The 56,985-nt window shown below is 65.2% G+C and carries 50 protein-coding genes and 3 pseudogenes (2 of these 53 running past the window's edge); 30 read left to right on the forward strand and 23 right to left on the reverse strand.

All coding sequences use genetic code 11. The features are described 5' to 3' along the window. A protein-coding gene (locus AB0B91_RS40805; RefSeq protein WP_358331955.1) for a zeta toxin family protein crosses the window boundary here: on the forward strand, nt 1–2,972 show its 3' portion. 1,066 nt of this gene lie to the left of the window's left edge; 2,972 of the gene's 4,038 nt are visible here — the last part of the coding sequence; its start codon lies off the left edge, out of view; the stop codon is at nt 2,970–2,972. Beyond that, on the forward strand, nt 2,969–4,042 hold the full coding sequence (locus tag AB0B91_RS40810; protein WP_358331958.1) for a hypothetical protein: 1,074 nt from the start codon (nt 2,969–2,971) through the stop codon (nt 4,040–4,042). The genes AB0B91_RS40805 and AB0B91_RS40810 overlap by 4 nt, the downstream gene beginning before the upstream one ends. 1 nt (nt 4,043) lies before the next feature. Here AB0B91_RS40810 and AB0B91_RS40815 read toward each other — a convergent pair whose 3' ends face one another. Continuing rightward, nucleotides 4,044–4,871 (reverse strand): zeta toxin family protein, encoded by an 828-nt coding sequence (locus AB0B91_RS40815; protein WP_358331961.1) that lies wholly within the window; start codon nt 4,869–4,871, stop codon nt 4,044–4,046. 57 nt (nt 4,872–4,928) lie between these two features. Here AB0B91_RS40815 and AB0B91_RS40820 point away from each other — a divergent pair, with 57 nt between their 5' ends. Next, nucleotides 4,929–5,153, forward strand: coding sequence for a hypothetical protein (locus tag AB0B91_RS40820; RefSeq protein ID WP_358331964.1), 225 nt, complete (start codon nt 4,929–4,931; stop codon nt 5,151–5,153). Nucleotides 5,154–5,334: 181 nt separating this feature from the next. Then, on the forward strand, nt 5,335–6,150 hold the full coding sequence (locus AB0B91_RS40825; protein ID WP_358331967.1) for a CPBP family intramembrane glutamic endopeptidase: 816 nt from the start codon (nt 5,335–5,337) through the stop codon (nt 6,148–6,150). Between the two features lie 420 nt (nt 6,151–6,570). On the opposite strand, the gene AB0B91_RS40830 is transcribed toward AB0B91_RS40825, so the two are convergent. Together AB0B91_RS40830 and AB0B91_RS40835 are read right to left on the reverse strand one after the other, a co-directional pair. Beyond that, nucleotides 6,571–7,335: an NAD(P)-binding domain-containing protein gene (locus AB0B91_RS40830; RefSeq protein ID WP_358331970.1), complete on the reverse strand. Its 765-nt coding sequence runs from the start codon at nt 7,333–7,335 to the stop codon at nt 6,571–6,573. 320 nt (nt 7,336–7,655) lie between these two features. Next, entirely contained in the window at nt 7,656–8,381 is a 726-nt protein-coding gene (locus AB0B91_RS40835; protein WP_358331972.1) for a hypothetical protein, read from the reverse strand. 853 nt (nt 8,382–9,234) lie between these two features. Between AB0B91_RS40835 and AB0B91_RS40840 the strand changes: the two genes are divergently transcribed. From AB0B91_RS40840 to AB0B91_RS40850, 3 genes are read left to right on the forward strand one after another with little or no spacing between them, the layout of a single operon-like run. Then, nucleotides 9,235–9,468, forward strand: a complete 234-nt coding sequence (locus tag AB0B91_RS40840; protein WP_358331975.1) for a hypothetical protein — start codon at nt 9,235–9,237, stop codon at nt 9,466–9,468. Continuing rightward, nucleotides 9,465–11,531 (forward strand): hypothetical protein, encoded by a 2,067-nt coding sequence (locus AB0B91_RS40845; protein ID WP_358331978.1) that lies wholly within the window; start codon nt 9,465–9,467, stop codon nt 11,529–11,531. Before AB0B91_RS40840 ends, AB0B91_RS40845 begins: the two co-directional genes overlap by 4 nt. A 1-nt stretch (nt 11,532) precedes the next feature. Further along, complete coding sequence (locus AB0B91_RS40850; protein WP_358331980.1) at nt 11,533–12,105, forward strand: hypothetical protein; 573 nt, start codon at nt 11,533–11,535, stop codon at nt 12,103–12,105. A gap of 411 nt (nt 12,106–12,516) precedes the next feature. Here AB0B91_RS40850 and AB0B91_RS40855 read toward each other — a convergent pair whose 3' ends face one another. Next, on the reverse strand, nt 12,517–13,026 hold the full coding sequence (locus tag AB0B91_RS40855; protein WP_358331982.1) for an ATP-binding protein: 510 nt from the start codon (nt 13,024–13,026) through the stop codon (nt 12,517–12,519). Between the two features lie 180 nt (nt 13,027–13,206). Here AB0B91_RS40855 and AB0B91_RS40860 point away from each other — a divergent pair, with 180 nt between their 5' ends. The 11 genes and pseudogenes from AB0B91_RS40860 (at nt 13,207) to AB0B91_RS40910 (ending at nt 24,240) form a co-directional block, all read left to right on the forward strand. Beyond that, nucleotides 13,207–14,064, forward strand: a complete 858-nt coding sequence (locus tag AB0B91_RS40860) for a helix-turn-helix transcriptional regulator (RefSeq protein ID WP_358331985.1) — start codon at nt 13,207–13,209, stop codon at nt 14,062–14,064. Between the two features lie 18 nt (nt 14,065–14,082). Continuing rightward, complete coding sequence (locus AB0B91_RS40865) at nt 14,083–14,292, forward strand: DUF397 domain-containing protein (protein WP_358331988.1); 210 nt, start codon at nt 14,083–14,085, stop codon at nt 14,290–14,292. Between the two features lie 552 nt (nt 14,293–14,844). Then, nucleotides 14,845–15,081 carry a hypothetical protein gene (locus AB0B91_RS40870; protein ID WP_358331991.1) on the forward strand — a complete coding sequence of 79 codons (237 nt, stop codon included), beginning with the start codon at nt 14,845–14,847 and terminating at the stop codon, nt 15,079–15,081. 112 nt (nt 15,082–15,193) lie between these two features. Further along, a pseudogene (locus AB0B91_RS40875) lies at nt 15,194–15,404 on the forward strand (IS3 family transposase); the annotation flags it as partial. Between the two features lie 242 nt (nt 15,405–15,646). Beyond that, on the forward strand, nt 15,647–16,129 hold the full coding sequence (locus AB0B91_RS40880; RefSeq protein ID WP_358331994.1) for a hypothetical protein: 483 nt from the start codon (nt 15,647–15,649) through the stop codon (nt 16,127–16,129). 47 nt (nt 16,130–16,176) lie between these two features. Further along, nucleotides 16,177–18,495 carry an ATP-binding protein gene (locus AB0B91_RS40885; RefSeq protein ID WP_358331997.1) on the forward strand — a complete coding sequence of 773 codons (2,319 nt, stop codon included), beginning with the start codon at nt 16,177–16,179 and terminating at the stop codon, nt 18,493–18,495. Next, nucleotides 18,492–20,147, forward strand: a complete 1,656-nt coding sequence (locus AB0B91_RS40890) for a DEAD/DEAH box helicase family protein (protein ID WP_358332000.1) — start codon at nt 18,492–18,494, stop codon at nt 20,145–20,147. The genes AB0B91_RS40885 and AB0B91_RS40890 overlap by 4 nt, the downstream gene beginning before the upstream one ends. Nucleotides 20,148–20,161: 14 nt before the next feature. Beyond that, nucleotides 20,162–20,752 carry a hypothetical protein gene (locus AB0B91_RS40895; protein ID WP_358332002.1) on the forward strand — a complete coding sequence of 197 codons (591 nt, stop codon included), beginning with the start codon at nt 20,162–20,164 and terminating at the stop codon, nt 20,750–20,752. Next, the gene (locus AB0B91_RS40900) at nt 20,752–22,089 is read left to right on the forward strand and encodes a hypothetical protein (RefSeq protein WP_358332004.1); all 1,338 of its coding nucleotides are present in this window, start codon (nt 20,752–20,754) and stop codon (nt 22,087–22,089) included. The genes AB0B91_RS40895 and AB0B91_RS40900 overlap by 1 nt, the downstream gene beginning before the upstream one ends. A gap of 91 nt (nt 22,090–22,180) precedes the next feature. Next, entirely contained in the window at nt 22,181–23,467 is a 1,287-nt protein-coding gene (locus AB0B91_RS40905) for a DNA cytosine methyltransferase (RefSeq protein WP_358332006.1), read from the forward strand. A 254-nt stretch (nt 23,468–23,721) separates the two neighbouring features. Further along, nucleotides 23,722–24,240 carry a very short patch repair endonuclease gene (locus tag AB0B91_RS40910; RefSeq protein WP_358332009.1) on the forward strand — a complete coding sequence of 173 codons (519 nt, stop codon included), beginning with the start codon at nt 23,722–23,724 and terminating at the stop codon, nt 24,238–24,240. Nucleotides 24,241–24,906: 666 nt separating this feature from the next. Here AB0B91_RS40910 and AB0B91_RS40915 read toward each other — a convergent pair. From AB0B91_RS40915 to AB0B91_RS40930, 4 genes are all read right to left on the reverse strand, one after another. Further along, entirely contained in the window at nt 24,907–27,564 is a 2,658-nt protein-coding gene (locus tag AB0B91_RS40915) for a Z1 domain-containing protein (RefSeq protein ID WP_358332011.1), read from the reverse strand. Nucleotides 27,565–27,951: 387 nt separating this feature from the next. Continuing rightward, complete coding sequence (locus AB0B91_RS40920) at nt 27,952–29,457, reverse strand: ATP-binding protein (protein WP_358332014.1); 1,506 nt, start codon at nt 29,455–29,457, stop codon at nt 27,952–27,954. Between the two features lie 165 nt (nt 29,458–29,622). Further along, nucleotides 29,623–30,816 (reverse strand): hypothetical protein, encoded by a 1,194-nt coding sequence (locus AB0B91_RS40925; RefSeq protein WP_358332017.1) that lies wholly within the window; start codon nt 30,814–30,816, stop codon nt 29,623–29,625. Then, nucleotides 30,813–31,373, reverse strand: a complete 561-nt coding sequence (locus tag AB0B91_RS40930) for a DUF4365 domain-containing protein (protein WP_358332020.1) — start codon at nt 31,371–31,373, stop codon at nt 30,813–30,815. Before AB0B91_RS40930 ends, AB0B91_RS40925 begins: the two co-directional genes overlap by 4 nt. A 580-nt stretch (nt 31,374–31,953) precedes the next feature. On the opposite strand from AB0B91_RS40930, the pseudogene AB0B91_RS40935 reads away from it, so the two are divergent. After that, nucleotides 31,954–32,735, forward strand: a pseudogene (locus AB0B91_RS40935) (transposase family protein). 92 nt (nt 32,736–32,827) lie between these two features. Here AB0B91_RS40935 and AB0B91_RS40940 read toward each other — a convergent pair. Next, nucleotides 32,828–33,244 carry a hypothetical protein gene (locus AB0B91_RS40940; RefSeq protein WP_358332023.1) on the reverse strand — a complete coding sequence of 139 codons (417 nt, stop codon included), beginning with the start codon at nt 33,242–33,244 and terminating at the stop codon, nt 32,828–32,830. A 194-nt stretch (nt 33,245–33,438) separates the two neighbouring features. On the opposite strand from AB0B91_RS40940, the gene AB0B91_RS40945 reads away from it, so the two are divergent. Then, a complete protein-coding gene (locus tag AB0B91_RS40945; protein ID WP_358332026.1) occupies nt 33,439–34,542 on the forward strand; it encodes a DUF3578 domain-containing protein in 1,104 nt (367 codons plus the stop codon). Between the two features lie 508 nt (nt 34,543–35,050). On the opposite strand, the gene AB0B91_RS40950 is transcribed toward AB0B91_RS40945, so the two are convergent. Then, the gene (locus AB0B91_RS40950; protein ID WP_358332029.1) at nt 35,051–35,296 is read right to left on the reverse strand and encodes a winged helix-turn-helix domain-containing protein; all 246 of its coding nucleotides are present in this window, start codon (nt 35,294–35,296) and stop codon (nt 35,051–35,053) included. A gap of 354 nt (nt 35,297–35,650) precedes the next feature. On the opposite strand from AB0B91_RS40950, the gene AB0B91_RS40955 reads away from it, so the two are divergent. From AB0B91_RS40955 to AB0B91_RS40965, 3 genes are all read left to right on the forward strand, one after another. Then, nucleotides 35,651–35,944, forward strand: coding sequence for a hypothetical protein (locus AB0B91_RS40955; RefSeq protein WP_358332032.1), 294 nt, complete (start codon nt 35,651–35,653; stop codon nt 35,942–35,944). A gap of 248 nt (nt 35,945–36,192) precedes the next feature. After that, nucleotides 36,193–36,459, forward strand: coding sequence for a hypothetical protein (locus AB0B91_RS40960; RefSeq protein ID WP_358332035.1), 267 nt, complete (start codon nt 36,193–36,195; stop codon nt 36,457–36,459). 162 nt (nt 36,460–36,621) lie between these two features. Next, nucleotides 36,622–36,750, forward strand: coding sequence for a hypothetical protein (locus AB0B91_RS40965; RefSeq protein WP_358332038.1), 129 nt, complete (start codon nt 36,622–36,624; stop codon nt 36,748–36,750). 194 nt (nt 36,751–36,944) lie between these two features. Here the strand turns inward: AB0B91_RS40965 and AB0B91_RS40970 are convergent, their stop codons facing one another. Genes AB0B91_RS40970 through AB0B91_RS40980 form a run of 3 tightly spaced genes read right to left on the reverse strand, consistent with a single transcriptional unit; the run spans nt 36,945 to nt 39,840 of the window. After that, a complete protein-coding gene (locus tag AB0B91_RS40970; protein ID WP_358332041.1) occupies nt 36,945–37,703 on the reverse strand; it encodes an ABC transporter permease in 759 nt (252 codons plus the stop codon). Continuing rightward, complete coding sequence (locus AB0B91_RS40975; protein ID WP_358332045.1) at nt 37,700–38,635, reverse strand: ATP-binding cassette domain-containing protein; 936 nt, start codon at nt 38,633–38,635, stop codon at nt 37,700–37,702. Before AB0B91_RS40975 ends, AB0B91_RS40970 begins: the two co-directional genes overlap by 4 nt. After that, nucleotides 38,632–39,840 carry a cytochrome P450 gene (locus AB0B91_RS40980; RefSeq protein WP_358332048.1) on the reverse strand — a complete coding sequence of 403 codons (1,209 nt, stop codon included), beginning with the start codon at nt 39,838–39,840 and terminating at the stop codon, nt 38,632–38,634. Before AB0B91_RS40980 ends, AB0B91_RS40975 begins: the two co-directional genes overlap by 4 nt. A gap of 162 nt (nt 39,841–40,002) precedes the next feature. Here AB0B91_RS40980 and AB0B91_RS40985 point away from each other — a divergent pair, with 162 nt between their 5' ends. Further along, nucleotides 40,003–40,671 carry a helix-turn-helix domain-containing protein gene (locus AB0B91_RS40985; RefSeq protein WP_358332051.1) on the forward strand — a complete coding sequence of 223 codons (669 nt, stop codon included), beginning with the start codon at nt 40,003–40,005 and terminating at the stop codon, nt 40,669–40,671. A gap of 742 nt (nt 40,672–41,413) precedes the next feature. Here the strand turns inward: AB0B91_RS40985 and AB0B91_RS40990 are convergent. Beyond that, entirely contained in the window at nt 41,414–41,770 is a 357-nt protein-coding gene (locus AB0B91_RS40990) for a hypothetical protein (protein WP_358332053.1), read from the reverse strand. A 189-nt stretch (nt 41,771–41,959) separates the two neighbouring features. Further along, on the reverse strand, nt 41,960–42,679 hold the full coding sequence (locus AB0B91_RS40995) for an SDR family oxidoreductase (RefSeq protein ID WP_358332056.1): 720 nt from the start codon (nt 42,677–42,679) through the stop codon (nt 41,960–41,962). Nucleotides 42,680–42,826: 147 nt separating this feature from the next. On the opposite strand from AB0B91_RS40995, the gene AB0B91_RS41000 reads away from it, so the two are divergent. Further along, on the forward strand, nt 42,827–43,669 hold the full coding sequence (locus AB0B91_RS41000; RefSeq protein ID WP_358332059.1) for a LysR substrate-binding domain-containing protein: 843 nt from the start codon (nt 42,827–42,829) through the stop codon (nt 43,667–43,669). A gap of 150 nt (nt 43,670–43,819) precedes the next feature. Here AB0B91_RS41000 and AB0B91_RS41005 read toward each other — a convergent pair. From AB0B91_RS41005 to AB0B91_RS41035, 7 genes and pseudogenes are all read right to left on the reverse strand, one after another. After that, nucleotides 43,820–44,661, reverse strand: a pseudogene (locus AB0B91_RS41005) (IS5 family transposase). A 252-nt stretch (nt 44,662–44,913) separates the two neighbouring features. Continuing rightward, nucleotides 44,914–46,098, reverse strand: a complete 1,185-nt coding sequence (gene hutI, locus AB0B91_RS41010) for an imidazolonepropionase (RefSeq protein WP_358332062.1) — start codon at nt 46,096–46,098, stop codon at nt 44,914–44,916. 20 nt (nt 46,099–46,118) lie between these two features. After that, the gene (locus AB0B91_RS41015) at nt 46,119–47,486 is read right to left on the reverse strand and encodes a formimidoylglutamate deiminase (protein ID WP_358332065.1); all 1,368 of its coding nucleotides are present in this window, start codon (nt 47,484–47,486) and stop codon (nt 46,119–46,121) included. Next, nucleotides 47,483–48,640: an allantoate amidohydrolase gene (locus tag AB0B91_RS41020; protein ID WP_358332264.1), complete on the reverse strand. Its 1,158-nt coding sequence runs from the start codon at nt 48,638–48,640 to the stop codon at nt 47,483–47,485. The genes AB0B91_RS41015 and AB0B91_RS41020 overlap by 4 nt, the downstream gene beginning before the upstream one ends. A gap of 35 nt (nt 48,641–48,675) precedes the next feature. Further along, the gene (gene hutU, locus AB0B91_RS41025) at nt 48,676–50,382 is read right to left on the reverse strand and encodes a urocanate hydratase (protein ID WP_358332068.1); all 1,707 of its coding nucleotides are present in this window, start codon (nt 50,380–50,382) and stop codon (nt 48,676–48,678) included. Between the two features lie 36 nt (nt 50,383–50,418). Next, nucleotides 50,419–51,279 carry a MurR/RpiR family transcriptional regulator gene (locus AB0B91_RS41030; protein WP_358332071.1) on the reverse strand — a complete coding sequence of 287 codons (861 nt, stop codon included), beginning with the start codon at nt 51,277–51,279 and terminating at the stop codon, nt 50,419–50,421. A gap of 13 nt (nt 51,280–51,292) precedes the next feature. Continuing rightward, entirely contained in the window at nt 51,293–52,774 is a 1,482-nt protein-coding gene (locus AB0B91_RS41035; protein WP_358332074.1) for an aromatic amino acid ammonia-lyase, read from the reverse strand. A 122-nt stretch (nt 52,775–52,896) separates the two neighbouring features. Here AB0B91_RS41035 and AB0B91_RS41040 point away from each other — a divergent pair, with 122 nt between their 5' ends. From AB0B91_RS41040 to AB0B91_RS41055, 4 genes are read left to right on the forward strand one after another with little or no spacing between them, the layout of a single operon-like run. Then, nucleotides 52,897–53,985 (forward strand): ATP-binding cassette domain-containing protein, encoded by a 1,089-nt coding sequence (locus tag AB0B91_RS41040; protein WP_358332077.1) that lies wholly within the window; start codon nt 52,897–52,899, stop codon nt 53,983–53,985. Further along, nucleotides 53,982–54,629: an ABC transporter permease gene (locus tag AB0B91_RS41045; protein WP_358332080.1), complete on the forward strand. Its 648-nt coding sequence runs from the start codon at nt 53,982–53,984 to the stop codon at nt 54,627–54,629. The genes AB0B91_RS41040 and AB0B91_RS41045 overlap by 4 nt, the downstream gene beginning before the upstream one ends. Beyond that, nucleotides 54,626–55,288 (forward strand): ABC transporter permease, encoded by a 663-nt coding sequence (locus tag AB0B91_RS41050; protein WP_358332083.1) that lies wholly within the window; start codon nt 54,626–54,628, stop codon nt 55,286–55,288. The genes AB0B91_RS41045 and AB0B91_RS41050 overlap by 4 nt, the downstream gene beginning before the upstream one ends. A gap of 16 nt (nt 55,289–55,304) precedes the next feature. Continuing rightward, nucleotides 55,305–56,234: an ABC transporter substrate-binding protein gene (locus AB0B91_RS41055; protein ID WP_358332086.1), complete on the forward strand. Its 930-nt coding sequence runs from the start codon at nt 55,305–55,307 to the stop codon at nt 56,232–56,234. Nucleotides 56,235–56,243: 9 nt separating this feature from the next. Here AB0B91_RS41055 and AB0B91_RS41060 read toward each other — a convergent pair whose 3' ends face one another. Beyond that, nucleotides 56,244–56,747 carry a hypothetical protein gene (locus AB0B91_RS41060; protein WP_358332089.1) on the reverse strand — a complete coding sequence of 168 codons (504 nt, stop codon included), beginning with the start codon at nt 56,745–56,747 and terminating at the stop codon, nt 56,244–56,246. A 235-nt stretch (nt 56,748–56,982) separates the two neighbouring features. Between AB0B91_RS41060 and AB0B91_RS41065 the strand changes: the two genes are divergently transcribed. Next, a protein-coding gene (locus tag AB0B91_RS41065) for a hypothetical protein (protein ID WP_358332092.1) crosses the window boundary here: on the forward strand, nt 56,983–56,985 show its 5' portion. The gene runs 777 nt beyond the window's last position; the window shows 3 of its 780 coding nt (coding positions 1–3); its start codon is at nt 56,983–56,985; its stop codon lies beyond the right edge, outside the window.

Below are 56,985 nucleotides of genomic sequence, written 5' to 3' on the forward strand. Positions count from 1 at the left end.
GGCAGCTGCCCTCGGCCGAAGGGGTGCTGGGGAGCATGGCGGCCGGTGCCGGGCGTACGAACACGATCAGCCCGTTCAGCGTCGACGTCGCCGGCGCGATCGCCAATCCCCGCGCCGCCCTGGACGCCGCCCACGCGACGGCCGCCGCCGCTGACGCCTCGCGTTCGGGTACCGCCCCGCCCGCGACGCCGGGCACGTCGAGCACGTCGAGCACGGTCAGCAGTACGGCGAGTGTGACGGCGAGCTCGCAGGCGAGCACGGGCGCGACCGCCACCACCACCACGAACGGCGTCGCATCCGTCACGGCCCCCAGCCCGGTGGCCCCCGCAGTCAGCGGGGCGTCCTCCCCCGCCACCGGCGGAGCGCCGCGTACAGCCGTCGCCGCCGGACACCTTCAGCTGCCCGTCACCGCCGGAGCGCCCAGCGCGCCCGTTCCCAGCGGAACCTCTCAGCCGCCCGTCGCGGGTGGGACGCCCCAACCGCCCGTCTCCTCGACGCCGACCGGCCCCGCCCATACCCCCGCCACACCCACGGCCGCGCCACCTAATACCGCGCCGCCCACCCCAGCCACACCTACCGCCGCGCCACCCTCCACCGCCGCGCCACCCTCCACCGCCGCGCCACTCGCCACCGCTGCTCCCACTGCGGCTCCGAGCGATGAAGGGACCCGGGCTGCGGCACCGCCCGCCCCTCACCAGGGCGCACCACCGACGGGGCCCGCGCGCCGTGAGCTGGTGCCCACTCGCAGCGATCTCGTCCAGGCCCTCAACGGCACGCCCCTCGCACCCAAGTCCTCCGCCGCTTCGCCCGTCTCCGGCGAACCGACAGGCCGTTCACCGTCCGGCCCCAAACAGCCGACCGAGCCGCCGCGGGGCCTGCAGGACGCCCCCGTCAGGCACGCGCTCACCGATGAGGAGATGCGTGACATCTTCGACGGTCGCATCGTCCCCGAGCTGCTCTCCGGCGCCAAGCGTTCCCAGGAGCCGACGATGATCGTCGTCGGCGGCCAGCCGGGCGCGGGCAAGTCGACCACGATCCGCCGGCTCCATGACGAGTTCCAGGGCAAGGGCGGGGCCATCCAGATCATCGTCGACGACTTCAAGGTCTTCCATCCCACCTACGCCCAGTTGCTGGCCTGGGACGAGGTCGCGACCAACAACATCATCCAGCCAATCGCCAAGGCGTGGCAGGCGATGGCGTTCGAGCACGTCATCCAGCAGGGCTACAACGTGGTCGTGGAGGCCACGCTGGGCGACCCACGCGAGGCCGGCGCGTTCGTCCGGCAGTTCAAGGATCACGGCTACCGGGTCGAGACCGAGTTCGTGGCGGTGGCCGGAGCGCAGAGCCGGTTGTCGATCCTGACCCGTTATCTGAGCGAGAAGGTCAGCGAGGGCGCCGGCCGTTTCGTGCCCGTGAGCGCGCACGACAGCCGGTTCCACGGATCGGCGCAGACGGTGGGCCACCTGGAGTCCGACGACCCGCCCGCGATCGTCAACGCGGTGCGCATCCGGCTGCGCAACGGCGAGGCGATCTTCTCCAACCGCCGTGGCCCCAATGGCGCCTGGATCGGACGGCCAGGCGCGCGGGAGGCCCTGCTCACCGAGCGGGAGCGCCCCTGGTCGGCGGCCGAGCGCCGAGATTTCACCCGCCGCCTCAACGATCTGCGCGCCACCCTCGACCGGCAACGCCTGGAGCACCCCGAGAACGCCGCGACGTACGACCAGCTCGGCCACGAAGCCGACGCGGTCGAGGCCATGGCACGGCCGTGGCTGGCCCCCGACGAACCCGCCGCGTACCAACCCCAGCCGCACGAACCTCACCCGCCCGATCCCACGCCCGCCGAGCGGCAGCTGGACTTCGAGCGCAGGCTCGGGGACGCGCTGTTCCACGACCCCGCCGCCCGGGCGGCGGCCGAGCGGACGGTGGCCAGGCTGTTCGACGTCCTCACCATCCTCCATCAGGAGCTTTACCCCGGGACCCCGGCACCGCGCATCGAGCAGGCGTTCTTCAAGCACGACCCCAGCAGCCCCGGCCAGGTGGGACGCGACGTGATCCCGCTCGCGGACCTGCGCCGCGAGGGCAATCTGCGCATGCTGATGACGGCGCTGTACAACGCGGCGTTCTTCAGCAAGGACGACCTGACGCTCAAGGAGACTCTGTACGAGCTGCGCGCCCGGCCGGATTGGCGGCAGATCGCGGCCCGAGCCGGTCTGGACGTTCCCCGGCTGGAACCCATCCTGGAGCGCCCGCTCGCCAACTCCAGGGAGATCTTCAAGATCGCCACCCTGGGCGCGCATTCGCCGGACGCCGCCGTCGTCGTGGCCGAGTACAAAGAGAGCCAGGCTGCCAGGTGGTCGCGTACGCTCGAGGAGACGCAGGCCTTCCGGCGAACGCCAAAGGAGTTCCAGGACCGCCGGATGCCCCTGCACGCGCTCGAACTGGCGGCCCAGCGGCAACCCCTGCCCGCACAGCCCGCGGTCTCGATCAAGGAGCCGCCCGCCTCGGCCGACGCCGGAAACGTGATGGACGACCCGGCCGCCGAAGAGAACTGGTCGGACCTCCTGGCAAGGCCGGACGCCGAGGACCCCGATCCGCTGGAGCCGATGAGCTGGGTGCTGGGAACGGCCCAATTCGGGATGCGCGCCGATCACCCGTGGTTCGAGAAGGTCTCCACCCGGGCGGGTTTCCCCGTCATCGCCGGAATATCGGGCACCGCCGCCCGCCTCCACTCGATATTCCACTGGATACGGCCGGCCGGCGTCAGTGAAGAGCATTTTGTCCGCGCGCTGCTGGGCTGGATGCTGCCGACGGAGGATCATTCGATATACGAGGTCATCCGCGGTGTGGAGGTGGCGTCGCCGCGCGCGTTCGAGGGATATGAGAATGCGAAGGACCTGTACCGCCACCTCTCTCCTCAGGAAATCAGCATGAACGTCACTGCGGACCGTCAGCGAAGGAACGAGACAGGATGACCCCCTACCGGTTCCCGAGCCTGGTCGCGGACTGTCACGCGATGCTGCTGCGCCTGTCCGGGCGGGTGCCCGACGGCCTGATCGCCGAGGCCAGGGACCGGCTGGTCGCCGAGGATCTGGAGAGCCTCGCCAAGGCCGTCGCCGTCGCGGTCGTCGAACGCGGCGTGCCGCTGGCCGATCGCGACGCCGGCCTCCTCACCGGCCTGCTGGCGAGCGCGGGCGTTGACGCCACGCTCGCCGCCGAACCGGACGCGGCGGGCCCGGCATGGGAGTTCGCCCCGGCGCCGCTGGCTGTGCTCCGCGCGCACAGGGAACGGATCGGCCGCTGCCTCGATCTCACCGACACGAGGGACCTGGCACTCGCGGACACCCTGCTGGACGACCGGGACACGACCATGATCGAACTGGTCGCTGCCCGGTCGGGAGCCCTCGGCCTGTGGCGGGCGTGGCGCTTCCCTCCCGACGGCCCTCCCGGGCCTCGCGGGAAACGGGTGTACCTCGCCGAGGTCGCCCCGGACACTGATCCCTGCCTGCTCGCGCTGCGCGCGCAGGTCGCCCTGAGTGAGCGGGGCGAGGCGGATCCGCAGGTCGAGGTCTACACGGACGCGTCGGCCCTGCCGCCGTACCAGCGAACCGCCCAGGCGCGCTCGTCACTGCTGTGGGCGCCCACCCGGCCGTACGCCTTCCACAGGGCGCGGGTGTACGACGCCATGGACGGCGGAACGGGCCCCCGCTTCCACGCCGACCATCCGCTCATGACCGATTCGGCCCAGCGCGAGCGGATCATCGGTTACCTCACGTCCGCGATGGTGATCCGCGACAATCCGGTCCTCCGGGACGACGCCATGAACCCCTCGCGACACCGCGTGGTCCCCTGGAGCTTCCGTACGGACGGCGCCTGGATCTGGTCCGACGCCGTGGCGTACTACCTGCGCGAGCACGCCCTCGCACCCGAGGCGGACTTCCTCGCCCACCTCGGCGGCGCTGGCGCCCGCCCGCCGTCCCTGGACACGGTGACCTGGTTCCGCGCCCGGGCCGCGCTCTTCCGGCGGGCCACGTCCGCGACCTGAGTCACCGGTCCGGCAGCACTTCCCAGTTCCCGTGGCGGCAGTGGTAGCGGATCATGAGCTGCAACCTGGCGACCGCCTCCGGCACGGCCGTCATCTCGACCTCGACCCGATATCCGGCGTCCCGGAAGAGCGCCGCGTAGCCACTCACGTCCTCGGCGTGGTTCGCGCCGACCTCGAGCGCCACGTCCACCCGGCGGGCGATCGCCCGTTCGACGGCTAGGGCGCACCAGCCGAGCGCGTCCGTCATCACCCGGTCACCGGCGACCGGGTCGTCATGGAGCACGAGGTCCCAGCTATAGGGGTGGTGGGCGAGGAACGCCTCCGGGTCGATCACCTCCCACGCGTTGGGCGCGACCCGGGCCCGCGTCGCCCGGCGTACCAGCGTCGTCTTCCCGGAGCCCGGCTCCCCCGCGACGAGCAGCGCGGTCGGCTCCGGACTGGGCGTCGCGGCGTCCAGCATCTCGGGCACGATCCGCTCGGTGAACAGGCGGGTGTGCTCCGCCCGGGTGAGCCGGTACTCGTCCGGCACCGTGCGGGAAACCACTTCGAGCGAGCCGCCCAGCTCGGCGACCCGCGCGCCGTGCGCCTTGACGGCCCGCCCCACGGCGACCCGGTCGGCCGGGTCGAGGCCGGTGAACTCCCTCAGATACCTGCCGCGCAACGCCCGCCATGACTCTCGCGCCAAGAGATCGCCTTCCGCGGCCTGCTCCTGGGCGGTGCACCAGGCCATGAGGCTGCCGATGACGTCCAGGGCGGCCTCGAAACACACCGCCTCGTCCCAACCGCCTGTCCCACCCACCGGCCCGGCCTCCGTCAGGAAAGGCTCCACCTCGCGATCTTCCGGCCAGCCTACCCCGTCCGCTGAAAACGCCGTGCGGGCCGGCCAGTGCTCGAGCCAAGCCTGACGGCGACGGAGGCAGCCACCACCTCCGGCCTTGGCATCGGCAACGAGACCGAGGTGCTCTACGACCCGCAGAACCCGACCAACGCCGTGCCCGCGGACAACACCGGCGGCAGCTACAGCGGAATCATCATCGGGCTCATCGCGGTCGTCATCGGCCTGGCCTTCTTCTCTGCTTTCTCTGGCTTCTCTAGTTTCTCTGGCTTCTGAGAGAGCGACCGCTGCGGCTGCACACCGGGCTGGAGGGGCTAAGACGAATCCTCGACGCGGAAGCGACCCGATAGCTCCCGCCCAGTCCGCACCCACCGTAACCTGCACCTTTCACGGCGACTCGAAGCCGTATCAGGACCATGTCAGCTCCGTGTTGGGTCGCGGGGCGACGATTCTCGGCATGGACACAGCAATGCGGCCCCCGGCCGACACCTCAGGCGCCCAGCCGAAAGGCTTCGTCGCGAAGCTCCTCGCCGACCGTCACTCCGTCCCGTTCTCCATCGCACTCCACCTAGTGCCCGGCGCGGTCATCGTCGCCGTGTACACGTTCATCGCCGCCCCTCTGGTCCGGGCGATGAACTTCCCGATCTTCCTGGCCTGGGCCATCGCCCTCGCGGTTGTGCTCTTCCCGCTCCAGCTATTCCTGCTGTGGCTGGGCAAGAAGCAGACCGGCCGCTTCACGATGAAGGGCGTCGTCCACTACCGCGACAAGCCGCTCTCGCGGCGCAAGGTCTTCTGGCTCGGGGCCGCGTGCCTCGTGTGGATGACCGTGGTCTCGCTCTCGCTGACCCCGCTGGACAACATCGTCTACGACTGGTTCTTCACCTGGGTGAACTACCAGGGCGCCGGCCCCGACGGCACCGCCTACCTCCAGGGCTACTCGCAGGAGCTCGTGCTCACCACGCTGCTCATCTGCGCGCCGTTCACCGGCTTCACCCTGCCCCTGCTCGAGGAGTACTACTTCCGCGGCTTCCTGCTGCCCCGCCTCCCGCAGCTCGGCAAGTGGGCCCCGCTCTTCAACACCTTCTTCTTCTCGGTGTACCACTTCTGGGCCCCCTGGACGGTCCTGTCCAAGCTCGTCTTCCTCTACCCGGGCGTCTGGCTCGCCTGGAAGAAGAAGGACATCCGCATCTCGATCGCCATGCACCCCGGCTCGGCGCTGCTGATGACCGTGGTCGGCGTCATCGCCCTCGCCTCCGGCGCCTACTCGATGTAAGACCACCCGAAACGAGGGGTGCCATCCCCGGCGGTCTTTTCGAGGTCCCCCTAGGGATCCTGCTCATCGTGAAGGGGCTCCCCGCCAGACCGGAGACCGACCACGCAAAAGCTGCGTAGTCCACGCCGACAGACGCTGCCTAAAGACCGCCCCGCTGCAGCTACATCAGCTGTTCCAGTGCCTTGGGATCGAGTAGGTCCTGGGTCGGCTTCCAGTATTCGGCTTAGACATGCTGTCCGAGCGTGGGGAGGCACATGAACACGTAGTTGCGGATCAGGGTGGGCGACCAAAAGGCCCGGTGCGAGATTCAGCATGCCGATGGCTCCTTCGGGCCCGTCGAACGGAGTGCCGGCGGGGGCCGAGGGCTTGCAGCTATGGCGGCGGCCATCGTTGCGGCTGAGTGTTGTGGTGGTCCGCCGGTCACTTCAGATCGGTGAGGAGGTCATCGAGGGCCTTCTTGAGGGCTTCGGAGTTGGCCGAGTCGAACCAGGTGGTTCGGATGCGTTCGTTGCTTCCGTTCGGGGTCTCATGGTCGGCTGCGAGTTGGTGCAGGGAGCGCGTCTCGTCACTCAAGGAGCGGCCGACGCCCTGGAAGAGGCCGCGGACGTAGTGCTCGGCGTCGTCGGAGGCGATGCCCTGGCCGACGGCCCACGACGTGAGCGTGGCGAGATACCAGTAGTGAGCGGTCAGCGTCCCCGTCACCGCGGAGAAGACGTTGAAGGCCGCCTCATCCGCGACGGGGAGCGCTCCACCCATCTGCTCAAAGAAGGAGTTCACCTCCGGGTGCGATGGGCACACCACCGTGACGGAGCGGCGTTCGCGTATGGCCGGCAGGGGGATGGCCCGGACCAGCGGGACATCGGTGGCGAGTGTCTGCCGCAGGTCGTCGTTGCCGACGCCGGCCATCACGTTGACCACCACCTTGTCGCCGTCCACCCGCACGCCGTCCAGGGCATCGTGCCGGTCTGGGCGACGTACGGCGATGATCACCAGCTCGGAGCGTTCCACCACCTCCTGATTGTCGGCACAGACCTGTACACCCTCGTAGCGCTCGGACAGTTCCGCGGCGGTGCGGGCTCCCCGGGGAGAGAGGAACACCTCTGGCGACTCGCCGCCTCCGTCACACAGGCCCATCACGATGGCCCGGCCGATCTCGCCCACTCCGATGATGCCGATGCGCTTCACAGTGTCTACCTCCATGGTGCGTGGTGGTCGTGGCCCATTTTGGACCTACAACTCCCCGTATGTTTGGCGCTACTGGCGACGTGCCGCATCGCGCGTCCGCTCAGCATGATCACCATGCACCGCAGTCGTGTCTACGCCCTCCTGATCGACACCCCCACGCAGGAGGCCGAGGCGGCGGCCGCCTTCTGGCCCGCGGTGCTGGGAGCCACGGCCCGCCCGCTGCCTTCCGAGGAGCGAGTCGACGGTGGCTCGGCGTCTTTCCCGCGCCAGCCGGCGCCGCTATCTACTGAGGACACTCTTGAGGCTCGTGTTACGAGTTCTCAGCACACATGCCCGGTCATGGTCGTATCCCAGCGCATACCTGCGACCAAGTGCTCCAGGTAGCCCGCGTCGCTGACCGTCACCACGATCTCCGCGTAAGGATAGTCAGCGAAGGAGCAGTCCCCCAGAAGCTCCCATGCGCCAAAATCGTCCAGATCGGCGGGGCCGTCCGGCTCCTCCGAATCCCAGGGCTCGTTCGGGTCCTTCAGCGCTGCGACTTCACTCAGTAGCGGGACGTTCTGGTACGGGCTGATGTCGTAGGAGGTCACGATGTCGGCGGCGCGTTGTGAGAACTCCTCGGCGTCGCCGGAAGTAAACACGGAATAGCCGGGGCGGCTGCCCCCGCTCAGCTCGTACACGTCTTCCGCTTTGCGCCTGGGTTCGAGGACGGTCTTGCCGTCGTCCGCGAGTAGGTATCCATCTTTGGTGACCCTTATCTCCTTACCGAGGATGAGTTCGAAGAGATCCGGGAACTCATCTGTCAGCCGCATGCCTGCCACGATGTCCTTGCCCTGCTCCTCGGTGAAGGGGTACCGCTCTCCGTCTTCATCGTCTTCGTCGTGCAGAAACCCGTTGTCCAGCTTCCACCAGGCATCGGCCAGGAGAGACAGGGGAAAGACGGTCTCCTGTGGCACGGATGGGACGTCGGGGTTGACGATGTGCACCCTCCCACGGAGGGTCAAGCCCTCGACGGAGTCGACGGACACGGTAAAGATGGTGGTCATGCTGGGGGCGCCCTTCAGACGGAATCGGTGGTCACACTTGATCACCAGTCAGCCCGGATAGTAGACGTCTGTACTGACACTCGCTCCTGGCGTCAGACACATCCCCACGCATCCGATGCCTACTGGCGGACGCTCCTACACTTCTCGCCCACAGGCTGTTCCGCCGCTGGCAGCGCCTGGGAGTGTGGGCAGGGCTGCTCGCCAAGCTCCAGGCGCGGGCCGACGCGCGCGGTCGCATCGGGTGGACGGTGAACGTCGACTGCACGATCTGCCGGACTCACCAGCACGCCACCAGGGCGCGCTGGGACGGCCAGGCCCCAGAAGGAACCGCCTTGGCCGCTCGGTAAAGCGCATGCTGCAAGGCACGAACCGGATACGGACCGCACCACCGCTCCCCCTGTTACAGGGCCTTTGACTCTGGGCTTCGACCCCGCCCGTTTCCAGACGAAACAGCCAGCCTGCTACCTGGCCTCCTGGCAGCTACCCGGACCGGACTTCCACCGGCAAGCGACGTACGAGCTTACGAACAACAAGATCCACCGCTACGTCACGGCTTCACCTCCTGCTCTGCTGAGCGCACGGAACCGGCTCGCTGTGACGTTTAGTCAAGAGTCAACTGCGGGTATCCGTCATGGACGTGCCAAAGCGCAGAACAAAGCGTACTAACTACCCGCAATCGAGAAAGAGGAGACGTCCGTCGGAGCCCGCGCGTCGCTTCAAAGGTGTACGCACCGGTGAGCTATTTGGCTCGAATTATCAGGAAAAATTCCGAGTTTGTTTGATACCAGGGCAATCGGCCCGGAGAGAGCTATCGTCTCTAGGGGGCTTGGGAGTCGTACGAGGAGAGATCGGCATGCCTGATCTTGATCGCGAGGCGATGCGAGCGGCGGCGCAACGCATCCAGAAGCTGTCCGACGACCACTGGTGGGCCCTTCATCCTTCCTGCGAGCTGATGGATGCCGGAGCGTGGGTGGGACCGACCGGCGGCCGCTTCGGCCAGACCGTACACGGCCGCGAGCGCGAGCTACGCGCGATGCTCGCCCGGGCCGTCGCCGACGCCAGCGACAAACTGGCAGGTACGAGGTGAGCTTCACCGGGATCAAGCAACCCGAGTTCGACAGTCTGGTCTCCAGACACAGCACGGCGGCCCAGCAACTCGAGGGACTGGCCGCAGCACTGCACGGCGAACTCACGGCCGCGGGGCTGGACACCGGACCGGCGCTGCGCATCCGCGACATGGCCAGGGAGGTGGGGGCGGAGGTCGAGGACCTGCGGCGGCGGCAAAACCTGATCAGGGAGATGGAACGGCTGAAGGTCACTTTCGGCACGCACACGCCGGCCGGGACCATGGTTCCCGTCCCCGACTCGCTGACAGCCGCCGAGGGATTGCTGAACGGAACGCTGGCCGCGAACGCCGCAGTGGCCGCAGGGCGCGGGGACGCCAATGCCATGGCGCAACTGCGAGGATTCGCAGGCAAGGCCTCTGACCCGGAATTCGTCAAGGCCTTCCTGGCCAAACTGGGGGCCAAGGGCATCACCGAGCTTCCGGCATCGCTGGCCCTTCAGATGCGGGCCAACGTAATGATGCGGACCGCCAAGGGCGACCAGGTGTCGCAGCAGGTCAAGGAGGGCATGAAGCTGCTCGCCATGGCCCTGGCCAAGGGCACCGATCCCAAAGACCCGGCCTTCATGGGCGAGGCGTTCCTCTCCCAGTTGGTGAAGGAAGGGCGGGCGCAGCACAGGGCCAACGAGGTGGCTTACGTCGGGTATCAGGCGCAGGCACTGATCTGGCGGGCGAGCGACGGCAAGCCGCCGTTCTCCAAGCGATTCATGGAGGTGGTGGGCCGGGACGCGATCGTCCATCAAAAGGAGCTGTCGGATTCCGGCCCGCCCTACGCCAACGCCATGGACCTGGCTACCGTGCTCGGGCTCAGCGATTCGATGCAGCCCGGTGGGCCGTACATGGGGGAACCGGGGAAGCCGATAAAGGCCAGCGTCATCGACGATCTGTCCCAGGCGGCGAGACATACGCCGGAGGCAGCGCAGGCCCTGCTCTTCCACACCCCGCAGGGCTGGAACAAGAGCATTATGGAGTACCTGCTCACGGATCGGCTGGACGGCTTCAACCACACGAAGAACTACGCTCCTTTCGCCGGCCTTCTGCAGACGGCGTTGAGCGGCAAGGACAAGGAATCGCTCAAGTTCACCAACGACGCGCTCGTCATTCTCAAGAACGAACTCGACGGTGTCTTCTCAGAAGGGGACGACGGAAAGCTGATAATCGCCGACCAGAAGAAGCTGGACCGGTTGTCCTTCCTGGATGGACCGATGGGGACAATCATGGCCGCGCACATCGACGAGATCTTCGGAGTCTTCGAGAAAAGTGCCCATGACCTGAAGAACATCAACCAGCTCGAGATGGATCGGGTGCTGACCTTCGTGGGCCGCAACGAGGGCGCGGTGAAGGCTCTGGTGGGTGCGGAAGCCCAGCGCATGTTCAAGGCGATCCAGGAGTCCTACAAGCTGGGCAACGGGGAAAACATGCAGCAATTGCTTCTCCCTGAGGCTCGCTTCATGGGACACCTGCTCGAACCTCGGAGGCTGGTCCTCATGGCTCAGGCCAAGAGCGATGAACAGGCCAGGGCAGAGCTGAAGGGCCTGATCAATGATGTGCTGGGCGAGCTGACCGGGCCTGCGGGCAAGCTTGCCGGGCGGCTCGGGGGCTGGGGGGACAAAGCCCACGAGAAGCTCACACCGATCGTGTTCGAAAATGTCTCGGCCTTCCTAGCCGAGCGGCTGATAAAGGAGGGCCTGACCAGGAACTCGGCGTTGCAGCAGGCGAACGACGACCGCGAGATGACCATGTGGATGGTTCGCCAGATGATCCTCGGTGCCAGGATCGCGCAGGGCAAGTGGGACCCGAAGGCGGTGGAGAGTCTCAAAGGGAGCGCGTTCGCCACCGACGACAACCCACCGCGTCTCAAGCCGCTAGACGAAATCACGTCGAACCCCGAGACCTTCGACAAGTTCATCGAATGGGCACGAAGATATTCGACCGATGAGGCTACGATGCAAAGCGTGCGGGAAGCAATGGACAACAGTGCCGGCGTGGATGTTCACGGAAACCTTGGCCTTGATCGAAACTACTGATATGTCAACACGTAAGGCGATATCAAGCGCACTTCTCGTGCTTGCACTGGCCTCCGGCTGCACTAGGGACAACGTCGACAAGCCGCCGGCCATTACCGCCAGCAGCGCCCCCATCGTGGACTCACAACCCTATTGGTGTGACTTCATGCCCCAACAGGCGGTGCGTGCGATCACCGGTATCACCGTCCCACTGACGGAGAGCAAGGAGGGCGTTCCCTCCAGCCACGGGCAATGCTCGCTCCGGAACGAGTACAACCGGCTTTCCCTGCTATGGTCCGCTGGAATGGGTGATGAGGTCCTGGAAATCGCACGCAAGAATTTTGGCAGGAAGCAGCTATCGGCGCTACCGGCAGATCTCGGAGTTGGGCTGATCGCATACACAGGCGACGTACCACGCACTAAGCCCTACTACACGATGATGCTGTTCCGATGCGACGGAAAACGGCCTTGGATTAGCGTTGATCTTTCTGAGGTAGCGAAAGGACGTGACCCGGTCAGGGATTTGACCGAGCTGCTCCGAATCACTCGCAAACGCTACGGCGAAATACATCACTGTACCCCCAGAGCGACGTGAATCGCCGCTCTCTGGCTGCCCCTCATGTTCAGTCAAGCAGCGATGGCACGGCGAGGCGCAGAGGGTCTTGGAGGGAACTCCGTCCAGGTCAGGGCTCTTAATTTAGTCGTGAAAGGTTATCCGGCAAACCCCTGGAGGAGGAGCTTCCAAAGCCGCACCGTACGGGCAGTCGTGAGCCACGCTGTCTCATGCGTCTCATCCGCATCTGGCGATCGGACGGTCCTGCGGATGAACATGAGCCCACCGGCCTGGCACAGCTCAAAGACCACGGACGCGCACTCGCATGAATGGCTGCGCACCCGCACGCGGTGGGCCCGAGGCGACGGGGACTGCCAGTCGATTGGCTCATAACCGGCTTGAAGTGGCGCAGCGTGCAGACCATGCCAAGTGTGGTCGATCACAATACGCCTCTCACGTTCCCGAGAAGACAGCGGACGTCACCGCTGGGGACGGCCAGGCCTGCGAGCCCCAGAAGCAATCACATGCCAGCTCCGGCAGCGGCATCTCGTCCCGCGGCACCAGGTCACCGGCGCCACCGTCGCAGGCGAGGTCAGCCCAGACGACGCGTCCGGTTTCGTCGCCCATGACACTCAGCCGGGTGCAGAGCGCGGCCACTATGCCGAGCCCTCGCCCGCCTTCTGACATGTCTCCCCCACGACATGCACGCAGGATGGGCTTGCTCGACCCGCCAGCGTCCTTCACTGCGATCCGGGCGGTGGTCCTGGACGACCAGATGCCGACCGTGAACACACCGCCCGCCGACTTCGTGTGCAAGATCGCATTGCTGGCCAACTCGACGACGCACGAGATCGCATCATCGCGTGCGGGACAGTCCATCAGCAGCGCGGCAGCGAACCGACGTACGGTACGCAACTGAACTCGTTCACCAGGGAAATCACAGCGCCACGCCATGCTGTTCATCGCCCCCACCTTTCCTTCCGCCGACGGCGTCAGACTCCATCACGCAAGCGACTTACTCCGTCACGCTCCGCAGCTATACTGATGCTTACATGCACCATGCAAGCTTGCACAGCGAATCGATGAAGATCTCTCAACTGCAATACGCAGCGGAACCTGCCAACAGCCGACAAGGTGGTGACCATGAGCGGGAAGCGTGGCGTGACGCTCCGAGCCCAATGGCTCGGCAAGCACCTACGGGAGCTGCGCGAAAGCGCGGGCCTCACGCTGAAGGAGGCCGGCGATTACCTCCAGCGCGACGCTTCCACAGTGAGTCGATTCGAGGCGGGGCTCTATCCGGCCCGCACCCCTGACGTCATCGCCCTGCTCGACCTGTACGGCGTCACGATCCTGAACGAGCGCGAAACCCTCACCCGCCTGAGCCGCGAAGTGTGGCAGAACGGCTGGTGGGACGCCTACTCCGGCGACGTGTCGCACGGCATCGTGGACTATGCCTGGTTGGAGAACCGCGCCGAGAAGATCAGCTCCTTCGACGCCTTCGTAGTCCCCGGCCTGCTCCAGACACGAAACTACATGGAAGCCGTCATCCGCGCCGAGGACCCGGACGCCTCGAGCGAGCAGCTCGAGCGCTGGGTCGAGTTTCGCCTGACCAGGCAGAAGATCCTGACCGACGATGGCCCCGTCTTCTCCACGATTCTGGAGGAGTACGCACTACGCCGCATGGTCGGCGGCCCCAAGGTCATGCGCAGTCAACTGTCCCACCTCGCTAGTCACGCCTCCTGCCCCAACGTCGAGGTCCGGGTCCTCCCAGTCTCCGCAGGAGCACATGCCAGCCCAGACGGCGCCTTTCGCATCTTCGAACTCCCCGAGCCCTACCCTGCCGTCGCCTACGTCCCCACGCCGGCGGGTTCCATCTACGTGGAAGGTCAGGCAGCTGACAGGCTTAAGCTGAAATATGACCGCATTCGCCGCGATTCGCTCAATGCCAAGGACTCGATGGAACTGATCGCGGCAGTTGCGGACAGCATCTCCGACACCTAGGGACGGAGCCGCCCGATCATGACCACCCCCGAGATCTCCTGGCACATCAGCAGCTTCAGCGCCGACGGCGGCGGCAACTGCGTCGAGGCCGGCCCCCTGAATGACGAAACGGGCCGGGTGGCGGTCCGGCACAGCAAGCTTCAAGGCGACGCGATCATCTACACCAAGGCGGAGTGGCAGGCGTTCCTGGCCGGGGTTCGGGCGGGAGAGTTCGACTTCTTCGATTAGCAGTCCTCCAACTCGAACATCTCAGACTGCTGCTGAAACCTTTGGCCTACAGGTCGAGAGCGTCGTTGATCTCGCCCGGAACGGGCATTGGAACACCGTCCGCGCAGTCTCATCACACCTCGCCACGCAGGATCCGTTCGTAGAGACTTCTCACCGCCGCGGTTAACATCCACGCGGTTGCGTGGATGGATGGTGCGCTCGGCGCGATCTGTCCGGCGTACGAACCCTTGGTCATGTCAACAACGGCGCACAGCTCGTACAACGTCCTGTTGCACTCGCAAGAGTGTGAGACTTACACGGAATGAGCACGTCAGCGCCAGGATCCGGCGGACGGTCGAGGCGGAAATCCTGTCGGTGATGCCCCTGCCTAGCCGCTTCGGAGGCCAGGTTGGTGCATCGTAGGCATGTCACAGCGATCCAAGCACGTCATGCTCTACACCACCAACAGCGAAACCCGACAATCAAAGTCGAGGCGATTCAGCGAGACGGTCAGGCTCTGGTTGGCCAGGCCAACCACTTCCTTGATCGCCGATGCTCCTCCAGAATGACGTCATGGCTAAGATCAAGGAGTTCTTTCAGGCAACCAAGGCCGCAAGCCCACATCCTACGGAGGTGGAGTGTGGGTACCAGGTGATCCTCACCGAGGAGGGGCCGCTGCTGCAACTAAGCACATATGGCTCGGACGGACGACAGTCCGAAAAGAAAGTGAGTCAAACCATCCAGCTTGATCGCAAAGGTGCAGCGGAATTTCTTAGCATCATCGCGAAGGCTTTTCCAGATCTGGCCTGATCAAACAAGTTGAAACGCCCCGGCTTCGGTGAAGACTTGACCTCTTGAGGGGGTCGAGTCCCTGCCAGGTAAGTCCCTCTACCCCGCCGAGCTGCGTAGGCGAGCGGTTCGGATGATCGCCGAGGTGCGGCCGAACTACACGACTGAGTGAGCCACGATCTACGCGGTGGCCACCAAGCTCGGCATCGGCGCCGCGGGAGACGCTGCGCACCTGAATCCGCCAGGCCCAGATCTACGAAGACAGCCGGCCCGGTCGCACCACCAATGAATCAGCCGAGCCGCAGCGGCTGCGCAGGGAGAACGCCGAGCTCCGGCGCGCGAACTTCGGATGATCCAAAAGATGGCCTTGTCTACCGCGGCACCGAGCACCTGAAGCATCCGCGAGTCTCGCGCCTAACACACATCGCATGGGTATGCAAGTTTGGGGCCATCAAAGCCCGTTCCTGACTTAGCCTGAGCTATTAACTGATCAATACGTGCGTTGGAGCATGTCGTCGCACTGCGACGAGACGCCCCCTCGCCCTATTCGGCGTGCCCGAAATACTGAAACAAGCACGGAGGAAAATTGAAGATCGCTCCATCATCTCGCGATTTGAAGACGCTAAGCGAGTTCGATGACTGGCAGTGTGACGCCGAGCTCGTGGACAACGCCTTCGACGGCTTCGCGGAAATCGTGAAGTCCGGAATTCCGCGGGCAGGCGGCTTCAAAGTGAGCGTGAGCTTGCCGTCACATGACGCGAAGTCCCACGAGGCGAGTGTCATCATCCAGGACGCCGGGCGCGGAATGAGCTACGAGGAGCTGGCCGTTAGAGCTGACTGGTCGAACAACGATCGCTTCGACAAGCTGGGCCCCTTCGCGATCGTCACACAGAAGACCGAGCGTGGGATGAGCTACCGGGAGTTGCTGGCCGTTCTTCGAGCTCGCCGGTCGAATAGGGACCGGTTCGACAAGCTTGGCCTGTTCGGCATGGGCTTCAAGGTCGGCACCGCGCTCCTAAACCGACGGATACGGACTCTCACAACTTCGGCGCTTCCGGCGTCCAATTAGGGTAGGGAGGAACATTGAAAATCACTCCATCGTCTCGCATTTTGAAAATGCTAGGCGAGATCGAGTTCGATGAGTGGCAGTGCATCGCCGAGCTCGTGGACAACGCCTTCGACGACTTCGCGGAGATCGTGAAGTCCGGCGTTCCGTGGGCAGGCGGCTTCAAGGTGAGCGTGAGCTTGCCGTCACATGGAGCGAGGTCCAACGAGGCGACGGTCGTCATCCAGGACACCGGGCGCGGGATGGGCTACGAGGAACTGGAGCTCGCGGTCCGAGCTGGCTGGTCGAACAACGATCGTTTCGACAAGCTTGGCCTGTTCGGCATGGGCTTCAACGTCAGCACCGCGCGCTTGGGCCGGCGCACCCGTGTTCTCACGACCCGCGCGGGCGACACACATTGGATCGGCGTCGAGATCGACCTCGACAAGATCGGGGACGACTTCGAGGCCGAGGACATCAGCGAGCCGAAGGCCGACCCGAACGAGCACGGAACGAAGATCGAAATATCCCGGCTTCATCCAGATCGCGCGGACTGGCTAACTAGAAACGCAGCCAATCTACGGTCCACACTCGGTCGCGCATACTCGTACATTCTGGATGAAAAGGGCTATGAGCTTTGGGTTGGCGGACAGCGGGTCAAGCCCAAGCGGCACTGCCGCTGGGGCGACGATCGGTACGTGATCTTCGGGAGCGGGGCTTCCTCCGAGAGAATCCCGGCGTACATCGAGATCGACGAGCGATTCGAGCCTGCCGACGCCTGCGCCGACTGCGGAAACTGGCAACTCCCCAACAAGGGGAAGTGCGAACAGTGTGAAGGTGAACGGCTGACGCTGCGCGAGCGCCGTATCCACGGATGGCTGGGGATTCAGCGGCATCTTCACAAGCGCGAGTACGGCATCGACTTCCTGCGGAACGGCCGAAAGATCCTTCAGTGGGATAAGCGGTTGTTCGAGTGGTCCAACCCCAATGATCCTCAGGGGTTGGTCGACATCGAGTACCCGGTAGAGATGGCGCACCAAGGCGGCCGGATCATCGGTGAAATCCACCTCGACCATGTCCCGGTCACGTATCAGAAGAACGCGTTCGAGTATGGGGACCGCAGTTGGCGGGCCGCCATCGACTACCTCAGAGGTCCCGGCCCCCTGCAGCCCGAGAAGGCCAAGCGCCTGGCGTACCTGGAGAACCCGAGCCCGCTGGCCAAGCTGTTCAAGGGCTACCGGCGAAACGACGCGGGGATCCGTTATCTGGTCCCCGGCGATGGCACCCGTCCGATCCATGACACCACTCGGCGCTGGGCGGACCTGTTCCACCGCGGCGACATCGAGTATCAGACGGACCAACTCTGGTGGGACGCCGTTGTCGCCCACGACTCCCAGGGGAAGAAGGCCAAGCTCGACATCGCGCAGAACAATTCCCCTGTCCGGCCCGACGAGGCCGCTGTACTCGACGCGCTCGGCATCGACGTCAACGGCTCGCGACCTACCCCCTCCCAACCTGATGACGACGCGAACGATTCCTCCACCACGAAAGCTCCAGCGATCAGGAAAGAGACCACACAAGATCGCCTGGCCCGATACCGGACGAACTCCCGAGCCATGCCCGAGTTGTCTCGCGACTTCGGGTCCCCCAAGGTCGGTTTCCTCCAAGTCGAGACCAGACTTCTGGAGAGTGCCCAGCTCGTTGACGACCAGGGCTTCGTTACTCCGGTCCTTGTCGTCCAGAGCGGGGGCGGCAGAGCGACCGCATTTGTCGACGGGAACCATGAGGTGTTCTCCAAACTTGGGGTCGACCCAGTCGACCTGCTACTCGTCGAACTGGCCACAGTTCTGAAGGTGAAGGCGGAGACCGGGCTGACCCACGCCCAGTTGATCGCCGATCTTCGGGAGAGATGCCTCCCTGATCACGCGCTAAAAGCCGACGTCGTCGCCGGAGAGGCGAGGGAGTTGCTGACCGACCTCCGGGTGCGGATGGCCAGCAGAGTCGATATCGACCCAGCTCGCGCCTACCAGTACCTGTCCCCAGATGAACTCACCGCGACGGAGAACGCGATGATCGCGAACGGTCAGGTCACTCTTACGGGGAGGCTTGGCGAAACCAGTGAGTTCCTGATGTATGTCCCCCCGTTGTTCACGGTGAGATTGCTGGAGTCGTGGCCGGAGGTGTTCATGGACGGCAACGTGTTCGTCGGCCCCTATACGTCGGTGTCATCAATGTCGGCGCGCCGAATAAGCCTCGCGAGGGTGGTCGGATATTTGACGGACATCGCCACCTTGGTCAGCTTCGACGGTTCCGCTCTCAGCCCGCAGCAGCTTCTCCGGACCCGCCTGAGCATCAAATTGCTCTCCGACGAGATCGCTAGCGAGTCATGAGCGGCGGTTTCCTGTCGGCGGGGGCGCTCCTCGATGGCGGTCCCTTCGGGCTTCCTCACGCGGTCGAGAGGGCGCTTTGGCATCTGGGATTCGTGGACGTCCGCGTAGTGGACGGCGCGAATGACCAAGGCGCGGACATCCTGGCCGTACGAGAGCGCGAGCAGTGGGTATTCCAGTGCAAGTGGTCGAGCCGGAGAGCGATCGACCGCTCAGGAATCGACGAGATCGAAAGGGCACGCACCCGCTACGCGGCCGATCGCGCGGTGCTCGTGACGAATCTCGGACTGAACCGCTCGGCGGAGGAGCGTCGCCGCGCGCTCGAATCAGTCGGCATCAAGATCGCCGTCTGGGACGGTCCGACTCTGGCCGCGATCTGGGAACGGATGCCGGATCGGGTCCCGACGGAACACACCCTTCGTGATTATCAGCTCTCGGCCGCTAACGCCGTGTGGGGGGATCTGTCACACACAGGGCGCGGGTTGCTCGTGCTGGCTACCGGGCTCGGCAAGACGGTTGTGGGCGGGGAAGTGATCCGCCGCTTCCTAGAAGCCAGACCTGGCGCGCGCGTACTGGTCACCGCGCACATGAAGGAATTGGTCGAGCAATTGGAGCGAGCGCTGTGGCGCCACCTCGACAAGAGAACTCCTACGCGTCTGCTGACGGGCGACACGAAACCGACGTCGCTCGACGGCGTGCTGGTCGGCACCGTGGAATCGGTCCTCGGCGCGGTCCGCGCGGGGTGGCCGCCCGAGCTCGTGATGATCGATGAGACCCATCATGTGGGCGAGAACGGACGTTTCGCCGAACTGCTCGATCTGTGCGTCGAGTCTGGGCAGTTCGGTGTCACCGCGACACCTTGGAGAGGCGACAAGTTCGACATCACCGCGAGGTTCGGCCGGCCAAGTTACACGATGGGCATCGCGGAAGGGATGGCCGCTGGCTACCTGTCAGCGGTCGATTACCGCTTGTTCGTGGACAACCTCGACTGGGAAACCATCCGCAAGAACAGTAGACATGGATACTCGATCAAGGAGCTGAACAAGAGCCTGTTCCTACCTCAGCGGGATGAGGAGATCATCGAGCAGTTGCGCGAGGCGTGGCGGGCGACTGCGGATCCACGGGCGGTCCTATTCTGCCAGACGATCGAGCACGCCGAGCGGATGGCCACCATGCTGGCGACGTCCGACAACGCCTGGCGACGAGCGTCGTACCTGCACAGTGGCCTGGGCCGTCAGCGTCGCCAGATCCTCCTCAACGAGTTCCGGCTCGGGCGGGTCCCGATCATCACGTGCGTTGACGTGTTCAACGAGGGCGTCGATGTTCCAGACGTGAACCTGATCGCCTTCCTCAGGGTGACACACAGCCGACGCATCTTCGTCCAGCAACTCGGCCGTGGCCTGCGGCTCAGCCCAGGCAAAAAAGCGCTGAAGGTCTTGGATTTCGTCACGGACATCCGCCGTGTCGCAGCGACCTTGGACCTGCGTCGCGCCCTGGAAGCCTGTGGACACGAAGACCTTCGCGTGCACCTACCCCACGGCTCTCGGATCGAGTTCAGCGACGAAACCGCCGGAACACTGCTCGACCACTGGATTCAGGACGCGGCCAGCCTCGAAAGCGCCGCCGACGAAGTGCGCCTTCAATTCCCCGAATGAACAGGAGCCACGCCATGCCCTCTCCCCTCACCCTGAGCCCCGAGCTCAAGGACAAGATCGTCAAAAAGATGTTCGCCGACGCCGAAGAGGTCGGCTGGCCATACCTGACCGGTGATCAGCGCAGCGCCATCTACAGCCGGTGGATGGACGACCCGGAGGTTGGTGGCCGGCTCCGAGACTTCTTGGGTGATGCGAAAGCCCGCGTCTGGATCAAGGAAAGTCCCATGAAGGAGTACGCTCGCGCTCGGTACGGAGTCGGCGGATACGCCAAGTACGTGGCGAACCCGCTCTCGGGAGCTGAGGACCTGGTGGAACGGGCTTTGGGACCAGACTGGGAGGTCATGACCAGCAAGCGAGCGATCAAACCTCTCCGCGTACGTGTCCGCCACGGAGAGGAGGAGCGCCATTTTGCGTGGGCGCCATCCGAGCAGCTCAAGCACCTCGTCTGGGCCGCGATCAAGGCCGAGGCGTTCGGCGATGCCACACCATGGGTGCTGTGCGTGGTGAGCTCTTTCGAGAAGCCCATCCCCGCTGACGAACAGGCAACGAACCTCAAGATCGGCGCCCGCTGTCAGCTGGAGATCGTGCACGTGGACGCGCTCTGATGGATGAGGCAGGCGAGGAGGTAGAGGGAGACGACTGGCTGGTCAAGGCGTGGCAAGCGCTCGACCCACGCTCACGAAACATGCTCATCATGCGCACGGAGAACCGTACGTACCGCTGCATCGGTCGGGCATATGAAGTCACGCACCAAAGGGCCCAGCAGATCGTCTCGGCGGCCAGGCGCTGGCTGGTCGAGGCGGCGTGTCGGGCCGACCCGGAATGGTCTACGAAGATCCGCGCATTCCTGGAGACACGAGGCGTCATATCTGATGAGCAGCTGTCGCTGACCCTCCGCGACGCTAGCGGCGTCGCTCGAGCCTCTCTCTTGATCGCTGAGGGCATCTGTCACCCCAGGGCGTGGACGAAGGAACTTAGCGACCACTGGGCGCTCGAAGCCAACGCTCTGGACGCGCTCCTACGGGAATTGGCCAATGAAGCCCCGTACAGGAAGGACGAGTTGCGGGAACACGCAGCGACCATCGGGATCCCCGATTCCCTCGACATCGACTCGATCATGTCCGCCGCCAAGAGCTCATTGATACTGGACGATTCGGGCCTGTGGGTTCGCAGGAGTGCCAAGAAACGAGACGCCGCCTACCTCTGGCTAGTCGACCAGGGTGAACCTAGGCGTGCGGAAGCGATCTCCGAAGCGATCGGGCAGACGGCTCAAGCGACGACCGAAGCACTTCGGCGAGACAACCGATTTCGTCAGGTCCGCCCGGAGGGCACGTGGGCGCTCACTGAGTGGCCTCGCGACGGCGAGTACGACTACTCCGACGCTTTGGAAGCGATGATCGAGATCTTGACGGAGTTAGGGCCGCTCTCGCGCCGTGACCTAACAGCCGAACTGCGCCGCCGCTACCCCGTGAGCGACTCCCGTATCCACCAGTGCCTGATCAGCGCCCGTATCGGATCTACCCATGACGGGCGGATCGGTCTCATCGAACAGGGCGCGATCAGCGTTGACGAGAAGGAGCCACGACAACCGGGCAACGCGGTCCACAACGAGGAATCGGACCTGCTCGCTTTCCGTCTCAAGGTGGACAAAGACATCGCACGAGGAAGTGGCGTGGTCATCAGTCCATGGATCACGTGGCGATTGGGACTACGACAAGCGCCGATGGAGAGGATCTTCACAGTCGAGGGCAGCGGCCGTCAGATCGCGTTCCGAAGGGGCACCGCGGCGGCGCAGATGTCGAGCATACGTCTCGAAGCGGCCGAGCAGGGCATGGCCCTCGGCTGCGAACTCGCGGCCATCCTCCGGCTCGAACACGACACCATGACCATCCACCATGTCTGCGAACCGGACAAATGCGGCTCCCGGACGCCCGACATGTGATTGGAGTCCGTACCACAACAATTCGAACCTTCTTACGATTTTCTTAAGGAGGAAGTAGTCTCGATCATCAACTCCGCGGTACACTTTCCCGATGTCAGAGCTGGGCACCTTCGCCAATCAAGGCAGAACGAGCGTTGAGCTGTTCGCGGGCGGAGGAGGGCTGGTGATGGCAGTCGGGCGAGCCGGTTTTCGGCCCTTGCTCCTGAACGAGCTCGGCACGCACGCGTGCGAAACGCTCATCGCCAACGGCGCGCGAGCCTATAAAGTCGGGGAAGACCGTCCCCCGATCCCCGATCTCGGGGAAGATCCGCCACTTCTGCGTGGCGACGTCGCCAAGGTCGAATTCGAACACCTCGCCGGCCTGGTCGACGTGCTGGCGGGTGGACCACCCTGTCAGCCATTCAGCCTGGGGGGGAACGGCCGCGGGGACGAGGATGAGCGCAACGGCTTCCCGCACATGTTCCGCGCCGTCAGGGAAATGCGGCCCAAGGCCGTCATTTGCGAGAACGTGCGAGGACTCCTCCGCCCGTCGTTCGCTCCGTACTTCGAGTACATTAAGAGAGAGTTCACGCTGCCATTCAAGCAGCGCCGTGAAGGCAGCGCCTGGCACGAGCACGACGCGAGACTACGCGAACTGATCGACGATGACAGCGAACCAGCGCATAAGCGATACGACGTCGCGCATTTCGCGGTGAACGCGGCTGACTACGGAGTCCCTCAGATCAGAAATCGCGTCATCGTCATCGCCTTCCGACGGGACTTGGGTGTGGACATGGCGAGATTCCAAGAACTGGTGAGGCCGCGATTCTCCGAATCGAGTCTATATGAGTCCATGACCGACGGAACATACTGGGATAGGCATCCGGAAGTCCCCCGACACGTCCGGGAGATGGTCATGGCGAGGATTCCGCAACAAACATCACTAGGGGATACTGGCGACCGAGCACCCGCCTGGCGAACGCTCAGGGACGCCATCGAAGGGATCGGCGGGCAGAGAAAGCTTCCCCCTATCCCTGTCGATCATCTGGACCGCAAGGAAAGAGGACTCGGCGGCTTCATCGATCACGTCGGCTGGCCCGATGCGCGGATCTACAAAGGCCACACCCCCAACGAGTTGGACCGTCCCGCGAAGACGGTGAAGGCCGGCGTTCACGGCGTGCCGGGCGGAGAATCGGTAGTCGCGCTCGACGACGGTTCCCATCGTTACATGTCCGTACGTGAGGCCGCTCGGGTGATGACCTTCCCCGATAAGTGGGCCATGGTTGGATCTCGCGGAGAGAAGATGCGGCAACTCGGCAACGCCGTTCCCGTACTACTCGGACAGTCCTTCGCCGAAGCCGTCGCGGTCGTCCTCGACGAAGCGGAGAAACCCACGTGAGCCCGACCGAACTCCAAGACGCGGGGTGCTGGAAGAAGGCCCTCCCTCCCGATAGCGCTTGGCGCCCCAAACCGAACCTTCCTAGATCCGCGCGTACCGCAGAACAAGACCGCGCTGCAGGTGGATCAAACCGACGCAGGGTCGATCTCGGGAACGGCCGATTCGCCCAGGCGTCGATCGAGTTGAAGCTCCGCGCACGCCGCATTCGCGCTCACCTTCGATGGTCGAACGCAGGCAGGACCGAGTTCGAGTACTTGGGCGAGGTCGACGAGCCCACCAGGGCACTGAACCTCGCCGCAGCTTGGAAGATCGCCATGTCCCAGGGGCTCGTCCTTCCCCACGATGCGCTGGGGGACAAATCCTGGGCGAGTTCACAAGCGGTACGTGCTTCAATGCGAGGGAATCGCAGGAAAGACACCAAACCAGAAGTCGCCCTACGCAAGGCCGTCCACGGCCTCGGCCTCCGCTACCGCGTTGATGCCGAGCCGATCAAAGGGTTCAGGCGGCGCGCTGACATGGTCTTCACTGTTACCAAAGTTGCGGTGTTTTCCGATGGTTGCTTCTGGCACGGATGCCCCGACCACTACAGAGCCTCCCGCCGGAACGATCAGTATTGGAACGACAAGTTCGCCAGCAATCAAGCCCGGGACCGAGACACTGATCGCGTCCTCACCGATGCCGGTTGGCTCGTCATCCGCGTCTGGGAGCACGAGTCACCGCATGAAGCGGCCGAGCGGATCGCCGAGGCCGTGACCAGGAGGAGAGACACTTAACCCAGTTCATCTGCGGACTGGTCTCAGTCGGAGTAGCACAAGTGGTCCGGCTGGGCACCGACAGCTCGTCAGCGACGCCGCGTGGATCTGGACGCGGAGATCGAGGCGAAGTTTGCCGCCTCGGCCGGCACCTACGACAGCCCATGCATCACCTGTGACCTGAACGAATAGAGATTTCGGGTATCAAGAACACCGTCGCCAGGCGCATGATCAAACTTGGTTTAGTCGGCAGAGCGTCGAGGAAAAGCCGGTCGCTCACTCGGCAGGGCAAACGGCCAGCAGCCACCGAAATGGTGCGGCGGCTGTTCACTGCGGTCGCGCCGGATGGGCCGGGTCGGCCACGCGCTCGAGGACGCCGATGGATTCAACGCCACCCTCAGGGTCGTATACGTCCACCGGCACCGATTCCACACCTGAGCCGAAGCACGCTTAAAGATCGTCACCTGGATCGCCGACTTCTCCAATGACCGCCTCCGGCATAGCACCGCTGACGGACTACCGCTGGTCGTCTACGCCGACATAAATCATGACCGCCCGAATACAGTAGCGGCCAGGAGCAGGCTCCAAGAGACCGTCGCCGCATAACCGAGTCTCCACAGTTTCAGGGGAGACACTCAGGTCGATAGCCCAATCCACCGGAGCCCTTGCATACTGTGATGGCAATAGCTAGCTCGCGTCAACGATGGCTTGAGCTGGCCGGCTTCCGTCTCGCGTCACAAAGGTAACGAGCTTGCCATCTGCTGGAACCGCCGATGGAGGCAGCATGAGGCGGAACGCCATCACAACCTTCCCCGGATCAATTGGCGCCCCCGTTTCTGGAAGGGCCGCGTCTCGAGGCACCATTGGATAAAGCAACAGCCCTCCCAGCTTCGATCCAGGCTGCCTAACGATGTGCTCAACCGCTTCGCGATCTTCCACTGTAGTTTTAACCTCGAGATGATCGTTTGCTATGCCACGGGTATGCAGGCTGAAGGGGCCAAGGTCCGCGATGGTTGCGACTCTGGCGAGGTTCTTAAGCTGCGGGACCACTACAAGCCACCCCTCAAGCTGCTGAGTGTCGAGGGATCGCAGCCAAGCGAGATCCGCTCTGAAGCACTCCTCGTTGTCCCACACGAGACGGCCCAACGCGTCTAGCACCTCATCATGGGTAAGATTGCACGTCCACGCGTTGAACGACCGGCCCGCATGCCTAAAGTCCTTCAACGACTCGGCCGTGGCCGACGTAAGAAGAGGAATAAACGCGTCCGTATTGGCCGCCAGACTCGTCCTATCATTGATGCTGGGGTAGCCCGTCGGCTCCTTGTTCGGAGTTCGCCGCTCGGCAAGGACAGCGTTATAGCGCTTGTTGGCCGCAGTAGGCTTCATCTTTTCCAGATGGGAGGCGACAAGAGGTGGAACTTGCGCGGGTGTCACCTGAGGCTTTCCGTTTACAAATGCTGCATACTGCCGCAATTCATCACGAAAGTACTCTTCGTCCCGGCAAATCGCCTCGAAGCCTTCGTAAAGCTCCGGGGTTATGTAGAGGCGAACTAGGTCACGATAGCCGGCCCTGTAACCGAACCATCGCCCCATTTGCATAAGCGTATCCGCTTGCTTAGTCATTCGACGGTAGTAGGAAACAGTCAGCCCTTCCACCGTGAAGCCACGGGCAAGTTTGTTCCCGCCGAGCAATATGCGCCACACTGACTGCTGTTCAAAATCGATGTTCTCGCCTTCGATCTTGTCGGAGTTCACTACGAGAACAGGATTACCAGTCTGCCCAATACGAGCGATAGACTGAGCAACATGGGGTGCCAGTGTCGCGTAGTCTGCAGGAACTGGAAGGCCTTCCGCGCGTGCTCGTGAAACCGGAAGGATATTGACCTCGAAGAGTCGGCGAAGACGCTCGCTGGCAGTTCCTGAGAAGTATCCAGCACTCTGCCACATCGTGCGTACGCGTTCAGCCTGTTCCGCGTGGATTGATGTCTTCATCGCGTGGTGGATGAGCATGGTGTGGTGGCGATAGGGTACCGCACCATGGGCTTCGCGGTAGAGCTTCATGGCTCCTGTGAGAACAAAGGTGTCCATAGCCTCTAGCAGCTTTGAATCGTCCTCCTGATCGTCTGGCTTGAGCAGGTGCACATGGGCCATTTGATTGGAGTTGGCGACAGTCCGGTCCTCTTCAGGCACATCCAAATCGATGTCGTGAAAATTCTTCACGCCCATGTAATCCATTGCGCGAGGGAGTGAGATAAGGAAATCCTTAGGGAATATATCCTCAGCATCACTTGGGTCTACGAAGACATTGGCAAAAGGCGTCGCCGTATACCCCACATATTGAGCGCGCGGGAGCATCCCCAGCAACTGCGCGATCAATCGGTTAATCGCGGTGCGTTCTTTCCTGTCGGCTTTCCATTTCTTTGGGTTACTCGTGTTTACTGAAGCCTGGTCGGACTCGTCGTCTACGATAAGGACGGGCACATCTTCCATCCTCGCAGCGCTTTTCTTTAGGTCGCGGACCAGTTTCGTGAGCACTGAACCATTCTTCTTGACGACAGCCACTCTAGCGTCGACACTGAATAGATTAACCGGATCGTAGACCGGCTTAGTCTCGTCCTTCCGCGGAAAGTCGAGCGCAGTGATTCCCTGCTGGAGGCTTCTATAGTCGCCCCGCTGTGTCGTCAGCCGATGGATGTTGGGCCGTCCCGCCTCCCGTGGGCGGGAGCCGTGCTGGACGAACTTACCCGAAATCCAATCGGCCTCTCCCTGATAGTCAACTCCATCGAGCGCTTCGGCGTCATCCGGGTCGATGCCACCGAGGATATTCTCAACTCCGACCAGTTCCATGTCGAGCCGTCGCTGAGTTTGCGCACGTAGAAGATCAGTTGTTCCCGTGAGCACAATAATCAGCCGGTAACCGACATCAATCGCCTTAGCTAGTACGCCCGTGAAATTTGCGGTCTTGCCACTCTGCACGTAGCCAACCACGAGCCCTTTGGCCTGGTAGACTTCCCGCTGCGTTGGATCGGCAAGACGCTCGACAACTCGGTCGGTGGCGATATCGAGTGATGACAATGCTTCAGACGTCCAACCCTTTGCCACAAGGTAGTCGGCGTAGTGCTTCCAGTAATAGGCATGCTTATTGCGGATCTCATCTGTATACCAACGGCTCCACTCGGGCGCGATTACGGTCGGAAGGTCGATGCCCGCGACAGGGAAGAGCTCATCGAAGAGCGCGGCTGTCTGCTCATCAAGCTTCAGAAGCCGGACGATGACCTTACGGCGGGCCGCTGTATTGACAGGGCTGCCCTCGGCCCAAGCCGGACCAACGGCATTGTCCCACATTGCGGTCCGAGTGCGAAGTTCCATACGAAGCGGATCGTTTGGCCCAGCATTGCGAAGATAGGTCTGAAGCGTCCCGTCGTTAGCCGATAGTCCGGTATCCGCAGCGAGAAACTTCGCGGCTGAGTGCAGATCGCGTGGTCCACTACGATGCATCGCGTCTAGTGCGGCTAGGTAGGCGTCAGTCAGCGAAGATGTCAATGGAAGCCTCCGAGTACGGTTCTGAGAATTCGCAAGTAGAGCATCCACCCGTGGAACCGAAATGGTCAAGCCGATTGCGGATCTCGGAGAGCTCCGCAGGTGGAATCCTCTTTGCTAGAGACATTCGGGCGAGACCAGGAGACATATCCCGTCCGGCGAAGACCCGGACTTGCCGGCCAGACTCTGCGATCACGACTGCCCACTTCGTGCCGCGGCAGTCAGGATCTCCTGCCAGAGTTGGATATTGTCCTTATCGCTAGGCCCCATGCGTTCGCCATGAAAGAGGTTCTCCATCAGCAGGTAGAGCAGCGCTTTAAGTAGCGGAGCATCATTGACGCTTCGCCGTTCGCCTGCGGGATCTGGACGGTATGCCTGATTGAGCCAGAGCGTCCGGGCCTGTTTATCGACCTCAAACACTGAGTCGTCGTCGAAGCGCCGCCACTTGATATTGAGGGGCTCTTCCCGCTCTAGGATGGGGACTTCATCTTCGATCGCACCTCGAAGGATCGGGGTGAAACCCTTACCAGGCGGAAACATCGGAGTCCGTCTGCGGTCTCGCTGCCGCGATCTTCGATATGCATGCTCGGCGTCGGTGAAGTATTGAGTGAAACCGCTGCCATCCTCGGCCCTGGCCTGGTCGGCCAAGGCACCGAACTCAGGCCCGACCAAGACTCGAGACTTCTCTGGGTTCATACGGAATAGTCCAACGATGTCATCGTCGATGTCGATAGCGACCCGGGCCAGCTGAAGCGCCTTGTCTGGCATGTGGATGCCATCCCAACCCCCGCCCGCCTGCAGCAGGCGATCATTCCTGTAGAAGTACAGGCCCTGGCGGTCAGCAGGGTCACTGCTCAATCTGAATTGCGGCAGCTTGGAACGTCCGGGCCAGAGATGGCACGCAAATCTGATCTCGACGCCGGTCGATGTCACCGCGACCAGTTCCTTGGGGTAGGCGCTATTGCCTGACCTGAGGTAGCCGAAGGGATTCAACGATTCAACATCGAAACGCGGTCCCGGCACGTTGATGTCGACATCCTCCACGTCGATGGACACGTGGACTCGGTCTGCTTCCAGAATGCGGTGGAAGACCAAGCCGAGGTGATTGCGGATTTCACTTACCGTCTGGCTGATGAATTTCTCTACACGTACTGGATCATCGGTCGAGGGGAAGCCAGTGATGTTGTCCCACCGAATCACGGTTCCCGTGTCCGCATCAGGAATGTCCCATGACCTGTCGAACTCATCCGCGCAGAAGCCGGACGAAACAAGATCGCAATGGAACCCCTTGCGATCGCCATCGAGTTCCCATCGGCGGCCCACGGGCACAGTGCGGCTCGTCTTGGAGATCACAGTCAGGCTGCGAGCCTGACTGAACGAGGCAGCCTTCATGCCAATGCCGAATCGGCCCAGATCATTGGCCCTGTACTCGCGTCGACCTCCCACCGTCATTGCTGTGTCGAGCGCAGAGGCGCCCATTCCGTCGCCGTTGTCCACCACGTATAGGCCATGCAATCGACCGCCTCGCCGAATGAAGCGGATCAAGACATGCGAAGCGGTTGCGTCGATCGAGTTGTCCACGATGTCGGCAAGCGCGGTTGCTAGGGAGTGGTTACGGCCGAGGCCGTCGAGCGCCCGCGGATCCGGAGGCAGCTCAATAGAACCGCTTGTCGGCACCTGCTCATGCCACGTCGACATGCTGCAATCTCCTATACATCCGGACGGAATCCTGGAGTGAGAAGCGCCTATAATATGATCAGACCGCTGGAACGCCCCTTACACAAGGACTGATTGCGCCTTTTAGCCGGATATGCTGCTGGCTCCATTGGTTCATCGGCTAGAGAGAGCTCTAATGAAATTAGTTCAGTCGGACATGCGACCAGTGTCATCCGATCCAAACATCTCATTTAGAGCGCCCGCCTCAACGGGGCCAAGTTCTGTTGGGTCGTATAGCCAATAGTTATTTCCCTCCTTCTCCAAAGTGCCAGTGATTCGCAGCAGATCGCCTTCTTTGTGGGCAGAAATCGCGTGCTCATAATCTGCCCTGGAAAGCCGAACTCGAACTCGCGACACGTCAACGCCGTATATTACGTTGAGAATGATCGTCCCATGCTGTTTAAGTCTGGGACGGCTGAGATTGGTGACCGTTCCAACGATTACGACCATACGGCGCGGTTCGGTTGTGGCGAGCCGAGAGCTAGCCCTCTCTAGCGCAGGTAGATCATCTGGAATGAAGTCCATTTGCCAGGTGCTGCCGGACGAAACCAGTGGCCGGCCTGCAGGAGACCAGTTCACGGACACTCGCGCACCGTCGGAGTCTTTGACGAGGGCAGACAGAGCACGTGTGAGCTCGCAAGAAACTCCTTTGACTATCCCCGCGTCAAACCCCGACAGGGACCCAGTGCTCGTGAAGTGATCAACGCCCTCCCTGATGGCAATTAGAGACGAAGTCAGTCGCTCCATTACGTCTCGGCCGGTCGTCGTCCCTCCAGGGTTTGATTCGACCTCTCTATTTACCCCGCCAGTTTCTCGAATCTGCCCGACCGGTGTATAGGCGGTGACTACATAACTCCCTACCTGAGTTTGCCCCATTAGCACCTTTTCGAGATACTCACGGGCGAACTTCCATTCCCTTTGGCCGTGGTATGCCGAAGGATGCCGGGCCGCCTTCGCTGCCGCAACGAGTATTTGCTTCGCGGAAGCAATCATGGCCTCTCCGTGAAGCCATGGAATCAAACCGCGAACTGCGTGTGGTTCTGTTTGCCACTGAACCTCATCACCAGGAGCACGGAGTCTGGAGAGCACTCTATGCGCACTGGCAAGTCGTGATCGCTCAAGGGATGACACTGCCTCTTCGAGAAGATCGGTGTAATCGTCACGCGTGCGATCAAGAGGGACGAGAACCGACAAGATCTCGTTGTCCTCCCGTACCGCCCATCGCTCGTAGACGTTGGACCGCCCCCCCTGCTTGTCCCAGCCCGCCACAGCGAGAAGACTGATCAAGTTCGAGGGGTCAAGCGATACCGGGCTGCTTTGAGAGTCTTCGGCCTGAGTCACGGTGTCCCTCCTGCCCCAACGCGAATCATGATCTCACACAGGGAAACATCGTCGAAGATCTGCTCCGTGGGGATTCGAATAGTAGTGCGATCCCTCCCACTCAGCTGAACTCCAGCGAGGTTCACCCAATAACAGCAACGACGCAGCTCGGTCCAGTCGTGATCCACCTTGACCCACTGTTCCATGTCCGCGGGGGTAAGCATGGCGACCAGCAACCTGGGGATCGAGGGGTTCTGGTAGTTGAGCTTCCCCAAATGTCGGTTGCTCAGCGTCAATGCGAAGTCCTCTCCGTCAGGCGGAAGCGGATACTGGGTGGTTGCCTTTAGCTGAACCTTGATCGTGGCCTCTTTCTCCTCGGAGATGTGCGAGGAGGCACCATGTGTCACATCCCAGTCAATTCCGCGATAGTCCTGGTGGTGAGGCTGGAGAGAGCATCCAGCTGCGGCTGCGACCGCATGGAGATAGCCGATCTGCAGCGTCTGCATACATTCCGTCTTGGGGATGTCTCCTCGCACCACGAGCGAGCCATCGTCGGCTGCGTTGCGTTCAAGGGTCATACATGCGGCTCCCAAGACGGCGCAAGGACAGCCAAATCTAACCCGCACCAGCGCCGAGACGCCACCAATGCCAAGCTTGTGACATTATGGGCGATTCAAACTATTTGGTCGAAAAGCACCGAGAGGCTCTCATAACCAGACAAATAGGGACTAATTCGAGATAATCCAACGGCTCAGGTGAGCTTGCCGTGCTCGAGATGGGTGAGAACGGGCGTCGTTTTGGGGATATTTCCGACTCGGCTTGGGCTGAGGAAGCGCGCTACACAGGTTGAATTCGTAGAGTCGGTCATGGGTTCGCCGGGGTTTCGAGAGTGAGTCCGTCTGGGCCAGGCAGCCGGTGAGCAGATAAGGCTGGCACTGGATCTTCTTCAGTTTGTGTTTGACGATCCGGACGAGTCCGGTCAGGTCGGCGGCGGCGAAGTTGGCCAAGGCCCGCCGGAGCAGCGACCAGACTCCCTGAGGCTTTTCCAACCTGATTGTGCACGTCGATAGGGGTGCACCCTGGGGAGGGTTGGCATGAGAGGAGGCTCCCGGTAAGACAGCAGTCGACCAAGATCCGATGCCCCAACCGGGAGCCTCGTTGCTGTCTTACCGTGCCGCGATTCCACTGTCCAACCACACCTTGATCCGCCTGGCCGAACTCATCCGCATCCGGCGCGCCGAACGCCGCTCCCGGTGGCGGAAGCTAGACCCGGCCCGGCAAGCGCTGCTGGTCCTGGCCCATCTGCGCAACGGCGATACCTACGCGCGCCTGGCCAGCGGCTTCGCCATCGGCACCACCACCGCCTGGCGCTACATCTGCGAAGCCGTCGATCTGCTGGCCGCCCTGGCCGACGACGTGCACGCCGCCGCTACGCGCGCATCCCGGCTGGCCTACACCATCCTGGATGGCACCCTCGTCCCGGTCGACCGCCTGGCCGACGAACGGCCGTACTACAGCGGCAAACACAAGCAGCACGGGGTGAATGTGCAGTTGCTGGCCGACCCGGCCGGCCGGCTGGTGTGGGCCTCACCTGCGCTGCCCGGCGCCACCCACGACGTGACCGCCGCTCGAACAATCGGCCTGATCGACGCCTTAACCAGCGCCGGCGTGAAGACCTTCGCGGACAAGGGCTATCAAGGCGCGGGCGGCACGATCCGCACACCCTTCAAGCGGCATCGCCATCGTCCCTGGCTGTCACGCGGCCAGCGCGACGTCAACCGCGCCCACGCCCGCATCCGAGCCATCGGCGAGCGCGCCGTCGCGACCTGAAGCCCTGGAAGGTACTGACCAAGCTGCGCTGCTGCCCGCACCGCGCGACCGCGCTCGTGCAAGCGATCCTTGTCCTGCAGCTCGTGGAAGAAGGGCGCTACTCAGGATGAAAAGAGCTCGCTCTATGGGGTTCAGCTCGGGTGCATGGGTCGGTAACCGGATGATGCCTAACCAGTCGGCGAGTTGAGGGCCAGATGCACGTTCAAGTTGTCCCAACACCAGATGAACGGCGCGTCCAGGTGCTGGAGGTGGCCGTGATCAGGTCCCGGTAGTCGATCCAGGAGAAGGATTTGGGCTCGCCCTTGCGGCCACGGTAGATGCGCAGGCGGTAGAACAGGTGCGGCCGTTCGCCGATGCGGCAGGCCACGACTGCGGCCATGTTGACGCGGCCGGAGCCTTTGCCGCGCACCGTTACTACCGGGCGGGAGCCGACTGGTGCCCAGGTGCATCCTTTCAGCGGCCTCAACCCTTGCCCAGCCTCGTCCTCGAAGAACAGGCAGGCGCCCAGGTCCGCCGCAGTGGTTTTACCCTGCAGGCGCGGTGCTACGCCCGGATGACTCACCGCCCGTCGACGCTGCGCGCGAGCACTGCCGACCAGAGGGAGAGCCTTGACCAGCATGCGGTGAGTGAGAGGTGTCCACCGACGGGCTCGAGTTCTCTCGGCTGCCCACGGCGAAAGCACAAGTTTCGGCGCACAGCCTCGGCCCTCTTCTGCTCTGGGTCTGCTGTCCGATGCCAGCAGACGACACGTGATCAAAATGTCGCATTTGAGTCGCTATCTTCACTGGAGACGTCCAGTCGAAGGAGCCAGCGGTGGATCTTCGTCAACTGATCGCTCGGATTGCCTCTACGTATGACCCCGAGCTCGATGCCCAGAGCGAGGCTCAAAGGCTCCTGAGGAGTGCCCATCGAGAGATGGCGGCGCGGCTGCCGGCCGATCGCGGCGGCTATGTCGCCAAGGGCAGCGGCGGCATGGGCAGTACCGCCTTCGTCCCGTGGATCGCAGTATTCAACCGAAGGGAGACCGAGAGCGCCAAGCACGGCGTCTACATCGTCTATCTGTTCGCCATTGAGTTCGGCACCGTCATCTTGAGCCTGAATCAAGGGTCGGAGCATCTGGTGAAGGAGCTCGGCGCACGCGCCGGCCGAGCGAAGATGGAGACCTTCGCCAAGGACATCCGCAGCGCGCTACCCGCTAAAGCCTGGGAGGACCTAGAAGAGGCAATCCTGCTCCCCGACAGCGCACAACGACCGAAGCGCTACCAATATGGCAATATCCTTGCCCGCACTTACAAAGCCGACGACCTCCCCTCGCTCCAAGTCATGGAAGCCGATCTCGACCGCTTTCTCGTGCTGTACGACCTCGCATTGGACGCCAAACGCCACCTGTCTGCCGCCGGCCGGGAGATGCCGATCGCGCCCAACGTGCCAACCACCCCCAGCGAGCCGGACGACTTCCTGCCACTCTTCAAACCGAAGAACGACGCCGATTATGAGCAATACATCCGAGGCGGGTTGATTACAAAGAGCCGCACCCACGAGACGCTCGTCAAGCAATACGGCGACTACTTGACCCGCTGCGGCTTCATCCCCACGACGAAAGTGCACCCCCGAGACATGCTCGCCCTGAGGGACGGAGCCAAGTGGCTCATCGAGATCAAGATTGTTAGAGACGGCAAGGGCATGGATGCCGCGCGGGAAGCCCTGGGACAGCTACTCGCCTACCGCTACCTGCACCACAACAACAATGCGGCTGTTCCTCTTGTAGCAGTGTTCAACGAAACTGTTGGTGATCTCAGCGTCGGGCTGCTCGACGCCCACAACATCGCCGTCGTCTGGAGGCAAGGCGACCAATGGGTGGGCACTCGGCGCGCCTTCTCCGACCAGCTGTGTCAGGCGGTTAGTAACTCCGGGTAGCTAAGCGGCACTCGCCGCTTGGGACGGAGGACCTCAGAGCGCAGGGTCGCCGACATACTCCACAGCACTCGCGCTTGGAGAGCGCGGGGGTTACCTCGCCCTACGGCTGCGCGAGGACGGCCTGCGAGCCACCCCCCTGAGTGACCGGATCCGCTTCGGCTTCCACTACTTCAACAAAGAGCCGGACGTCGTCGCGACCGTGCGAGTCCTACTTGGAGTCGGAAGGACACCACTTGGCGGCCGCGCTGCCAGACGGCGGAGATGAGCGGGACGCCCGGTCGATAAGCCAGGTGGACGTGGGCGGGGGCGTCCAGCAGCATCAGGTCGGCATTCGGAAGACGATGACGCGCCGTGAGACCCCTGCCCTGTTGGGTTGCACCCGCTCCGCGCACGGCTCTTCAGTGTCCAACTCGAACGGCCCTACGTACCTCTAGGCCTTCATCCCGGAGCCACGGGCGACTTCAGGTGCTTGAAAGTCCCTCCTCTGTGGGCATCAGGACGGCTCAGGTCAGTTCTCCCGGGGCGCCACGAAGGTTCCGCGGCCCTGGATCGCGATGACGAAGCCCTCTTCGCGCAAGATGCCGATGGCCTTTCTGACGGTGTCGCGGCCCACTTCGTGCTCGTGCATCAACCTCTGCTCGGTCGGGATCGGCCGGTTGGGCGGGAGTGTGCCGTCCGCGATCTGTGTCCGCAGCAGGTCTGCGAGCTGGCGATAGAGCGGTACCGGCCCCTCATGGTCGATCGTCATGAACATAGACCGTAAATGTCCGCATCCGTGGCCCATCACTCGCCCACGTTCGCAATCAGAGGCGGACGTTTGCAGACGTTTGCTTTAGCCTGAGCACTGCAAGTCCTTCAAGGGAGTCGGGCCCGTCCTCGCGACCCAAACGCCAAGACGGGCCCTTGATCGGACACGGGAGGTCCGACCCATGGGTAACCCAATCACAGACCTACGATTCGGGTCCTGCCTGACAGCCGAGATCCAAGCCGTACTCGAGAAGCACGGCTACCGGCTGCCTCCAGGCGGCGATCACATCCGCGAACTCGTCATGGCTCGCGTCGACATCGCACTCAAGAACCTCGTCGAAATCTTCGAGGGGCGGACTTGGTGACATGGCGGGATGAGATCATCCCCGACTTCCATGGTCCGCACGTCGCGTCTCCCCAGCCGGGCCATGTCAAGCTGACCTGGTACGAACCGACCCAGCGGGCTCAGCGTATCCGCGTGGTCTCACACACCTGCGAGTGCCGCCGAATGACGTACGAATTGTGCGCCACCGCCGGCCAGGGCTTCGTCCGCCGTACGGACCGAGAGAAGGGCACCGTCCGCGAAACCGCGTGGACGTTGAACGCAGTCGCCAAACGTACCTTCGATCAGATCCTCCAAGGCGAGGCCCGGTGAGCGGAGCGCGGCGGACGCCTCCCTGGGCTCGTCCGCCGCGTCTGCGGAAACGAAGTGCGAGTCCTTGATCGGGACCAATCCGGAATTCGTGCTCAGGGGCGCAGCCTGGCTCGCGGGCTCGAAGATCGAGTCCCACTCCCCTGTAAAGAGTGCCCGCTGACCCGTCTTCGCCAAAGCGAGAGTCCGATCCACCTGGGCTCTCCGCCCGCATGGTGCTGCACGTCGAAGTACCGAAGGAGCCAGAAGAGATGAAGACCTTCACGGTGACCATCGCCGGCACGGAGCAATTCGACGGAGAGGCGCCCTACACCTGGGTCGTGGAGGCGACTGACGTGACGAGCGCCATGAACAAGGCCCTGGCCCACCACGCGCTTTCGCAAGAGCAGCGATTGTGCGACCTGGAAATTGATCCTCTGCACACGTTCGAGGGCCTTCCCGCGGAGAACTGCGGATATCACTGGAACGACCTGCGACCTGCTGCCGTGGTAGCGGACAGCGCCGTTGGACGAGATTGAGTACGTGATGAGGCCCTTACCTCAAAGGTGAGGATGCCCATGGATTCCAGCGCGACCGGTAGCAGCGGCCATTCGCGCCTGGGGTTCGTGGGTACAGGCCGACGAGAATGCCGCGCACAGTGTGATCATCAAGGCGTACTCGTCCCATGAGATCATGGGGCGGTGATATCGAAGCTGTGGAAAGACAGATTGGTGGTCACCGCCGTCATGCTGTCGATTTTCGCTGTCCTTGGCCTGACGGTACTCCTGTGCCTGTTTCTGGTCGACGTCAGCTTCCGCAATTTCGGGTGATCAAGGACATGACGCCGGCGTGAGCCTTCCGTGTCCACCCGAAGAGGACGTCCTTGACCGCTCACTCGATCGGCCGATCGACGGACGCGGGAGGGGACAGACTTGGCGCGCGTGCCGTTGGCCGATCGGGATCTTGCTCGGAGGGCCGACACCCCAGGCAAGGGCGTGGCCAGTGCCCAGCCAGACGGCAACTCTCATCGGTTGTAGAGCCTCCGTGCCCACAGGTATCCGCCCAGGGCGATGACCGCGCTCCAAACGGCCGCCTCCACAAAACTGGAGCCGGCCGGACGCCCCGCCAGCAAGGCACGCAGAGTCTCGATGACAGGGGTGAACGGCTGATTCTCGGCGAACCACCGCAACCCGGTCGGCATCGACTCGGTCGGTACGAAGCCGCTGCCGAGAAACGGCAGCATCATCAGCGGCATCGGCAGGTTGCTGGCCGTGGTGACGCTCTTGGAGACCATGGCGAGCGCGACCGACAGCCACGTGATGGCGAAGGTGAACATGGCCAGCACCCCGACCACACCGAGCCAGTCCAACGCCGAGGCGGACGGGCGGAACCCGATCAGCAGGGCCACCAGCGTCGCCACCGAGATCGCGATGAACGTCTGCACCATCGCCCCGAGCACGTGCCCGGTGAGCACCGAGACGCGCGCGATGGCCATGGTCTTGAACCTGGCGACGATGCCCTCGGCCATGTCGGTGGCCACCGAGATCGCGGTCCCCTGCGCCGCGCCGGCGATCGTCGTGATCATGATGCCGGGGGTGAGATAGCCGACGTAGGCCGCGCGGTCGCCGCCGATGCCCGCGCCCATGGTGCCGCCGAAAACATAGACGAACAGCAGCAGGAACACCACCGGGACACCGGCGAACGTAAGGACCAACGACGGGTACCGCCAGATGTGTTTGACCTGGCGGCGCAGCATCGTCGCCGAGTCGGTGACCGCTCTCATCGGGAAGGCTCCTTGGTCAGGGTGAGGAAGACGTCGTCCAGGTCGGGGGTGTGCACCGTCAACTCGGCGACGTCGATGGCCTGGTCGTCCAGCCACTCCAGGAGCTTCTTCAGCGTCTTGACGCCGCCGGTGTTGGGGATCTGGACGGTGAGCGCCGCGTCGTTGCGCGAGGTGGCGCCGACGTGGGGCGCCGCCCTGCGGTAGCCGTCGGCGTCGGCGAAGCGCACGACGACGTGGCCGCCGGGGACCAGCCGCTTGAGCTCCTCCGCGGTGCCCTCGGCCACCAGCTCGCCCTGGCTGAGCAGGGCGATGCGGTCGGCGAGCTCGTCGGCCTCCTCCAGGTACTGCGTGGTCAGGAAGATGGTCACGCCGTCCTGCTGGACCAGGTCCCTGACGATCTGCCACATGGTACGGCGGCTGCGTGGGTCCAGGCCCGTGGTCGGCTCGTCGAGGAAGATGAGCTTGGGCGTGCCGACCATGGTCATGGCGAGGTCGAGCCGGCGGCGCATGCCGCCCGAGTAGGTGGCCGCCGGCTTGTCTGCGGCGTCGATGAGGTCGAAGCGCTCCAGGAGTTCGCGAGCGCGCGTGCGGCCTCTGGAACGGCCGAGGTGGAGTAGGTCGGCCATGAGCCGCAGGTTCTCCTCGCCGGTGAGCAGGCTGTCCACGGCGGAGAACTGGCCGGTGACGCCGATCGCGGCGCGCACTTTGTCGGGTTCTCTGGCCAGGTCGTGCCCGGCCACCCAGAGCTCGCCGGCGTCGGCCTTGATCAGGGTGGACAGGATCTGCACGGCCGTGGTCTTGCCCGCGCCGTTGGGGCCGAGCAGGGAGAAGATCGTGCCCTGCGGGATGGTGAAGTCGATACCGTCCAAGACGCGGTGCGAGCCGTACGACTTGCGCAGTCCCGCCACTGAGACAGCAGGGACAGCGCTCATGCCCGGTCCCAGGTGACGGGCAGGCTGCGTACGCCGTAGATCTGCGCGGGGTCGGTGCGCAACGGCACCTCTTCGTCCGGTACGGCGAGCCGTAGCGTCGGGAATCGGGTGAGCAGCGCGGGGAAGGCGACGCGCATCTCGACGCGGGCGAGCTGCTGGCCGAGGCACTGGTGGATGCCATGGCCGAACGCGAGGTGCCCGGCAGCCGAGCGGCGCAGGTCGAGCATGTCGGGGTCGGCGAACTTGTCCGGATCCCTGTTGGCGGCGTTGAGCGCGATGAAGACCGTGTCGCCGGCCTTGAGCCGCGTACCGCCGAGCTCGACGTCCTCCAGGACGCCGCGCATGCCGGTGGCGGCGATGGACAGGTAGCGCAGTAGCTCCTCCACCGAACTGTCGGCCAGGCCGGGGTCGTCGCGCAGGGCGGCGAGCTGCGCCGGGTTGCGTAGCAGGGCGAAGGTGCCGAGCGCGAGCATGTTGGTGGTGGTGTCGAGGCCGGCGCCGAGCAGGAAGGCGGCCACGCCGCCGAGCTCCTCGTCGGTCAGGTCGCTGCCGGTGGCCAGGTCGCTGAGCAGGTCGTCGGTCGGCTTCGCGCGCTTGGCGAGCGCCAGGTCCTGCAGATACTTGCCGAGCTCGATGAAGGCGGCGTACTGCGCCTCGGGCTCTGGGTCGTCCGAGAGGGTCCGCGTTTCAGTCTGGAACTGGTCGCGCTCCTCATACGGCACGCCTAACAGCTCGCAGATCATCAGGGCGGGAACCGGCCGGGCGAAGACCTCGATGAGGTCGGCGGGCGGCCCCTGTCGCTCCATCGCGTCGAGCCGCTCACGGGTGATCTCGGTGACTCGCTCGGTGAGCAGGTTCATCCTGCGGACGGTGAACTTGCCTGCCAAGATCTTGCGGAAGCGGGTGTGCTGGGGCGCGTCCATGCCGGTCAGGTCGCCGACGGGGGCGGGCGGCAGGTGCCCGCCGGCCATCGGGAAGTACTGGGTCTCGTAGCGGGAGCTGAAGCGCGGGTCGGCGAGGATCTGGCGGACCAGCCCGTAGCCGGTGACCAGCCAGACGCCGGGGGCGCCTTCGGGCGCGGCCAGCCGGGCGATCGGCTGCTCGGCGCGCAGGGCGGTGACCTCGGGGGCGGGGTCGAAGGGGCAGGCGGGCGCGCGGTCGAAGGACGGGGCGACCGGCTCATCACGATAGTACGTGTTCGACATGCCTTGAAAGCTACGTTGCATTCAGAATAGATGTCAATCTGGAGAAGTGCATTAGTGCAGGTAAACGCCAGAAAATCAATGCAATGACGCTGGGGCCGAACGCAATGATTCGTTGCAATCGATGGCCGCGAAGGCAACAATGGCGTCATGCCAGGAGGAAGGTTGACCCAACGGGACCGTCAGCGCATCGCGGCCGGTCTCACAGAAGGACTCGCCTATGCCGAGATCGCCAGGCGGCTCGACCGGCCGACCTCGACGATCACCCGGGAGGTCGGCCGCAACGGCGGCCCCGGCGGCTACCGGCCCGAGCAAGCGCACCGGGCGGCTGAGCGCCGGGCGCGGCGCGGCACACCGACCCCCCTATCCACAGCCGGGCCGTCGGACGGCAACGCGGGCGAGGTGGGAGACGAGATGATCGAGATGGTGGTCCGGATGGGGCTGCCGAAGATGATGGCGCGTGTGCTCCTCAGCCTGTGGCTGAGCGAGGACGGCAGGCTCACCGTGGCCGAGCTGACGCGCAGGCTGAAGGTCAGCCCGGCCTCGGTCTCCATGGCCGTGGGCTACCTGATCCAGCAGGGGGTGATCAGGCGCGAGCGCGATCCGCAGCGACGTCGCGACATCTACGTGGTCGACGACGACACCTGGTACCACTCGATGGTGATCAGCTCGCAGCAGTCGCTCGAGGCGGCGGCGGCCGCGAAGACGGCGGCGGAGACGATCGGGCTCGACACACCCGTGGGGCGCCGGCTGGCCAAGGGCGGGGCGTACCTGGAGCGGATCAGCCTGGACACGCTGGAGTCGGCCAAGCGTTGGCGCGGCTTGCTGTCGTGATCGGCCCAGCGGATTGATCGCAACTTGACGGCTTGGAGCGCAGGCGTCCGGCATCGGCCCGGTCACCAGCTCCACGTACGCATCGGGGTCGTGCGGGAACCCGGGTCCCGTCTAGATCGTCTCCCCTTGAGATCGGTAGTCTGCGGCCGAGGAGGCATAAATGGGACTCGCGCCACAGAGTCATTCGTGGCAGTGGGGCCAGGCGCAGGCCCGGCTGAAGAGCAAAGCGGTCACAGGTGCGGCCCCGCTCCTCGTTTTCGGCGTCGCAACCGCGATCTTGCTGGGATTCTCCTGGCCTGCGCTGTTATGGGGCCTGGGGTTGGCCGTCCTGGCCATACTGGCGCCGGCCTTGTTGGTCCTCCTGCCCGGGAGGCTGTCATCGGATCTGTCAGACCCCAGCCTTGCCGGCCCCGCGACCACGGTTTTGAACTCTCCGCTCGACCAGGAGCAGGCCAGGGCGGGCCGTTCGGAGCCACACTCTTACGAGCACGGCGTACTCGGGTTCGGCCGGAACACGCTGGTGCAGGTGGGACTATCGCTGCTACTGGCGTTGAGCCCGTGGTTGGCCCTTGTCACCGTACCCGTGGGCGCCTTCTGGGAGGCGCTGATAAGCAAAGATCGAACAAGCCCGAGCACGCGCGCCCGCTAACTGCGCAATTCCAGCGAAGGCACATCGGCTTCCGATCACCGCACTGGCCTCGGGCTTTCGCCTGGGCAATAGATGATCTGGCGTTTATAGAGGCTAGAAGCAGTCTTTCCGGGGGGTGCGTCCCGAGGCCTCGATCTCGACGGTCTTACTCTTGGAACTGCCGGGAGCCGTGAGGATCATCGCGATGTGCAGCTTCTTGCCGGTGCCGCTGCCGCTGCCGCAGACCGAGCGTGCCTGCTTGGTGAGGTGGTGGAAGCGATAGATGACCTTCTTCCAGTTTTTCTTCGGTGTCATCACCATCCACTCCTCACCGTCAGTCTTCTCGTTCTGGCAGTGGCTGACTCCCTGGCAGGGGTGGGAGTACTGCTTGACGGACGCCTCGGCGGGGTGGGTCAGCAGCGCTCCCGTGACTGCCGCGGCCACCAGGCCCAGAGCAAAGGTCTTCATCATGTGCATTTAGATGTTCGCTGCAACCTCAAGGTTCACAGCTCTCTAGGCTTAGAGCTCGCGCGGATTGGCGGCTTGGTCAGGGGAAGTGGCACAGAGGCTGGGGCCTTAAGATCATCGGGTTGCTGCTGGCTTCGCGACGGGCGGCGCCGATCCGGCATGGTGCCGCCCGTCCCCGCAGCTTGCCCGTGGTCAGACCAAGACGGTGCCACCGTCGACGATGACGACCGAGCCGGTGCTGAAGCCGCCGCGCATCAGGTAGAGGTAGGTCTCCGCGATGTCGTCGGGCTCGCCCACTCGTCCGGCAGGGAGCGTCTCTGCCATGGCCTTGTACATGGCGTCGCGGTCCGCTTCGGGCATGTCACTCCACAGGTCGGTGCGGACGACACCGGGTGAGACGACGTTCACCCGGATCGGTGCGAGCTCGACGGCGAGGGCTCTGGTGAGCGCCTCCATGGCGCCGCACAAGCTCGCCGCCGCGGTGAAGCCCTTGTGCGGCCGGCGGCCGGCGACTCCCGTGGTCAGCACGATCGAACCGCCCTCTCGGATCGCGGGGCTGCCGTACTTGACCGCCGTGTACGCCCCCCACAGGCGGATGTCTAGGAACCGGCGGGCCCGCTCGACGCTGGCCACAGCGAGTTCCTCGACCAAGAGCGTCTCACCGGCGGTGAAGACCAAGTGATCGAAGGCGCCGATCCGGTGGAAGACGTCACGGACCTGCTCCTCGCTGGTCACGTCGAGCACGTGGCCTTCGGCGTCTTCGGGCAGCCGAGCGAGCGCCCCGTCGACACTGGCCCGCCTGCGGGAGGCGACAACGACCTGCGCACCCTCGCGTGCGGCGGCCTCAGCAGTCGCCAGCCCGATACCCGACGTTCCGCCCACCAGCACGATCCGCTTTCCGATCAAGCTCATGTCAGCTCCCCTATGACTCGATTGCCCATGACCCGGATGAGGTCCGGCGCAATCAAGGGTGCGGCCCGACTGACCTGACTGTCCAAGACCTCTTCGCCCCGCGGCGATACCCTCAAGACATCGCCATCGAGTGACGGGAGGTCGACGATGGACGTGGATCTGCGGAAGATGCGTTATTTCGTGGCCGTCGCCGAGCGGCTGCACTTCAGCCGCGCGGCCGAGGATCTGCACATCGCCCAGCCAGTACTGAGCCGGCAGATCCGGTCCCTGGAGCACGACCTGGACGCGCAGTTGTTCGTCCGTGACAGCCACGGCGTCTCCCTGACCGAGGCGGGCCGACAGCTCCTCGACGACGCACGGAACCTGCTCACCGCCGCCGAGGCCACCCGCCGGCGGGTCCGCCGTGCCGCCCGCGGACCGCGTCGCCTCGCTGTCGGGTTCCGCACCGGGATCGTTGTCACGTCGGCGGTGCGGGCGTTCACCGCCGAGTACCCCGACGTCACCGTCGACGTACGGCACATCGAATGGGACGACCAGGCCGACGTGATCCTCGACGGAACGGTGGACATCGCCTACATACGGCCGCCCATCGCCCAGACAGGACTGAAGTTGTCCCCGTTGTACACCGAAGCCCGGCTGGCCACGCTCCGCGCGGACCATCCGCTGGCGGGGAAGGAGTCCCTGGCCGCCGCCGACCTCGCCGGTGAAACGCACATTCGCTACCTCGATATCGGCGCGTCCGGAACCCCAATCCGCACCGTGGAAGAGAAATTCGAGCACATCGCGGCCGGGCACGGAATCATGTTCCTTCCGGCGTCCATCGCCGCCTACTACACCCGCCCCGACATCGCCTACGTTCCCGTCACCGACATAGAACCCGACCAGGTCAACCTCGCCTGGGACGCGGCCCGCCGCTCACCACTGATAACTGCGTTTTCCCGCGCCGCCCGCGCCAACGCCCACTATCCGGGGCGGTTCACCGACACCTGACGCACCGGGCCGATCTATGTCCGCTCCTTCGCCAGTTCGCTGCGCGGGGCCGCTCGGGCACCGCTTTGTCCGAGGAGTTGTGTTCTCGTGCTGCTCACCTTATGTCCGGGCGCGGCCCGAGCACTAAAGCTTGCACTGGAATGCTGATCTTCAGCGGCGCCGGTGTGGGCGGTCGTCCCAGCGATGGGTGGTCCAGGACCGGCGAATCAAGCTACGCACGGTGATGATCGCGTCAGCGAGGTCGAAGAGTGCGTGGACTACGGTTTCGCGGCGTTCGTAGCAGCGGGCCAGCCGGTGGAAGGCGTTGTGCCAGGCGTTCGTTCGCTCGATATGCCAGCGCCGACCTGCTTGGATAGGCGCCTTGTCACCCTTGTGGGCAATCTCGCCGTGCATGCCGCGTGCTGTCAGTTCCTCGCGGGTCTTGGCGGAGTCGTAGCCGGCGTCCAGATGCACGGTGATGTCCTCCGGTAGCGGGCCGAGGCCTTCCAGCTTGTCCAGGGTGGGCGCCAGCAGAGGTGAGTCGTTGCGGTTGGCCGGGGCCAGCACTCGCCCTAGCGGAATGCCGTACCCTCGACCAGCAGCGAGCGTTTCATGCCCTGCTTGCCCCGATCGACCGGGGACCGTCCGGCCAGCTCGCCTCCGCCGGGCGCCTTGGTAATGCAGCCGTCCACCGCGATGTCTTCCAAGACCAGGCCGACGATCCGGTCGTAGGCATCCAACGTGATCTGCTTGAGCTGGGTGAACACCCCGAGTTTTATCCATTCGTCACGGCGGGTGCGGATGGTGGTCGCCGAGCAGGTGGTGTCGGCGATCGCATGATACGAGCACCCGAACCGCAGCACCTGGATCAGCTTGTCGAACACAAGCCGGTCGGCGATCCGCCGACGGTGACAGCCCAGCGGATGCGAGGCGGCGTAGGTCTGCCGGTCGGGCAGGAGGGCTTCGAACTGAACCCACAGCGGTTCGAGAAGCCAAGATGGCAGGACAGGCACGGACGACCTCGTTCTGATTACCGAGCGCATGCACCTCGATGATCTTGAGGCTCCGTGCTTCTGTTACTTCCCGCCCCACCCCAACGGCCTATCCGCGCGGCCTCTTACTCGCCATCGCTCGGCGCTCAGTTGACCACGTCGACTGGCGAGCAACCCGGTGAACCTTTCCGGTCGCCGCACTATCTGGAGGGCGCTCGTCTCCGCACTGTCAGCCGGACGTCGGCGCGACGTGCGAGTCCTGGGTGGAGCCGGTTAGGCCACCACTTGGCGGCCGCGCTGCCAGACGGCGGAGACGAGCGGGACGCCCGGTCGATAGGCCAGGTGAATGTGGGAGGGAGCGTCCAGCAGCATCAGGTCGGCGCGCGCACCCACCACAATCCGGCCCACGTCGTCGCGCCGCAGCGCCCGCGCTCCACCCAGTGTCGCCGCCCATACCGCCTCGTCGGGAGTCATGCCCATCTCCCGGACCGCCAGGGCGACACAGAACGGCATGCTGGTGGTGAAGCTGGACCCGGGGTTGCAGTCGGTCGACAGTGCCACCGTCACGCCCGCGTCCAGAAGGCGACGGGCGTCCGGGTAAGGGGCTCTGGTGGAGAACTCAGCCCCCGGCAGCAGAGTCGCGACCGTAGTCCCGGAGGCAAGGGCGTCCACATCCGCGTCGGTGAGGTGGGTGCAATGGTCGGCGGAGGCGGCGTTCAGTTCGACGGCGAGTTGGACGCCTGGTCCGTAGCTGAGCTGGTTGGCGTGGATCCTGGGCACGAGGCCACGCGTCATGCCACTCTCCAGTACGGCCCGCGCCTGGTCCCCGTCGAAGGCCCCTCGCTCGCAGAAGACGTCCACCCATCGAGCATGGGGAGCGCAAGCGTCCAGCATCCCGCCGGTCACCAGCTCCACGTACGCATCGGGGTCGTGCTCGGCCGGTACGACGTGCGCGCCGAGGTAGGTCACCTCGTCGGTGTGCTCTGCGGCGATGCGTAGCAGGCGGGCCTCGTCCTCGACGGTAAGGCCGTAGCCTGACTTGCACTCGATGACCGTGGTGCCCTGGCGCAGTGCCTCGCGCACCAGGCGGGCTACCCCGGCCGACAGCTCCTCATCGCTCGCCGCGCGGGTGGCCGCCACAGTCGTGCGGATCCCGCCTGCGGTGTAGGGCAGGCCGCGCATCCGCGCGTCGAACTCGGCTGTACGGTCACCCGCGAAGACCAGGTGGGCATGGGAGTCGACGAAGCCGGGGAGCAGGGCTCGGCCGTCGGCGTCGTACATCCGATCCGCCGCCGGAGCCCGCGAAGCCGGCCCCACCCAGGCGATCTCCTCACCGGAGACGCCCGAGCCGCCGGAGATGACGACGGCGGCGTCCGTGATGAGCCCGAGCGGGCCCTCACCCAGCAGGGGGTCGTTGGTGACCAGCGTGGAGATCCCGGTGATCAGGAGGCTTCCCATCGTGCCACCAACCGTGTGAGTCATGTCGCCAACCGCGCGAGAGCCTGCCGCAGCGCGCCTGCGACGTCGGGAACGAGCTGGTGGACGCCGCGCCGAACGATCACTCGGCCGCCCGCGACGACGTCGCTGACGTCAGCGGAGGTGGCCGCGAAGACGGCGGTCTCCAGACCGTGCGGCGGGCCCGCAGTCCGGACGGAGTCGAGGCCTGCAGTCCGGACGGAGCCGAGGGACGCGGTCCGGACCGAGTCGAGGGAGACCGTGACGAGGTCAGCAAGCGCGCCGACCTTCAGCGTGCCCGCCTCCGGCCAGCCCAGGGACGCGTGGCCGTCGGCGGTGGCGGCACGCAGGAGCGCGTCCGCCGTCCAGTGGCCGCGGCGACGGGTACGCAACCGCTCGTTCAGCTCCATGGCCCGAGCCTCCTCGAACAGGTCGATGACGGCCTGGCTGTCGCTGCCGAGTGACAGCGGCGATCCCGCGGCCTGCACCTCAAGAGCGGGTCCGATGCCGTCGGCGAGATCGCGTTCGGTCGTGGGGCACATGCACACCGTGGTGGCTGAGTCGCCGAGCAGCGCGATGTCCTGCGGGGTCAAGTGTGTGGCGTGTACGGCGGTGGTACGCGGCCCGAGCAGCCCGTGGTCGGCGAGCAGGCGCGTGGGCGTGACGCCGTATGCCGCCAGGCAGCCCTCGTTCTCGGCGGGCTGCTCTGACACGTGCGCGTGGATCGGGGCATGCCGCTGCGCCGCCCAAGCGCCGACCACCCCGAGCTGGTCGGCCGGAACGGCTCGGACCGAGTGGACGGCCGCGCCGAGGCGGGCGTGCTCGCGCTCCTTCAGCCCGCTAACCCGCTCGGCCCATGCCTCGCCTGAGCCGTCGCTGAACCTGAGCTGGGTCTCGTCCGGTGGAGCGCCGAACCCCGACGAGAGGTAGCAGGCGTCGAGCAGGGTGATCCGGATGCCGGCCTGGGCGGCGGCCTCGATGAGCGCCTCGCCCATCGCGTTCGGGTCGTCGTAGGCGACGCCTCCGGGCGCGTGGTGAAGGTAGTGGAACTCGCCGACGCAGGTGATCCCCGCGAGGGCCATCTCGGCGTAGACCGCCCGCGCCAGCTCCAGGTACTGGTCGGGGGTGAGGCTCGCCGCGACCCGGTACATGGTCTCGCGCCAGGTCCAGAAGGTGCCGCCGCCGAGCTGCGTGGCCCCACGCAACGCCCTATGGAAGGCGTGCGAATGGGCGTTGGCCAGCCCTGGGATGACCAGACCGTCCAGGACGACGGCGTCGCCGGGAGCGCTACCCGCTTGAAGGGAGACGATCCGGCCCGCCGCGACGTCGATGAGAACCCCGGACTCCAACGCGCCGGTCCACGCGTACCTCGCCCAGAACCGGCCGTTCACAGCAAATCCTCCAGGACAGCGGCCAGGGCGGCCACACCAGCGAGGCAGTCGGTCTCCTCGGCGTATTCCTCCGGAGAGTGCGAGACACCGGTCGGGTTCCGTACGAAGAGCATGGCAGTGGGAACGGCGGAGGCGAGAATGCCCGCATCGTGCCCCGCCCCGGTCGGCAGAACGGGAACCCCGCCAAGCCGAGCGGCCAAGCGGTCCCTGAGCGGCCGGTCGAATTCGACCACCGGGGTGAACGACTCTTGGGTGACCTCCGCCCCCGACTGGTGAATGATCTCTTTCACCAGCATGTCGAGAGTGGCGGAGTCAGCGGCCCGCGAGTCCAGCCAAGCAGTCACGCGGGAGGCGATGGCGTTGGTGCCGTTGGGCTCGACGGAGATCTTCCCGAAAGTAGCGAGCGCCCCGGCGAGCCTCGCCTGCTCGCGAGCGTTCAGGACCGTGGCGGCGTAGGCCAGCATCGGGTCGCGACGGTCCTCCAGACGGGTGGTGCCCGCGTGGTTGGCCTCCCCGTGGAAATCAAAGCGCCACCGGCCGTGCGGCCAGATCGCCGACGCGACGCCGACGGGGGCGTCGCCCAGGTTCCGACCCTGCTCGACGTGGAGTTCGACGTAAGCGCCGATACGCGCGAGCCGTTCGTCATCACGACCGATCGCGGCGGGGTCGTGCCCCGCACGCTCCATCGCGTCGCCGAGCAGGACGCCGTCCTGGTCCCTGAGAGACCGCGCGTGACCCGGCTCCAGAACCCCCGCCATCAGCCGGGACCCGACGCAGGCCACGCCGAACCTGGCACCCTCCTCGTCACCGAAGTTCACGATCGCGAGCGGGCGGCGGCGGCCGCCACCAGCCGTGCCCCGATCCCGGAGCGCGTCCAGGGCCGCGAACGCCGACACGACACCGAGCGGCCCGTCGTACGCTCCCCCGTCAGGCACCGAGTCCAAATGGGAGCCAGTGACGATGGCGTCCCCCGCCGAGGGGTCGCCGAACCAAGCCCACTGGTTGCCGTTCCGGTCGACCTCATAGGTCAGACCCCGCTTCAGCGCCTGCTCCCTGAACCAGGCCCGGCATTCGCCGTCGGCCGCGTTCCACGCATGGCGGCGATATCCGCCGGTCGCGTCATACCGACCGACGGGCAGGAGCTCGCGCCACATCCCCCGGAAATTGCCCTCAACCTGCGAAGGATCGATCACGCGTCGTCGCCTTCACGCATCGGGATCCGCACGCCGCGCTCCTGGGCGACCTCCGTGGCCCGGTCGTAGCCGGCGTCGACGTGCCGGATGACGCCCATGCCCGGGTCGTTGGTGAGCACCCGGCGGATCTTCTCGCCCGCGAGCGCGGTGCCGTCGGCGACCGTGACCTGCCCGGCGTGGATGGAACGGCCGATGCCGACGCCGCCGCCGTGGTGGATGGACACCCATGACGCGCCGGAGGCCACGTTCACCATGGCGTTCAGCAGCGGCCAGTCGGCGATGGCGTCGGAGCCGTCGAGCATGGCCTCGGTCTCCCGGTACGGCGAGGCGACGCTGCCGCAGTCGAGGTGGTCACGGCCGATGGCCAGCGGGGCGGAGATCTCGCCACGGGCCACCATGTCGTTGAACCGGTCGCCGGCCTTGTCCCGCTCGCCGTACCCGAGCCAGCAGATGCGCGCGGGCAGGCCCTGGAAGTGGACCCGCTCCCCCGCCAGCCGGATCCAGCGGGCCAGCGACTCGTTCTCCGGGAACAGGTCCAGGATCGCCTGGTCCGTCTTGGCGATGTCCTGGGGGTCGCCCGACAGCGCCGCCCAGCGGAACGGCCCCTTGCCCTCGCTGAACAGCGGCCTGATGTAGGCGGGCACGAAGCCGGGGAAGTCGAAGGCCCGCGCATAACCAGCCAGCTGGGCCTCACCCCGGATCGAGTTGCCGTAGTCGAACACCTCGGCCCCGGCGTCCTGGAAGCCGACCATCGCCTCGACGTGCTTGGCCATCGACTCCCGAGCCCTGACAGTGAAGCCCTCGGGGTCCTTGTCCGACTCGGCGGTCATGTCCTCGAACGCCACACCGATCGGGAGGTACATCAGCGGGTCGTGCGCCGACGTCTGGTCCGTGACGATGTCGATCTCCGCGCCACGCGCGAGCAGCTCCGGTACGGCCTGCGCCGCGTTGGCGACCACGCCGATGGACAGCGGCCGGCGCGCGTCACGGGCTTCGTAGGCCAGCCGCAGCGCCTCGTCCAGCGACGACGCCTTGACGTCGAGATAGCGGTGCTCGATGCGCCGGTCCACGGAACGCGGGTCGCAGTCGACGCAGATGGCCACCCCGCCGTTCATGGTGACGGCCAGCGGCTGGGCGCCGCCCATGCCGCCCAGGCCGGCGGTCAGGGTGATCGTCCCGGCCAGCGAGCCGCCGAACTTCTTGGCGGCCACGGCCGAGAAGGTCTCGTAGGTGCCCTGGAGGATCCCCTGGGTACCGATGTAGATCCAGGAGCCGGCCGTCATCTGCCCGTACATGGTCAGGCCGAGCTGCTCCAGCCGCCGGAACTCCGGCCACGTGGCCCAGTCTCCGACCAGGTTGGAGTTGGCGATGAGGACGCGCGGCGCCCATTCGTGTGTCTCCATCACGCCCACGGGGCGGCCCGACTGCACGAGCAGGGTCTCGTCGGCCTTCAGCGTGCCGAGTGTGCGGACGATCGCGTCGTAGGAGCGCCAGTCACGGGCCGCCTTGCCGGTGCCGCCGTACACGACGAGCTTGTCGGGATGCTCGGCGACCTCGGGGTCGAGGTTGTTCATGAGCATCCGCAGGGCGGCTTCCTGCTGCCATCCCTGGGTGTTGAGCGTCGTGCCACGTGGAGCCCGAACCGGGCGCGGACCGCTGCTCTGGTCCATGTTCCTGACCTCCCCAACTGCATAACTATTCATGCATGTCTATCTTGAATAAATACATTCAGTCAATAGCTAGTCCGTGAACAGGCCGCGCGAGGCCGCCGACTGCTCGAACGCCTCCAGGCGGGCCTGCGCGCCCGGGATCTCGTCGACCATGGTCTCCAGCAGGACCCGGCCGAGCATCATGGGCGCGCAGGCCGTGTCGAAGATCAGCTCCGTGCCGACCGGCGCGGGCAGAGCCACGTCGGACAGGTCCGCCGACGGCGCGAAGGCGTTGTCGGCGATGGTGACCACGCTCAGCCCCGCCTTCTTGGCGGCGGACAGGCCGTCCATCAGCTCGGCGGGGTAGCGGGGCAAGGCGAAGCAGAGCAGGGCGCTCGCCCCGGCGTCGGCCGCCTGCTCGATGCGGTCGGCGAGCATGGAACCGCCCTCGTTGAGCAGGCGTACATCGGGGTGGACCTTGGCGGCGAAGTAGGCCCAGCCCGCGGCCTGCGCCGCGGCCGCGCGCAGGCCGAGCACGAGCAGCGGCCGGGAGGGGGCCAGCAGCCGGGCGGCCTTGACGATCGCCGTCATGTCCGACAGCGAGCCGGCCAGGTGCTGCAGGTTGGCGATCTCGGTGCGTACCGCCCGCTGGGTCTCGCTCAGGACCGCGCCCTCGCTCGTCTCGCCCCGGCCCGCCGAGTCGGGCAGGCCGAGCTCGCGGATCTGCTTACGCAGCGCGGGGTAGCCGTCGTACCCGAGGGTCATCGCGAACCGGGTCACCGACGGCTGGCTCACCCCCGCGAGCTCGGCGATCTCCACGCTGGACAGGAAGGCCGCCTGCCCCGCGTGCTGCACCAGGCAATGCGCGATCCGCCGCTGGGCGGGGGTCAGCCGATGCCCTTCGAACAGGCGCAGCAAGCGAGCCTCCGGCGCGACATCGTCGGTGTTCATGACTCTCCAGGGGTTACAGATCGGCCAGTGCGTCGAGGAGACCGGCAGCCGCCGAGACGTCCGCTGTTAGCGGCCGGTCCTCCATCGATAGCTCAAGATTGTCGTCCACCAGCGCGTACGCGCGGCCTACCGGCAAGTCCCAGGCCGCCTTCACGCTGTTCGAGTCAAGCTGACGCAGGGCACGGACGGCGGCGACGAGCTCGCAGCCGAGCACCAGCCGGAACGCCTCGACGGTCCGCAGCACCTGGCGGGCGGCCTGCGAGGCGAAGCTCGCGGCCTCCTCCACGCTCCGCGACAGTACGGCATGGCCGGACGAGGCCGGAGTCGCCGCGTTCCGCAGCTCGGCGAGAGCGGCGTTCGCGCTGTATTCGAGGATGAGCACCCCGGATCCGGCCGACGCCCCATCGGCGAGGAACGGACGCAGCCCCGTGATGCCCGGCTCCGCCAGGGCCGCCAGCCGCGCCGCCGACAGCCGCGCGGTCGGCAGGAGCGCGAGAGACAGCTGGTCCAGCGCGAGGGCCACGTGAGCCGAGAAGAAACCCCCGTGATGGTACGACGCCGGCCCCCCGTTGGGGCCGTCCGCGCTGATCAGGGGGTTCTCCGCGCCCGCGTTGAGCTCGACGGCCAGCACCCGCTCCAGCGCGTCGGAAGCCTCCAAGGCCGGTCCATGGATCTGCGGAAAGCAGCGGAAGGCGTACGGGTCCTGGATGCGGCCGGTCGGGGGCGCGGGCCAATCCGGCGCGCCGACGAGCCGGCGGACCTCGGCGGCGGCACGGACGTTGCCCGGATGCGGGCGCGCGGCGTGCACCGGCTCGGCGAAGGCCTCCAGCGAGCCGTCGACGGCCAGCAGGGAGAGCGCGGCCACCACATGGGTGGCCCTGAGCAGGCGTTCCAGGCTGTGGCGGGCCAGCGACGCCTGTCCCAGGGTGAGGGCGTTGCTGCTGATCAGGGCCAGTGCGTCGCCGGTTTCGAGGCTGATCGGAGGTGGCGGGGTGGGACCGCCGTGCCAGGGGTGCTCTCCGGCGAGGGCCAGGCCGAGCTGGGACAGCGCGGCCAGATCGCCGGTGCCGACCGCGCCGTACTCGTTCACCGGCGGGTGCACTCCGGCCTGGAGCGCCACGGTGAGCCCGCGGACCACCTCGGGACGGAGCCCGGCGCTGCCCACCAGGAGCTGGTTGAGCCGGACGATCATCATCGCCCGGACCTGCCTGGCCGGCAGGAGTGCCCCTATCCCGCCCGCGTGGCTGCGCAGCAGGCGCAGACCGTGCAGGTCGAAGTCGGCGGGGTCGACGTCCAGGCTGCGGTTGGCGCCGACGCCGGTGCTGCGTCCGTAGACGCGCCCGGTGGCGACGAGGCCGGCGGCCCTGTGCCACGACCGTTCGACCTTGTCGTAGGCGAGCGGGGGCACCTCCACGCCGGCTCCGCCGTCGGCGATCAATGCGACCGTCTGGCTGTCGAGGCCATGTCCGTTGAGCTCGATCTGTGGGACGCCCACGCCTACGATTTGAGACGCCACGATCTTCAACTCCCCTTCACCTGCATAAAACCTACTATTGACACATCTTCATTCGTGCTTGAGTCTGCATGAATACATGCAGAGCGGCAAGGGTGGTGTCCATGATCCGATTCGAGTCAGTCACAAAGAGGTTCGCCAACGGCACGACAGCCGTGGACGACCTCTCCGTGGAGTTCCTCGAAGGAGGCATCACGGTGCTGGTCGGCTCCTCCGGTTGTGGCAAGACCACCACGCTCCGGATGATCAACCGGCTGGTCGATCCCACCTCCGGCACGGTCAGCCTGGGCGGGCGCGACGTACGAGAGCTGCCCGCGGCTCAGTTGCGGCGTGGCATCGGATACGTCATCCAGCAGGCGGGCCTGTTCCCGCACCGGACGATCCTGGACAACATCGCCACCGTGCCGACGCTGCTCGGCTGGGGCCGGCGCAAGGCCCGCGCCAGGGCCGCCGAGCTGCTCGAGGTCGTCGGCCTGACCGCCGAGTCCGGCAAACGCTATCCCCACCAGCTCTCCGGCGGCCAGCAACAGCGCGTGGGCGTCGCCCGCGCGCTGGCCGCCGACCCGCCCGTCCTGCTGATGGACGAGCCGTTCGGGGCGGTCGACCCGGTGGTCCGGACCCTGCTCCAGGACGAACTGATCCGGCTGCAGGCCGAACTGCACAAGACCATCGTCTTCGTCACCCACGACATCGACGAAGCCGTACGGCTCGGCGACCGCATCGCGGTCTTCCGCACCGGCGGGCACATGGTCCAGTTCGCCCCGCCCGAGGAACTGCTCGCCCGGCCGGCCGATGACTTCGTCGCCGGATTCCTCGGGGCGGAACGCGGGCTGAAGCTGCTCTCCCTCATCTCGCTGCAGAATGTGCCGTACGAGCCGATCGCAGCGGTGAAGACCACGGACACGGCCGCGCGGGCGCGCGCGGAGGCGACAGGGCGGTGGCTGCTCGCGGTCTCCCCCGACGGCAAGCCCGCGGGCTGGCTGGACGTCCAGGCGCTCGACGGGTCGGATTCGATCGGGCAGGCGGCTCTCACCCCGGTGCGCGGCCTGACCGATTCCGACTCACTGCTCTCGGCGCTCAACGAGACCGTCTCCTCGCCCACTGGGATGGCGGTGCGGGTGGACGCGGCGGGCGTGCTGGTCGGGGCGTCCAGAGACGACGTCGTGCACGCTCATCAGCGGAGCCTCGCATGATCATCGAGTGGGGCTGGCTCACCACGCACACCGACGACCTGCTGGCGCTCACGCTGGACCACCTGGCGACGGCGATCCCTGCCGTGCTGCTCGGCCTGCTGATCGCGCTGCCGCTCGCCGTGGTCGCCCAGCGGGTCCGTCCGCTGCGCGGACTCCTGCTCGGCATCTCCAACATCATGTTCACGGTGCCGTCGCTGGCCTTGTTCGTCCTGCTGCTGCCGATCACGGGGCTGACCAGGACGACCGCGATCGCCGGGCTGACCGTCTACACCCTGGTCGTCCTGCTCCGGAACACCGTCGAGGGGCTTGACAGCGTGCCCGCCAAGGTCCGGGAGGCCTCCCTCGCCATGGGTACGGGGCGGCTCGGCACCCTAGTTAAGGTCGAGTTCCCGCTCGCGCTACCGGTGATCATGGCTGGGGTACGGGTGGCCAGCGTCATGACCATCTCCCTGGTCAGCGTGGCCAGCTACATCGGGTACGGCGGCATCGGCCAGCTGTTCACCGACGGCTTCCAGCGCAGTTTCCCCACCCCCGTGCTCGCCGGAGTGGTCCTCACGCTGCTGCTCGCGCTGGCCGCCGACGCGGTGCTCGTCCTTGTGCAATGGCTCTGCACCCCCTGGATCCGCAAGGGAGCGCGCGCATGACGGATCTCTTGTCCCAGCTGGCCGCCTGGCTGACCTCCGCCGGTCAGTGGGCCGGGCCGGAGGGCATCGCCCAGCGGCTGCTTGAGCACGTGGAGTACTCCCTGCTCTCCACGCTCGTCGCCGCGCTGATCGCCCTGCCCATCGGGTTGTTCATCGGCCACACGGGCCGCGGCGCGTTCCTCGCCATCAACCTCGCGGGCTTCGGTCGTGCCCTCCCGACCGTGGGCATCGTCACCCTGGTCTTCCTGGTCAGCGGCCTGAGCATGACCCCGGTGTACATCTCCCTGGTCGCGCTGGCCATCCCGGCGATCGTGACCAACACCTACGCGGGCATGGCCGCGGTCGAGGCGGACATCAAGGACGCCGCCCGCGGCATGGGGATGACCGGGCTTCAGTCCCTGTGGCGGGTGGAGATCCCGCTCGCCGCTCCGCTGATCATGACGGGAGTGCGGTTGGCGACCGTACAGGTCATCGCTACCGCCACCATCGCGGCCTACGTCAGCTTCGGCGGTCTCGGCCGGTACATCTTCGACGGACTCGCCCAGCGCGACCTCACCCAGGTCATGGGCGGCGCCGTCCTCGTCGCGGCCCTCGCCGTACTCGTGGACCTCGTCCTCGCCGGAATCCACCGCATCATCTTCCGCCATCGCCTTACTTGATCTTGATGGAGCCTTCATGAATCGCCGGAACTTCGTCGCGGGCGCGCTCGCCCTCGCCGTACTCCCCGTGCTGGCCGCCTGCGGCGGCGGCACGACCAGCCTGAACACGCCGCCAGCCGCCACAGGGTCCGCCGCCGGGGCGGCGGACGCCACGATCGTGATCGGTACGGCCAACTTCTCCGAGAACCAGATCCTCGGCTACCTCTACGCTGACGTCCTCGAGGCCGCGGGCGTGAAGGCGACGGTCAAGCCCAACCTCGGCTCGCGGGAGATCGTCGTGCCCGCGCTGCAGAACGGCGACATCGACCTGCTGCCCGAATACCAGGGCAACCTCCTGCTGTACTTCGACCCCAAGGCCACCGCGAGCGACTCCGACGCCCTGCAGCAGGCGCTCACCGCCAAGCTGCCGAAGGGGCTGTCGGTCCTGCCGCCCGCGGTCGCCGAGGACGCGGACGTCTTCACCGTCACCAAGGAGACCGCGACCAAGTACGGCCTCAGCACCCTCGCCGACCTGGCCAAGCACAACGGCCAGCTGGTCTTCGGCGGCCCCCCGGAGGTCAAGACCCGCCAGGTCGGCGTGGTCGGACTCAAGGACGTCTACGGTGTCGAGTTCAAGGGGTTCAAGTCCCTCGACGCCAGCGGCCCGCTGGTCAAGGGAGCCCTGAAGAGCGGCGGCGTCCAGATGGCGAACCTCTTCAGCACCGACGTGGACATCGCGAAGAACGGCTGGGTCGTACTGGCCGACCCGAAGCACCTCATCCCGGCCCAGCGCGTCGTCCCGCTGATCCGCACCGACAAGGCCACCGACACGGTCAAAACCGCGCTGGCCAAGCTGAACACCGCGCTGACCACCGAGGAGCTGAGCAAGCTCGATTCGCTCGTGGACAACGACCACAAGGACCCCGACGAGGTCGCCGCCGAGTGGGTCAAGGCACACGGCCTGTAGAGCTGACCCTCAATGGCCGGAGACCAGGGTCTTGAGCGCGATGATGGCCAGGCCGAGGATGAGGTTGGCGATTCCGGAGACGATGATGACGTTTCTGGAAGCGCCGATCTGGACCGCGGCCGTGACGGCCCAGCCGACCTGACTCGCCACCGCGACACACAGCGCCGCCCAAGCCGCCACCGTGTTGGACATGCCCAGCCCTGAGGCCAGGGCGGCGGCTATGGAGGGCGGAAACGAAGCCTGTGCCAGCGGCCATTCGCTCCTGGCGACCGCCCGCAGGTTTCCCCAGGTGAAGGGCCGGGCGGGATACCCGGAACCCACGACCTGGACGTAGACATGGGTGATCCAGAACACCACCCCCGTACAGATCAGGAGAATCACTAGATCCGCCGGAGTCGGCGGTCCACCCTCCGCCGCAGAGCCGGCGACCACGGAAGCCGCCAGCAGCGACCCGTACACAGCACCCCCGGAGTGCACCCGCTCCGATGCCGCACCCGTTTCACGCCCGTTCATGAGTGCAGTGTCCTTTGCGCCCGTCCGATCAGCCGATCGACGGGCGCTGGCATGTACAGACTTGGCGCAGTACTTCCCAGGATCTGCCGACAAGTCGATCACGCCGGCCCGGGAGAGGTGGCACCACCGAACAAAGGCTGGACGGCATCTATCAGGCAGCAGCTCTATGTGATGTGATGACTACTGTCTGTAATCGCCATGCACCGTCCCTCCGCTCCCCCGAAGGAGAACAAGCATG

This window comes from Nonomuraea sp. NPDC049141 (assembly GCF_040648415.1).
Lineage (GTDB): Bacteria > Actinomycetota > Actinomycetes > Streptosporangiales > Streptosporangiaceae > Nonomuraea.

Excerpts from the sequence above, each read along its gene's own strand:
- AB0B91_RS40865 (WP_358331988.1), top strand. The coding sequence starts at position 14,083 with ATGACCACCCCCGAGATCTCCTGGCACATCAGCAGCTTCAGCGCCGAC.
- AB0B91_RS41060 (WP_358332089.1), bottom strand. The coding sequence starts at position 56,747 with ATGAACGGGCGTGAAACGGGTGCGGCATCGGAGCGGGTGCACTCCGGG.
- hutU (WP_358332068.1), bottom strand. The coding sequence starts at position 50,382 with ATGAATAGTTATGCAGTTGGGGAGGTCAGGAACATGGACCAGAGCAGC.
- hutI (WP_358332062.1), bottom strand. The coding sequence starts at position 46,098 with ATGGGAAGCCTCCTGATCACCGGGATCTCCACGCTGGTCACCAACGAC.
- AB0B91_RS40840 (WP_358331975.1), top strand. The coding sequence starts at position 9,235 with ATGCCTGATCTTGATCGCGAGGCGATGCGAGCGGCGGCGCAACGCATC.
- AB0B91_RS40810 (WP_358331958.1), top strand. The coding sequence starts at position 2,969 with ATGACCCCCTACCGGTTCCCGAGCCTGGTCGCGGACTGTCACGCGATG.
- AB0B91_RS41030 (WP_358332071.1), bottom strand. The coding sequence starts at position 51,279 with ATGAACACCGACGATGTCGCGCCGGAGGCTCGCTTGCTGCGCCTGTTC.
- AB0B91_RS41045 (WP_358332080.1), top strand. The coding sequence starts at position 53,982 with ATGATCATCGAGTGGGGCTGGCTCACCACGCACACCGACGACCTGCTG.
- AB0B91_RS41040 (WP_358332077.1), top strand. The coding sequence starts at position 52,897 with ATGATCCGATTCGAGTCAGTCACAAAGAGGTTCGCCAACGGCACGACA.
- AB0B91_RS41020 (WP_358332264.1), bottom strand. The coding sequence starts at position 48,640 with ATGTGGCGCGAGCTCCTGCCCGTCGGTCGGTATGACGCGACCGGCGGA.
- AB0B91_RS40920 (WP_358332014.1), bottom strand. The coding sequence starts at position 29,457 with ATGTCGACGTGGCATGAGCAGGTGCCGACAAGCGGTTCTATTGAGCTG.
- AB0B91_RS41050 (WP_358332083.1), top strand. The coding sequence starts at position 54,626 with ATGACGGATCTCTTGTCCCAGCTGGCCGCCTGGCTGACCTCCGCCGGT.
- AB0B91_RS41055 (WP_358332086.1), top strand. The coding sequence starts at position 55,305 with ATGAATCGCCGGAACTTCGTCGCGGGCGCGCTCGCCCTCGCCGTACTC.
- AB0B91_RS40850 (WP_358331980.1), top strand. The coding sequence starts at position 11,533 with ATGTCAACACGTAAGGCGATATCAAGCGCACTTCTCGTGCTTGCACTG.
- AB0B91_RS40975 (WP_358332045.1), bottom strand. The coding sequence starts at position 38,635 with ATGAGCGCTGTCCCTGCTGTCTCAGTGGCGGGACTGCGCAAGTCGTAC.
- AB0B91_RS40950 (WP_358332029.1), bottom strand. The coding sequence starts at position 35,296 with ATGTTCATGACGATCGACCATGAGGGGCCGGTACCGCTCTATCGCCAG.
- AB0B91_RS41000 (WP_358332059.1), top strand. The coding sequence starts at position 42,827 with ATGGACGTGGATCTGCGGAAGATGCGTTATTTCGTGGCCGTCGCCGAG.
- AB0B91_RS40980 (WP_358332048.1), bottom strand. The coding sequence starts at position 39,840 with ATGTCGAACACGTACTATCGTGATGAGCCGGTCGCCCCGTCCTTCGAC.
- AB0B91_RS40905 (WP_358332006.1), top strand. The coding sequence starts at position 22,181 with ATGTCAGAGCTGGGCACCTTCGCCAATCAAGGCAGAACGAGCGTTGAG.
- AB0B91_RS40835 (WP_358331972.1), bottom strand. The coding sequence starts at position 8,381 with ATGACCACCATCTTTACCGTGTCCGTCGACTCCGTCGAGGGCTTGACC.
- AB0B91_RS40895 (WP_358332002.1), top strand. The coding sequence starts at position 20,162 with ATGCCCTCTCCCCTCACCCTGAGCCCCGAGCTCAAGGACAAGATCGTC.
- AB0B91_RS40885 (WP_358331997.1), top strand. The coding sequence starts at position 16,177 with ATGCTAGGCGAGATCGAGTTCGATGAGTGGCAGTGCATCGCCGAGCTC.
- AB0B91_RS40890 (WP_358332000.1), top strand. The coding sequence starts at position 18,492 with ATGAGCGGCGGTTTCCTGTCGGCGGGGGCGCTCCTCGATGGCGGTCCC.
- AB0B91_RS40995 (WP_358332056.1), bottom strand. The coding sequence starts at position 42,679 with ATGAGCTTGATCGGAAAGCGGATCGTGCTGGTGGGCGGAACGTCGGGT.
- AB0B91_RS40855 (WP_358331982.1), bottom strand. The coding sequence starts at position 13,026 with ATGAACAGCATGGCGTGGCGCTGTGATTTCCCTGGTGAACGAGTTCAG.
- AB0B91_RS40930 (WP_358332020.1), bottom strand. The coding sequence starts at position 31,373 with ATGACCCTTGAACGCAACGCAGCCGACGATGGCTCGCTCGTGGTGCGA.
- AB0B91_RS40825 (WP_358331967.1), top strand. The coding sequence starts at position 5,335 with ATGGACACAGCAATGCGGCCCCCGGCCGACACCTCAGGCGCCCAGCCG.
- AB0B91_RS40860 (WP_358331985.1), top strand. The coding sequence starts at position 13,207 with ATGAGCGGGAAGCGTGGCGTGACGCTCCGAGCCCAATGGCTCGGCAAG.
- AB0B91_RS40970 (WP_358332041.1), bottom strand. The coding sequence starts at position 37,703 with ATGAGAGCGGTCACCGACTCGGCGACGATGCTGCGCCGCCAGGTCAAA.
- AB0B91_RS40990 (WP_358332053.1), bottom strand. The coding sequence starts at position 41,770 with ATGATGAAGACCTTTGCTCTGGGCCTGGTGGCCGCGGCAGTCACGGGA.
- AB0B91_RS40940 (WP_358332023.1), bottom strand. The coding sequence starts at position 33,244 with ATGCTGGTCAAGGCTCTCCCTCTGGTCGGCAGTGCTCGCGCGCAGCGT.
- AB0B91_RS40915 (WP_358332011.1), bottom strand. The coding sequence starts at position 27,564 with ATGTGGGACAATGCCGTTGGTCCGGCTTGGGCCGAGGGCAGCCCTGTC.
- AB0B91_RS40900 (WP_358332004.1), top strand. The coding sequence starts at position 20,752 with ATGGATGAGGCAGGCGAGGAGGTAGAGGGAGACGACTGGCTGGTCAAG.
- AB0B91_RS40870 (WP_358331991.1), top strand. The coding sequence starts at position 14,845 with ATGGCTAAGATCAAGGAGTTCTTTCAGGCAACCAAGGCCGCAAGCCCA.
- AB0B91_RS40960 (WP_358332035.1), top strand. The coding sequence starts at position 36,193 with ATGAAGACCTTCACGGTGACCATCGCCGGCACGGAGCAATTCGACGGA.